This window comes from Polaromonas sp. P1_G2, from assembly GCF_056405515.1.
Genome location: NZ_JBFUBY010000016.1, coordinates 1 through 46,338, shown reverse-complemented (window position 1 = coordinate 46,338; position 46,338 = coordinate 1). Strand labels below are relative to the sequence as shown.

42 protein-coding genes and 2 pseudogenes are annotated in these 46,338 nt (G+C 64.4%); 17 read left to right on the top strand and 27 right to left on the bottom strand.

Features of this window, described 5'->3' with window-relative positions; translation table 11 throughout:
• Positions 1–80 precede the first annotated feature (80 nt).
• The 8 genes from AC1D0P_RS03505 (at position 81) to AC1D0P_RS03470 (ending at position 5,685) form a co-directional block, all read left to right on the top strand.
• Entirely contained in the window at positions 81–839 is a 759-nt protein-coding gene (locus AC1D0P_RS03505) for a DUF1223 domain-containing protein (RefSeq protein WP_477675415.1), read from the top strand.
• A 44-nt stretch (positions 840–883) separates the two neighbouring features.
• Complete coding sequence (locus tag AC1D0P_RS03500) at positions 884–1,396, top strand: GNAT family N-acetyltransferase (protein ID WP_477675414.1); 513 nt, start codon at positions 884–886, stop codon at positions 1,394–1,396.
• Positions 1,397–1,441: 45 nt separating this feature from the next.
• Positions 1,442–1,786 (top strand): GlpM family protein, encoded by a 345-nt coding sequence (locus AC1D0P_RS03495; RefSeq protein WP_477675413.1) that lies wholly within the window; start codon positions 1,442–1,444, stop codon positions 1,784–1,786.
• A gap of 12 nt (positions 1,787–1,798) precedes the next feature.
• On the top strand, positions 1,799–2,311 hold the full coding sequence (locus tag AC1D0P_RS03490; RefSeq protein ID WP_477651855.1) for a hypothetical protein: 513 nt from the start codon (positions 1,799–1,801) through the stop codon (positions 2,309–2,311).
• Positions 2,312–2,344: 33 nt separating this feature from the next.
• Positions 2,345–2,830, top strand: coding sequence for a rod shape-determining protein (locus AC1D0P_RS03485; protein ID WP_477675412.1), 486 nt, complete (start codon positions 2,345–2,347; stop codon positions 2,828–2,830).
• 104 nt (positions 2,831–2,934) lie between these two features.
• Positions 2,935–3,345: an MOSC domain-containing protein gene (locus AC1D0P_RS03480; protein WP_477675411.1), complete on the top strand. Its 411-nt coding sequence runs from the start codon at positions 2,935–2,937 to the stop codon at positions 3,343–3,345.
• Positions 3,346–3,443: 98 nt separating this feature from the next.
• Entirely contained in the window at positions 3,444–4,673 is a 1,230-nt protein-coding gene (gene serA, locus AC1D0P_RS03475; RefSeq protein WP_477675410.1) for a phosphoglycerate dehydrogenase, read from the top strand.
• Positions 4,674–5,178: 505 nt separating this feature from the next.
• Complete coding sequence (locus AC1D0P_RS03470; protein WP_477675409.1) at positions 5,179–5,685, top strand: lysozyme inhibitor LprI family protein; 507 nt, start codon at positions 5,179–5,181, stop codon at positions 5,683–5,685.
• Positions 5,686–5,862: 177 nt separating this feature from the next.
• Here the strand turns inward: AC1D0P_RS03470 and AC1D0P_RS03465 are convergent, their stop codons facing one another.
• From AC1D0P_RS03465 to AC1D0P_RS03375, 19 genes are all read right to left on the bottom strand, one after another.
• Complete coding sequence (locus AC1D0P_RS03465) at positions 5,863–6,456, bottom strand: DsbC family protein (protein ID WP_477675408.1); 594 nt, start codon at positions 6,454–6,456, stop codon at positions 5,863–5,865.
• A 45-nt stretch (positions 6,457–6,501) separates the two neighbouring features.
• The gene (locus tag AC1D0P_RS03460) at positions 6,502–7,236 is read right to left on the bottom strand and encodes an alpha/beta hydrolase family protein (RefSeq protein ID WP_477675407.1); all 735 of its coding nucleotides are present in this window, start codon (positions 7,234–7,236) and stop codon (positions 6,502–6,504) included.
• A 104-nt stretch (positions 7,237–7,340) separates the two neighbouring features.
• Positions 7,341–8,246: an SDR family oxidoreductase gene (locus AC1D0P_RS03455; RefSeq protein ID WP_477675406.1), complete on the bottom strand. Its 906-nt coding sequence runs from the start codon at positions 8,244–8,246 to the stop codon at positions 7,341–7,343.
• A gap of 83 nt (positions 8,247–8,329) precedes the next feature.
• Entirely contained in the window at positions 8,330–8,785 is a 456-nt protein-coding gene (locus AC1D0P_RS03450; protein ID WP_477675405.1) for a GNAT family N-acetyltransferase, read from the bottom strand.
• Positions 8,782–9,720 (bottom strand): glutathione S-transferase family protein, encoded by a 939-nt coding sequence (locus tag AC1D0P_RS03445; RefSeq protein ID WP_477675404.1) that lies wholly within the window; start codon positions 9,718–9,720, stop codon positions 8,782–8,784. The genes AC1D0P_RS03450 and AC1D0P_RS03445 overlap by 4 nt, the downstream gene beginning before the upstream one ends.
• 29 nt (positions 9,721–9,749) lie before the next feature.
• The gene (locus AC1D0P_RS03440; RefSeq protein WP_477675403.1) at positions 9,750–11,390 is read right to left on the bottom strand and encodes an isovaleryl-CoA dehydrogenase; all 1,641 of its coding nucleotides are present in this window, start codon (positions 11,388–11,390) and stop codon (positions 9,750–9,752) included.
• A 25-nt stretch (positions 11,391–11,415) separates the two neighbouring features.
• On the bottom strand, positions 11,416–12,432 hold the full coding sequence (locus AC1D0P_RS03435) for an NADP-dependent oxidoreductase (protein ID WP_477675402.1): 1,017 nt from the start codon (positions 12,430–12,432) through the stop codon (positions 11,416–11,418).
• Positions 12,433–12,484: 52 nt separating this feature from the next.
• Positions 12,485–12,940 (bottom strand): PaaI family thioesterase, encoded by a 456-nt coding sequence (locus AC1D0P_RS03430; RefSeq protein ID WP_477675401.1) that lies wholly within the window; start codon positions 12,938–12,940, stop codon positions 12,485–12,487.
• A gap of 6 nt (positions 12,941–12,946) precedes the next feature.
• Complete coding sequence (locus AC1D0P_RS03425) at positions 12,947–13,738, bottom strand: SDR family oxidoreductase (RefSeq protein ID WP_074574258.1); 792 nt, start codon at positions 13,736–13,738, stop codon at positions 12,947–12,949.
• Between the two features lie 191 nt (positions 13,739–13,929).
• On the bottom strand, positions 13,930–14,160 hold the full coding sequence (locus AC1D0P_RS03420; protein WP_477675400.1) for a hypothetical protein: 231 nt from the start codon (positions 14,158–14,160) through the stop codon (positions 13,930–13,932).
• On the bottom strand, positions 14,160–15,998 hold the full coding sequence (locus AC1D0P_RS03415) for an acyl-CoA dehydrogenase (RefSeq protein ID WP_477675399.1): 1,839 nt from the start codon (positions 15,996–15,998) through the stop codon (positions 14,160–14,162). Before AC1D0P_RS03415 ends, AC1D0P_RS03420 begins: the two co-directional genes overlap by 1 nt.
• 91 nt (positions 15,999–16,089) lie before the next feature.
• Positions 16,090–17,265: an acetyl-CoA C-acyltransferase gene (locus AC1D0P_RS03410; RefSeq protein ID WP_477675398.1), complete on the bottom strand. Its 1,176-nt coding sequence runs from the start codon at positions 17,263–17,265 to the stop codon at positions 16,090–16,092.
• Between the two features lie 49 nt (positions 17,266–17,314).
• Complete coding sequence (locus AC1D0P_RS03405; protein WP_477675397.1) at positions 17,315–19,423, bottom strand: 3-hydroxyacyl-CoA dehydrogenase NAD-binding domain-containing protein; 2,109 nt, start codon at positions 19,421–19,423, stop codon at positions 17,315–17,317.
• Positions 19,424–19,619: 196 nt separating this feature from the next.
• Entirely contained in the window at positions 19,620–20,315 is a 696-nt protein-coding gene (locus AC1D0P_RS03400; RefSeq protein ID WP_074574254.1) for an ABC transporter ATP-binding protein, read from the bottom strand.
• Positions 20,315–21,085, bottom strand: coding sequence for an ABC transporter ATP-binding protein (locus AC1D0P_RS03395; RefSeq protein ID WP_477675396.1), 771 nt, complete (start codon positions 21,083–21,085; stop codon positions 20,315–20,317). The genes AC1D0P_RS03400 and AC1D0P_RS03395 overlap by 1 nt, the downstream gene beginning before the upstream one ends.
• 105 nt (positions 21,086–21,190) lie before the next feature.
• The gene (locus tag AC1D0P_RS03390; protein WP_477675395.1) at positions 21,191–22,483 is read right to left on the bottom strand and encodes a branched-chain amino acid ABC transporter permease; all 1,293 of its coding nucleotides are present in this window, start codon (positions 22,481–22,483) and stop codon (positions 21,191–21,193) included.
• Positions 22,484–22,491: 8 nt separating this feature from the next.
• Positions 22,492–23,445 carry a branched-chain amino acid ABC transporter permease gene (locus AC1D0P_RS03385; RefSeq protein ID WP_477675394.1) on the bottom strand — a complete coding sequence of 318 codons (954 nt, stop codon included), beginning with the start codon at positions 23,443–23,445 and terminating at the stop codon, positions 22,492–22,494.
• Positions 23,446–23,528: 83 nt separating this feature from the next.
• A complete protein-coding gene (locus AC1D0P_RS03380) occupies positions 23,529–24,782 on the bottom strand; it encodes a branched-chain amino acid ABC transporter substrate-binding protein (protein WP_477675417.1) in 1,254 nt (417 codons plus the stop codon).
• A 329-nt stretch (positions 24,783–25,111) separates the two neighbouring features.
• Positions 25,112–26,740, bottom strand: coding sequence for a 3-(methylthio)propionyl-CoA ligase (locus tag AC1D0P_RS03375; protein WP_477675393.1), 1,629 nt, complete (start codon positions 26,738–26,740; stop codon positions 25,112–25,114).
• A gap of 119 nt (positions 26,741–26,859) precedes the next feature.
• Between AC1D0P_RS03375 and AC1D0P_RS03370 the strand changes: the two are divergent.
• The 7 genes and pseudogenes from AC1D0P_RS03370 to AC1D0P_RS03340 all read left to right on the top strand — a co-directional run.
• Positions 26,860–28,080: pseudogene (locus tag AC1D0P_RS03370) on the top strand (protein adenylyltransferase SelO); the annotation flags it as partial.
• 30 nt (positions 28,081–28,110) lie between these two features.
• Positions 28,111–28,524 (top strand): peptide-methionine (R)-S-oxide reductase MsrB, encoded by a 414-nt coding sequence (gene msrB / locus AC1D0P_RS03365; protein ID WP_477651875.1) that lies wholly within the window; start codon positions 28,111–28,113, stop codon positions 28,522–28,524.
• 82 nt (positions 28,525–28,606) lie between these two features.
• Positions 28,607–29,233, top strand: a complete 627-nt coding sequence (locus AC1D0P_RS03360) for a septation protein A (RefSeq protein WP_477675392.1) — start codon at positions 28,607–28,609, stop codon at positions 29,231–29,233.
• A complete protein-coding gene (locus tag AC1D0P_RS03355) occupies positions 29,230–29,523 on the top strand; it encodes a BolA family protein (RefSeq protein WP_477675391.1) in 294 nt (97 codons plus the stop codon). The genes AC1D0P_RS03360 and AC1D0P_RS03355 overlap by 4 nt, the downstream gene beginning before the upstream one ends.
• 88 nt (positions 29,524–29,611) lie before the next feature.
• Positions 29,612–30,397, top strand: coding sequence for a peptidylprolyl isomerase (locus AC1D0P_RS03350; protein WP_477675390.1), 786 nt, complete (start codon positions 29,612–29,614; stop codon positions 30,395–30,397).
• A gap of 221 nt (positions 30,398–30,618) precedes the next feature.
• Positions 30,619–30,954, top strand: a pseudogene (locus AC1D0P_RS03345) (hypothetical protein); the annotation flags it as partial.
• 129 nt (positions 30,955–31,083) lie between these two features.
• On the top strand, positions 31,084–31,827 hold the full coding sequence (locus tag AC1D0P_RS03340; protein WP_477675416.1) for an ABC transporter substrate-binding protein: 744 nt from the start codon (positions 31,084–31,086) through the stop codon (positions 31,825–31,827).
• 18 nt (positions 31,828–31,845) lie between these two features.
• Here the strand turns inward: AC1D0P_RS03340 and AC1D0P_RS03335 are convergent, their stop codons facing one another.
• Positions 31,846–32,388, bottom strand: a complete 543-nt coding sequence (locus tag AC1D0P_RS03335; protein ID WP_477675389.1) for a hypothetical protein — start codon at positions 32,386–32,388, stop codon at positions 31,846–31,848.
• 27 nt (positions 32,389–32,415) lie between these two features.
• Positions 32,416–36,423, bottom strand: coding sequence for a phosphoribosylformylglycinamidine synthase (gene purL / locus AC1D0P_RS03330; protein ID WP_477675388.1), 4,008 nt, complete (start codon positions 36,421–36,423; stop codon positions 32,416–32,418).
• Positions 36,424–36,827: 404 nt separating this feature from the next.
• Between purL and map the strand changes: the two genes are divergently transcribed.
• Positions 36,828–37,670, top strand: a complete 843-nt coding sequence (gene map / locus AC1D0P_RS03325) for a type I methionyl aminopeptidase (RefSeq protein WP_477675387.1) — start codon at positions 36,828–36,830, stop codon at positions 37,668–37,670.
• A gap of 56 nt (positions 37,671–37,726) precedes the next feature.
• Positions 37,727–40,318, top strand: coding sequence for a [protein-PII] uridylyltransferase (locus AC1D0P_RS03320; protein ID WP_477675386.1), 2,592 nt, complete (start codon positions 37,727–37,729; stop codon positions 40,316–40,318).
• Positions 40,319–40,330: 12 nt separating this feature from the next.
• On the opposite strand, the gene AC1D0P_RS03315 is transcribed toward AC1D0P_RS03320, so the two are convergent.
• From AC1D0P_RS03315 to AC1D0P_RS03290, 6 genes are all read right to left on the bottom strand, one after another.
• On the bottom strand, positions 40,331–41,050 hold the full coding sequence (locus AC1D0P_RS03315; RefSeq protein WP_477675385.1) for a class I SAM-dependent methyltransferase: 720 nt from the start codon (positions 41,048–41,050) through the stop codon (positions 40,331–40,333).
• Between the two features lie 100 nt (positions 41,051–41,150).
• Positions 41,151–42,146, bottom strand: a complete 996-nt coding sequence (locus AC1D0P_RS03310) for a cytochrome-c peroxidase (RefSeq protein WP_477675384.1) — start codon at positions 42,144–42,146, stop codon at positions 41,151–41,153.
• A 164-nt stretch (positions 42,147–42,310) separates the two neighbouring features.
• A complete protein-coding gene (def, locus tag AC1D0P_RS03305; RefSeq protein WP_411879299.1) occupies positions 42,311–42,850 on the bottom strand; it encodes a peptide deformylase in 540 nt (179 codons plus the stop codon).
• Positions 42,851–42,883: 33 nt separating this feature from the next.
• A complete protein-coding gene (locus AC1D0P_RS03300) occupies positions 42,884–43,078 on the bottom strand; it encodes a hypothetical protein (RefSeq protein WP_436154570.1) in 195 nt (64 codons plus the stop codon).
• 169 nt (positions 43,079–43,247) lie between these two features.
• Positions 43,248–45,353, bottom strand: a complete 2,106-nt coding sequence (gene ligA / locus AC1D0P_RS03295) for an NAD-dependent DNA ligase LigA (RefSeq protein WP_477675383.1) — start codon at positions 45,351–45,353, stop codon at positions 43,248–43,250.
• A 35-nt stretch (positions 45,354–45,388) separates the two neighbouring features.
• A partial coding sequence (locus tag AC1D0P_RS03290) for a cell division protein ZipA C-terminal FtsZ-binding domain-containing protein (protein WP_477675382.1) occupies positions 45,389–46,338 on the bottom strand: 950 nt, incomplete at its 5' end.

Genomic DNA, 46,338 nt, shown 5'->3' with positions numbered 1-46,338 from the left:
GGCATCGCGCGACCAATGGCCACCAGCAGGCGGCCGCACTTTTCGGGTGCGGCGCCTGTTCAATGCCCCTGGAGATGACCATGCCAACCCGTTCAAACCCACGTATCCATTCGATAACAGCCATCACCGTGCTATCCATGAGCTGCGGCGCCTTGGCGGCGCAAGACGCCTGCACCGCCCAATCGGGGCCGGCCATCACCCCGGTGATGGAGCTCTACACCTCCGAGGGCTGCAGTTCCTGCCCGCCCGCCGACAAATGGCTGTCCTCGCTCAAGGGCTCCGGCATGGTGGTGCAGGCTTTTCACGTCGGCTATTGGGACTACATCGGCTGGGTCGACCGCTTCGCCGCGCCGGCCTACACCAAACGCCAGCACGAAGTCGCCGCCCGCAACAGCTTGCGCAGTGTCTACACCCCGCAGGCAGTGCTCAACGGCAAAGATTTGCCCGCCTGGGGGCCCAGGCCGCCCGGCGGCAAGGAGCCGGCACGCGCCGCCATCGTACTGACGCAGCTGGGCGCCGACCAGTTTGAAGCCGTGGTGACCCCTGTGGCCGAGCGGCAGCTGTCGCCTTCGTGGTCGGCCTACTGGACCGTCACCGAACACGGCCACAACTCCAAAGTGCAGGCCGGCGAAAACACCGGCGCCTTCCTCAAGCACGACTTCGTGGTGCGCCAGTACACCCAGGCGGGCGACTACAAAAGCGAGGGTGCCCCGCCGCAAAAGCTCAGCTTCCGCAGCATCGCCGCCACGCCCGGCCATGAACGCCAGGTCAACCTCGTGGTGTTTGACCCCAAGACCGGCAAGACCCTGCAGGCCGTGAGCCTGCAATGCCCCGCCTGAAGACTTTGTGATCAGGTCCGGCGGGCCTGCCGCACAATGGCGCAATGGAATCCTCGTCCGCGCCCTCTTCTCCGCCGCCGCCGGGCCTGCGCCCGCCTGAGGCCGCCGACTACCTGGCGCTGGGCAGCTGGGTCAAGGACGCCGACACCTGCCTGCGCTGGGCCGGCCCCAAGCTGAAATATCCGTTCAAGCCGGCACGGCTCTCGAAATTGCTCGCTGAGCCCGGTGCCCACAGTTTTGTGATGAGCCGAGGCTCGGCGGCCCCGGCCCTGGGCTTTGGGCAGTTCTGGGTGCGTGATCCCGGTGTGGCGCACCTGGCCCGCATCATCCTGGCGACCGCCGCGCGCGGCCAGGGCCTGGGGACCACGCTGTGCGAGTTGCTGATGGCCGAGGCCGCTCGTACCACCGGCGCAAGCGCCTTCACCTTGCGTGTCTACCGCGACAACGACCCGGCGCTGGCCATTTACGAGCGCCTGGGTTTTGTGGGGGTGCCGGGCCTGTCGGATGTGCGGGTTCTTGCCATGCGCAAGGAATCCCAGGCTGCCACCGTTCGCTAAACTGTGGCGCATGCCCTACTCCCGCCCCGCGCGCCCTCTTCGCGCATGATGTCCCTGTTCCTCAAATGCCTGCTGGGCGCGCTGGCCGTGCTGCTGATCGCCCTGCTGTCCAGGTCGCGCAACTTTGTCATCGCCGGCCTGGTGCCTCTGTTCCCCACCTTCGCGCTGATCGCCCATTACATCGTGGGCAGCGAACGCCATGCCGCCGACCTGCGCGCCACCGCACTCTTCGGCCTGTGGTCGCTGCTTCCCTATGCGGCCTATTTGCTCACGGTCTACTGGCTCAGTATCCGCGCCTCGCTGACGGTGACGCTGGCCGCCGCCACACTGGCATGGGTCGTGGCAGCCGGCGCATTGCTGCTGGGCTGGAGCCGCGCCTACCCCACATGAAATGAAAGCTGCATGAACAGGCTCAAAAAAATACTGCGGGGATTGTTGCTGGCTTCCGTCGCGCTGTTCCTGCTTTTCGAGGAATGGGGCTGGGAGCCACTGGCCGCCGCCTTCGCGGCGCTGGGCCGGCTACCGTGGTGGGCGCGGCTGGAACGCTTCATCACACGCCTGCCGCCCTGGGCTGCGCTGCTGGCCTTCGGCGTTCCCGTGCTCGCACTGATCCCCCTCAAGCTGTTGGCGCTTTACCTCTTCGGCCAGGGCCACATCACCACAGGCCTGGGCTTGATTCTTGCTGCGAAACTGGCGGGAACGGCGATGGCGGCCCGCCTGTTCCAGCTCACGCAGCCGGCGCTGATGCGCATGGCCTGGTTCGCCCGGCTTTACACACCCTGGAAGGCATGGAAAGACAAGGTCATCGCGCAGGCCAGGGCCTCCTGGGCCTGGCGCGTGGCGCGCCGCTTGAAGGGCCGGGTCAAGCTGGCGGGCGCCAGGCTGCTGGCGGCGCTCAAAGCCGCGCTGTCATGATGAAGGTTCAAGCTCACTGAAACTTTTCGCACCATGTTCGACATCCTCAAAACCCCTCTGTACATACGCCTCTCGCCGTTTCGCCTGACGGTGCGCAACGTCAAGACGGGCGAGTTCATCTCCGAAGTGCCCGAGATCGCCATCTCACGGGGACCCAAGCCCAAGGTGCTGGGTGCCGGCGACGAGGCGGCGCCTTATAAGTCCAGCAAGTCGGCCGAGGTGCTCAATCCTTTCAGCCACCCGCGCTCCCTGGTGTCCAACTTCACCGCGGGCGAGCAGGTACTCAAGGCCTTTGTGAAGAGGCTGACCAAGGCCCACGCCTTCGCCGCGTCGCCCCGCATGGTGTTTCATCCCCAGAGTGAGCCTGCCGGTGGTTTCACACAGATAGAAATCAGGGCTTTGCACGAGATGGCCCTGGGCGCCGGCGCCGTGGAAGTCACGATCTGGCAGGGCCAGGACCTGACGGACGAACAGGTGCTGTCGCGCAACTACCCGCCCACGGGCCGGGTACTCGAGTGAAAGCCGGGCCCGCGGACTTGCGCGCGTTGACCCGCGCATTTCCGCATGCAGGCCGGCTGGAACGGATTTTCCTGCGGCCTGCTCGGCGTGTTCCAGTGCTCGCCGTGGAAAGCGCCCTGGCAATCACAGGCCGCGGCCTTGAAGGTGACCGCTACGCCACCGGTGCGCAGGGCGGCAAACGCCAGGTCACCTTGGTGCAGGCCGAACACCTTCCCGTGCTGGCTTCCCTGGCCCGGCGGGAAGCGGTGGGCGCCGCGGACCTTCGCCGCAACCTTGTGGTGGCCGGCCTGAACCTGCTGGCGGCCAGATCGCTGTTCAAGGACCAGCCCATGGTGCTGCGCATAGGCCCCGTGGTGCTGGAGATCACCGGCCCCTGCGAGCCTTGCTCGCGCATGGACGAAGTGCTGGGCGCCGGCGGCTACAACGCCATGCGCGGCCATGGCGGACTGACGGCGCGGGTGCTGCAGGGCGGCCTGTTGCGGGTGGGCGACGCGGTGCTGTGTGAGCCGGGCTGAACGTGTTGCGCTAGCCTGATGGCTCAAACCGTGTGCCGGTATGGGTATTGGGCATAGGTCATACTGGCCTGCCATCCACTCCCTGCCCTGCCGCCTCCATGACTAAAACCTCGGTCGACAAGCACAAAATCAAATTCCTGCTGCTCGAGGGCATACACCCCTCCGCCGTGGAAGTTCTCAAGGCCGCGGGTTATTCCAATATTGAAAGCCTGTCCGGCGCCCTGCCCGACGACGAACTCAAGGCCAAGATCGCCGACGTGCATTTTGTCGGCATACGCTCGCGCACCCAGCTCACGGCCGAGGTGTTCGCCCAGGCCGGCAAGCTCGCCGCCGTCGGCTGCTTTTGCATAGGCACCAACCAGGTCGACCTGGTCGCGGCGCGCGAGCGCGGCATCGCAGTCTTCAATGCGCCTTTCTCCAATACCCGCTCCGTAGCCGAACTGGTGCTGGCCGAGGCGATTTTGCTGCTGCGCGGCGTGCCTGAAAAAAGCGCGGTCGCGCACCGCGGCGGCTGGCTCAAGTCGGCCGAGAACGCCTATGAGATCCGCGGCAAGACCCTGGGCATCGTCGGCTACGGCTCCATCGGCACGCAGCTCTCGGTGCTGGCCGAGGCGCTGGGCATGCACGTGGTGTTTTTCGACGTGGTGACCAAGCTTCCGCTGGGCAATGCCCGCCAGGTGGCGCAGCTCAAGGACCTGCTGGCCCAGTCCGACGTGGTGAGCCTGCACGTGCCTGAAACCCAGGCCACCCAGTGGATGATGGGCGCGGCCGAGATCGCCGCGATCAAACCGGGCGGCGTGCTGATCAATGCCTCGCGCGGCACGGTGGTCGAGATCGAGCCGCTGGCAGAAGCCCTGAAAAACAAACAACTGCTGGGCGCCGCCATCGACGTCTTCCCCGTGGAGCCACGCAGCAACAAAGACATCTTCGAGTCACCTCTGCGCGGCCTGGACAACGTGATCCTCACGCCGCACGTGGGCGGCTCCACTATGGAAGCCCAGGAGAACATCGGCATTGAGGTCGCCGAGAAACTCGTGAAGTACAGCGACAATGGCACGTCGACCTCGTCCGTCAACTTCCCCGAAGTCGCCCTGCCCGCCCATCCCGGCAAACACCGCCTGCTGCACATCCACCGCAACGTGCCCGGCGTGCTCTCGGAAATCAACAAGGTGTTCGCCAGCAACGGCATCAACATCGCCTCGCAGTACCTGCAGACGAATGAGGCCGTCGGCTACGTCGTGATCGACATCGACGCCGCGCATTCCGACATGGCGCTGGCCAAGCTGGCAGAAGTGCCGGGGACGATTCGGAGCCGCGTTTTGTTTTAAGGCCGGGGCGCCAGCCCACCCCTCCCCAGTCTTACCCCCTCTCCCCCTGGGAGAGGGTTGGGGTGAGGGCCACCTGCATGCCGAACGCGCAACAGCCTTCTTCGCGCTGAAGGCAAAGCGCCGCGAGCCATTGCAAAGACCGGCCCCTCCAGGGACGGCCATGCCCCTGCTCGCCAGCTTGAGTTCTCACCCGGCGCACTCGTCGCCTTTGGACCACTGAGGCAAAAGCGCATCCGAAAAAACATCCGCAAAAGCTGTGCTCCTGAGCACCAAGGCAGGCACGCGCATGCCCGGCCCTCCCATTGTCTTTCTATGGACAAAGAAGTGACGGTTGCTCACTCAACGCGCAGTAGCGCCCGTGAAATTCGCACTTTGGCTTGTAAGCTCCGCGCTTCCAATTCAACGCAAACCACTAACGAAACGAACTCATCTGGTCTGTCAGACTGCTTGATGGCCCTTAACGCTGAGTGACCCGCATTCCAAAATTCACTCAAAAGGAAGAACAATGGCTATCGAAGAAAATCTCGCTCTTTCGGCAATCTCATCACAACGCGCGCTTCTCATACTTCTGAGTTCATCTCTGGTTTTCATGAGCGCGGCTAACGGGCAGGCTGTCGAGGTCGGGGATAGCTGCACAGGAAAAAGCAAGTTACCTCAATCATTCATTTGTGCCGACAAACTTGTTATTGATTGCCGCAATTCAACCAACACACAAGAACAGCTTTACTGCGCAGCCAGTGAATTACAAAAGGCTGATAACGCACTTAATCGCCTTTATCAACGCGCGCTTAAAAAGCTTGAGAAGCCAAGTGACGAGTTCGCCGATTACCGGAATGCGCGAAAGGCATTCATAGAGGGTCAGCGCGCATGGGCGCGATTTAAGAAATCGGATTGTGAAGTCGCGGGATATCTGAATCTCAAGGGAAGCAGTCAATCGAGCGAAATAATCAGCTGCGAACTCGCGCACACGAAGAATCGCATCGCGGATCTCAATACCTATTTCAGACCATGACCAAAAATGCAACGCGGCAATGGCATAGCCCCTAGGTTCCGTATCAAAGAACGACTTATTGCCATGGGCCAGACGGTCTTGACGGCCGTGCAGCAAACAGCGCTGGCGCCTGTGCTTGCTGCGAACTGGCATTGAACCGGCGCCCTGCCCCGCCGCGCGCCTTCCCGGGCCGCGGGCTTACTGCGCCGGCACCTGCAAGCCCAGCAGCTCCGCCAGCGCGGCCGTCGGCAAGGCGCCTTCCTGAGACACCACCGCACCGGTCTGCGCATGGGTGCCGACGATGCTGGGAATCCCGCTAAAGCCCAGCCGGGTCATCAGCGCGGTGTTTTTGGCGACGGCGTCTTTTTGTGGGTCTATGCTGCTGGCGGCGCTGATGCCGCCGCGCCCTGCTTTCATGGAAGCCTCATGCTCGTCCATGGCGGCTACCGGGTCGCCGGAGGCCAGCAGGGTCGCGCCTTGCGCGGTGCTGGCGGCGTTGAGGATGCCGACGGGAATCCAGACAAACTTGGCCTGGGATTTGAGCGGCTTGGCGGCCTCCCACAGCACGGCGCAATGCGGGCACTGCGCGTCGAAGAAGACGTAAACGGTGCGCCTGCTCATCTGCGAGCCAGCGGTAAAACCTTTGGCCTCGGCCGCGATGGCTTCCACTGAGATGGGTGCCGCTGCGGCGGTTTTCTGCGCGGCAGTTTCGGGGGCATCGTTGCAGCCGGTGAGCAGCAAGCTGCAGGCCGCCAGCGTGGCGGCGAAAAGTGAGGGCAAGGATTTGGGCATGGTGACGGCCGTCAGTGAACGAAGACCAAGAATAGCCCAGGCGCGCTATTTCGACAGCGCGTCCGCCAATTCACCCGCCAGCATGAAGAATTCGGGCGAGCGCAGCACCGACACATGGGTAGCGTTCATGGCATAGGTCACGCGGGTCTTGAGGCCGCGGGCCTGCAGGGCCCTGGCGTAGCTTTCACTGAACAGGGGCAAGGTGTTTTCATCCTTGTTGCCGACCACCAGGCTGAGCAGCGTGCCGGACGGTACCTTTCCGGCCTCGGCCAGCGGCGACAGGCTGGTCCAGGCGCCCTTCTTGCCGGCCGAGCTGCCGCGCCACTGGCGCCAGGCGGGCACGTCACAAGGGCAGGCGGCCAGCAGGTAGGCGTCGGCGCTGCTCGGGAAACGGCCGGCCAGCAAGGCCGCCATGGCGGCGCCGCCCGAATGGCCGACCAGCAGGATCTTTTTGCCGGGGTTCAGGTTGCGCAACTGGGCCAGGGCCGCTGCGACGATGTCCACGTTTTGCGGCGTGTAATCGTCGTCGCCGGGGCGGGACTGGCCGTCCGACGTACCCAGATCGCTGCGATAGCCGGGCCGCTGGATGGCCACCGTGACGGCCTGAACTTTTTCCGCGAGCATGGCGGCCGCACCGCTGTCGGTCTTCAACTCCGTGCGCCCGCCGTTGTCGCCGTGCAGGAAAACGATGAGCACCTTGGGTGTGACGCGGGCCGAGGCCTGCGCGGGCGCCAAGGTGCGTATGACCAGGCAATGCCGGCTGTCCCCTGCCCGCTCCACGCCGTCGGCCTTTTTGCCGTCAGGGCATGTGGCTGGTTGCGCGAAGGCAGCCCATGGCAGGCTAGCCAACAGCAGGCTGACAACAAGCAGGCAAGCGCGCCGCATCAGGCGCCGCGCAAGGCGGCTTTCAGCTGCTGGCCGATCTCGGGTTTGTCGGCAAACGGGTCGGTGGGGTTGCGCGCCTGCAGCACGTCTTCGAGGCGCGTCTGCACCGAGTTGATGGCCTTGGGATGGCTGTAGATATAGAACTGGTTGCTGGCGATGGCGTCGAAGACCAGCTTTGCCACATCGGCCGCGGTGACCTTGCCGGAGCCCACGGCCTTGCCCGTCATGGCCTGCTGGATCATCTGGCTCTTGGTGGGCTTGTCGCTGGCCAGCTCGGCCGGGCGGTTGCGGTGGCTCATGCCTATGCCGGTGGCGACAAAGAAGGGACACAGGACCGAGGCGCCGACCTGGTCGGTGACCAGGCCCAGGTCCTGGTACAGGGTTTCGCTCAAGGAWACCACGGCATGCTTGCTGACGTTGTAGACGCCCATATTGGGTGGGTTCAGCAGGCCGGCCATGCTGGCGGTGTTGACGATGTGGCCTTGCCAGGCCGGGTCCTTGGCGGCGGCTTCCAGCATCATGGGCGTGAAGATGCGCACGCCGTGCACCACGCCCATGACGTTGACACCCATCACCCATTCCCAGTCCTTGAGGCTGTTTTCCCAGATCAGGCCGCCCGCGCCTACGCCGGCGTTGTTGAAGACGAAGTGCGGCGCGCCGAAGCGCTCGAACACGGCTTTGCCCATGGCTTCCATCTGCGCGGCGCTGGAAACGTCAATCTTGAAGGACAGCACCTGGGCGCCGGCGGCCTTCATTTCCGCTTCGGCCTTGTCCAGCGCATCCTGCTGCACGTCGGCCAGCACCAGGTTCATGCCGAGTTTGGCGCCCAGGCGCGCGCATTCCAGGCCGAAGCCCGAGCCCGCACCGGTCAGCACTGCCGTTTTGCCTTTGAAGTCGGTGATCATTGCGTGTCTTCCTTGATAGCTTGAATTCGAAAATTGTCCATGAGGCGTGTTGTTGCGCGTGTCACCCAGGCAACTCAGGCCAGTCAGGCACCTCGCAGCATTTCAATGTGCGGTATGCGGTCTTCGATGTAGGGCTCGCCGTTTTTCACAAAACCGTGCTGGTTGTAGAACTTCTCCAGCCGCGCCTGCGCGCCTATGCGTATGGGCTGCGGGCCCCAGTGCGCCTGCAGGCGCTCAATCGCCTCTTTCATCAGCACATGGCCGATGCCGCCGCCGCGCGCCGAAGCGTGCGTGACGACGCGGCCTATGCTGGCCTCGGCGAACTTGGCGCCGGCGGCAAAACAGCGCGCGTAGGCGGCCAGCCGGCCGTCCCGCATGCCCAGCAAATGCATGGCTTCGGTGTCGGCGCCGTCCAGGTCCTGGAAGGCGCAGGCCTGTTCAAGCACAAAGACCTCGCTGCGCAGCTGCAGCAACTCGTAAAGTTCCAGCGTGTCCAGCGCGCTGAAGGGCACAAAACGCCAGGTGATGATGCCGGTCATTCGGGGGTGGCGGCTTTCAGCGAATAGCCTATGCGCGGGAAATGCACGTGCACCGTGCCGGCGCGCGGGTCGCTGCGGCGCAGCGTGTAGTGCATGCGGGTGGCGGCGATCAGCTCGCCTTCGGTGGGCTCGGGGCCGAAGCTTTCGCTGCTGATCCGCACCTGGCTGCCCAGCGGGATGCCGTGTTCGTCCTGGAACAGGTCGTCGTGCAGCGGCGCGGGGGTGGCAGCGGCGGCCACCGCGATGGCGTCGCCGGAACTGGACTTTTCAGAACTGCCGTGGCCTATGGCGGCCATGCGGTCCATCCAGTCGAGCACGGCGGGCGTGAGCTTGAGGATGCCCGCGAGCACCGGGGTTTGCGTGCGCGTGAACCACAGCGGGTGGTACATCGCAAAATCGGCGATGCAGGGCACGTCGCCCAGCACAAAAGGCCTGTCGTCCAGCATGTCCGAGATGCGCCGCAGGTAGGACTTGTAGGCGGCCGCAGCATCGCTGGAGCGCAGGCGCGGCATGCCGAAGCTCATGGCCTTGCGGTCTTCACCGAAAGCGCGCGCGGCTTCGGGCGGCGCTTTCTCAAAAATCTGCGCCACGCCCTTGGGCTGGGTGTTGAAGGCCATGGAGGTCCAGAACAGCGTGTTGTMGGCCCAGTGGGCGAGCGTGCGCGCCAAGCCCTTGCTGGGCTCAGGGTAGACGCTGGGCATGGGCTGCAAATGCTCGAGCACGTCGCTGATCAGCGCGGTGTCGCAATAAATGTCGGCGCCGATTTGCAGGATGGGCGTCTTGCGGTAGCCGCCCGTGAGCGCCACCACGTCGGGCTTGGGCATGATCATCGGGATGATGACGGACTTCCAGGGCAGGTTTTTGTAGCCCAGCATCAGCCGCGTTTTTTCGGCGAAGGGCGACGAGGGGTAGTGGTGAAGAATCAGCTCGCTCATGGGTGTCTCCAGGATGTTTTTGTGTTGATTCAGCGGGGCATGGCCCGGGCGATGATGGCGTCGAAATCCGTGCCCGCGCCCAGCGTGCCGAAAGACTGGCCCCAGTTGCCGGCCAGGCGCGAATCGCAAAAGACGCCAAAGACGGCGGCAGGCGCCGTCTGCGCCAGCAGCGCGGCCTGCACGGCCAGCGCCACGTCCTGCGCGAGGCGGCGCGCTTCGACTTCAGTCGCCATCTCTTCGATGCGCGTGGGTAAGGCGGCGGCCAGCTTGTCCAGCGCCGGGTGTGCGCCCTTGGCGGCGGAGAGTTCCTGCGCCAGCGCTGCCACGGCGTCGGCCTTGCGCAGGGCGCGCAGCAAATCGAGTGCCATGATGTTGCCCGCGCCTTCCCAGATGGAATTGAGCGGCATCTCGCGGTAGACGCGGGCCATGATGCCTTCGCCGCCCTCCTCCACATAGCCGTTGCCGCCCAGGCATTCCATGGCCTCCTGCGCGAAGTGGCTGCCGCGTTTGCAGATCCAGAACTTGGCGACCGGCGTCAAGAGGCGCGCCATGGCGGCTTCATGCGCGTCGCCCGGGCGATCGAAGGCCCGGGCCAGGCGCATCGCCAGCGCCGTGGCGGCTTCGGATTCGAGTGCCAGGTCGGCCAGCACGTTGCGCATCAGCGGCTGCTCCACCAGCAGCTTGCCGAAGGCCTTGCGCTGCGAGGTGTGGTTCAGCGCCAGCGACAGCGCCTGCCGCATCAGCCCGCTGGTGCCCAGCGCGCAGTCCAGCCGCGTCATGGTGCCCATCTCGAGGATTTGCGGGATGCCGCGGCCCTCGCCGCCGACCAGCCAGGCCTGCGCACCTTCAAATTCCACCTCGGAGCTTGCATTGGCCTTGTTGCCGAGCTTGTCCTTGAGGCGCTGGATGCGGATGGCGTTAAGGCCGCCGTCGGGCAGCACACGCGGCAGGAAAAAGCAGCTCAGGCCGCTTTGCGTCTGGGCCAGCACCAGGAAGGCGTCGCACATGGGCGCCGAGAAAAACCATTTGTGGCCGGTGACGGCATAACGCTCACCCCAGCCGTCGAGGCCCGCGGGCTCGGCTCGCGTCGTATTCGCCCGCACATCGGAGCCGCCCTGCTTTTCGGTCATGCCCATGCCCATGGTGAGGCCGGCCTTGGCCTGCCACAGCTTGAGTTCGGGGTCGTAGGCGCGGCTGGCCAGCCTGGGGGCCCAGTCGGCGTAGATGGCCGTGTTGCCGCGCAAGGCGGGTGTGGCCGCGTAGCTCATGGAGATGGGGCACAGCGTTGAGGGTTCGAGTTCGGTGAAGAGCATGAAGCCGGCGGCGCGCCTGGCATGCGGGCTGGCTTCTTCATCACTCCAGGGCGAGCCATGCAGGCCCGCGCCCGTCGCCAGCTTCATGAGCTCGTGGTAGCTCGGGTGAAACTCCACCTGGTCCACACGCCGGCCGAAGCGGTCGTGGCTGTGCAGCACCGGCCCATGCACATTGGCCAGGCGCGCATGGGTCTGCATCGCGCTGCTGCCCAAGCTGGCGCCGAGCTGCCTCAGCCCGGCGGTGTCCAGTGCGGGCGCGTTGAACTTCAGCGCATCGCGCAGCGGCCGGTTGGTCTCGAACAGGTTGTAGTCAGCCAGCGGCGCAGGCTGGTTGAAGACTTCATGGGTGGGGTTCATCGCAAACCTCCTGGGTGTGCAAGCCTTAAATGAGCTTGACCAACTGCTTGCCGAAGTTCTTGCCCTTGAGCAGTCCGAGAAAAGCTTCCGGTGCCGACTCAATCCCCTGCGCCACGGTTTCACGCGGGCGCAGCTTGCCGGTGCCCACCAGCGTGCCGAGTTCCTTGAGCGCTTCGGGCCAGACTTCCATGTGCTCGGCCACGATAAAACCTTGCAGCTTGAGGCGGGCGGTCAGGATCAATGCCGGATAGGCCAGCGGCATGGGCCGGCCGTCGTAGCCGGCGATCATGCCGCACAGCGCGATGCGGCCGAAGGCGTTCATGCGCGGCAGCACGGCGTCCAGCACCATGCCGCCCACGTTTTCGAAATAGCCGTCGATGCCGTCGGGGCAGGCATCGCGCAAGGCCTTGGACAGCGAGGCCGCATCGGCGTGCAGCTTGTAGTCTATGCAGGCGTCAAAGCCGAGTTCGTCAACCGCGTATTTGCATTTATCGGGCCCGCCCGCGATGCCGACGGTGCGGCAGCCGCGCGCTTTCGACAGTGCGCCAAAGGCGCTGCCGACGGCACCGGTGGCAGCGCTGACCACCATGGTCTGGCCGGCTTTAGGCTCGATGATTTTGACCAGGCCGTACCAGGCGGTCACGCCGGGCATACCCACCGCACCCAGGTAATGCGACAGCGGCACGTGGGTGGTGTCGACCTTGCGCAGCGCACCGGGCTGGTCGGGGTTGACCACGCTGTACTGCTGCCAGCCGCCCATGCCGACGACTTTGTCGCCGGGCTGGAATTTGGGCGAGCGGCTTTCGACCACTTCGCCGGCCGTGCCGCCCAGCATGACCTGTCCCAGCGGCTGCGGCGCGGCATAACTCTTGGCATCACTCATGCGGCCGCGCATATACGGGTCCAGGCTCAGGTAGTGGTGGCGCACCAGCACCTGGCCGTCCTGCAGGGGCGGCGTGTCGCTGGAGACCAGCATGAAGTTGCTCGCGCTGGCCTCGCCGGTGGGACGGTTGTCGAGGAGGATTTGCTGGTTGATGGGCATGGGGGTCTCCTGTTGTGTATTGGGTGCCGCGGCTGCGGCATGACTGCTGGTATCAGTCCGTGGAAATCGCGCCACCGGAGGAATCCGGTTTATCGGCCGCGGGTTTGCGTTTGACGTACTTGAAAGTTCCGGTCGAATGCGCACAGGGCTGGCCCAGCACATCGTAAAGCGTGGCCTCGGTAAAGGCCATGGTGGCCGTGCGGTGCATGAGCCGGCCCCTGGCCGTCAGTCGGCTGCCGTCGCCGGGCGCTGGCCGCATGAAGCTGGTTTTCATCTCGATGGTGACCACGCCCATGTCTTTCTGCACGCTGCGCGCCGCCGTGGCCATGGTCACGTCCAGCAGCGTCATGATGGCGCCGCCGTGCGTTACCGCGAAAGAGTTGAGGTGCTCGGCTTTGGGCGCATAGCCAATGGCCGAAGCGCCGCCCGTGAACAACTCGAGCTCAAAGCCCAGGTGATTGACAAAGGGGATGTCGGCGCCGAAGTCCATCAACTCTTCCCAGCCCATTTTTGTTTAACCGCCGGTTACTACTGATACGCCGCCGTCCACCGCCAGCCACTGGCCGGTAATGTGTTTGCCGGCGTCCGAGGCGTAAAGCACGCACAGGCCCTTCAGGTCTTCGTCGTCGCCCAGGCGGCCCAGCGGCGCGTGCGAGGCGAGTTTTTCTTCGCCCAGCGCTTTCAGCGTACCCACGGTCATCTTGCTCGGGAAGAAGCCCGGGCAGATGGCGTTGACGGTGATGTTGTACTTGCCCCATTCGCAGCCCAGCGCGCGCGTGAAGTTGACGACGGCGCCCTTGGAGGTGTTGTAAGCCACGGTGGTCATCTCGCGCGGATTGCCGCCCAGGCCGGCGATGGAGGCCACGTTGATGATGCGGCCGGACTTGCGCGCGATCATGCTGTGCTTGGCGATATGCTGGCTCAGGATGAAGTAGCCGCGGATGTTGAGGTTCATGACCTTGTCCCAGGCTTCCACCGGGTGGTCTTCGGCGGGCGCGCCCCAGGCTGCGCCGGCGTTGTTGACCAGGATGTCGACGTGGCCCAGGCGCTTGATGGCTTCATCGGCCAGCGCGCGTATGTCTTCCTCTTTCGAGCAGTCAGCGGCGATCCAGTCGACGTCGATGCCTGCGGCCTTAAGCTCGGCAGCGGATTCGATGAGGTCTTCGGCCTTGCGCGAGCTCAGGATGACCTTGGCGCCGGCTTCGCCCAGCGCCTGGGCCAGTTGCAGGCCCAGGCCGCGCGAGCCGCCGGTCACGAGGGCGGTCTTGCCTTTGAGGTCAAACAGTTGCTGGATGGTACGGGTCATGGAGGGTCTCCTGGAGTGTTGTTCATGCGCCGCCCTTTGTGCCGGGCGGAGATGACGATGTTGAAATGAGGTTGGTGTCAGGCAGCCGCGGCTGCGATGTTTTCACTTGCGTTGGACTTCGCCATATTGGCACAACATCGAAGCTGTTGCAGTCCCTGCTGTCATGGCGGCGACTTGGCTTTGGGCGCCGCTCAGGGCCCGACGTTGACGCGCGAACGCACGTAGATCAGCACAAACCCCACCGCCGCGATCACGCCGCCGGCGACCACCATGGACCAGCCGATGGCGTCGTCCACGCGTTCGACCGACAGGCCCAGCACCAGCGTCAGCAGCCCGCCATAGATCAGCACCCAGATCAGGGCCTGCAGGCGCGCCACGTTCTTGTTGGAAACAGGGTCGGCGGACGGTTTGAAAAATGCCATTAAAAAGCCTCCTCGGGCAGGTCGGCGCAGGTCAGGTCGCGGCTTTCAACCACCTTGAGCCAGGCGTCGATCTTCGGTAATTCGTAATGATAAAAGTAGCGCATGGCCCCCATCCTTCCCGCGTGCGCGGCGCCCGGAGTCGTCGTTTCCTGCGGCAATGAGAGGCTGGCCAGCGCCACGTCCAGCCAAAGCCACGCCAGCACGGTGTGGCCAAAGGCCTGCATATAGGGTACCGCATTGGCCAGCGCCTCGCCGGGCTCGCCCGTGGCCCAGGCCGCCTTGGTGGCGCTGCCCACGTGCTGCAGCGCCTTGCCCAGCGCGTTGGCGTACACCGCCAGCTCGGGCCGCTGTATGGCTTTTTCGATCGTGGCGTTGATGCGCGCGGCCAGCAGCTGCAGCCCCCTTCCCCCTTCCATCAGCACCTTGCGGCCCAACAGGTCCATGGCCTGGATGCCGTGCGTGCCTTCATGGATCATGTTCAGGCGGTTGTCGCGCCAGTACTGCTCCACCGGGAAGTCGCGTGTGTAGCCGTAACCGCCGTGCACCTGGATGGCCAGGGAATTCGCCTCCAGGCACCATTCGCTGGGCCAGCTCTTGGCGATCGGCGTCAGCACCTCGAGCAGCAGGCGCGCCTCGTCGGCCGCCTCGCCGCCCGCCGTGTGGTGCTCGTCGACCAGGCGCGCGCAGTACAGCTCCAGCGCCAGCGCGCCTTCGCAATAGGCTTTTTGCGCCAGCAGCATGCGCTTGACGTCGGCGTGCTCGATGATGCGGATCTGCGGCTGGGAGGCATCCTTGCCGCCCACGCCGACGGGCCGGCCCTGCGGCCGGTTTTTGGCGTAGTCGAGGCTGGCGTAATAACCCGCCATGCCCAGCATGGTGGCGGCCGTGCCCACGCCTATGCGCGCCTCGTTCATCATGTGGAACATGCAGCGCAGGCCTTCATGCGGCTTGCCCACCAGGTAGCCAACGGCGCCGGCCTGGCCGTCCACCGGGTATTTGCCTTCGCCGAAATTGAGCAGCGTGTTGGTGGTGCCGCGCCAGCCCAGCTTGTGGTTCAGGCCGGCCAGCGCCACGTCGTTGCGCACGCCGGTGAGCCCGCCCTGGGTGTCGACCATCTTTTTGGGCACGATGAACAGCGAGATGCCGCGCGTGCCGGCGATCAGCTTGCCGTCCGGCCCCGGTATCTTGGCCAGCACCAGGTGGATGATRTTGTCGGTCAACTCGTGCTCGCCGGCCGAAATCCACATCTTGTTGCCCTTGAGGCGGTAGCGCGCACCCAGCGGGTCGGCCTCAAAGCCCTCGCCGTCGGGCACGGCGCGCGTGGTCACGTCGCTCAGCGAGGAGCCGGCCTGCGGCTCGGACAGGCACATGGTGCCCGAGAAGCGCCCCGAGAACTCGTTCTTGGCGAAGACTTCTTTTTGCGCGTCCGTGCCGTGCACCATCAGCAAATTGGCATTGCCGGTGGTCAGCAGGCCCGAGCCCATGCTGACCGAGGCCATCGCAAAAAAGGCGTTGGCCGCCGCCTCCACGGTATAGGGCAGCTGCATGCCGCCGATTTCATAGTCCTGCGCGGCGCTCAGCATGCCGGATTCGGCATAGGCTTTCTGCGCATCGTGCGTGGCCTGCGGCAGTATGACTTTTTCGCCGTCGAAATGCGGCTCCTGCGTGTCCACCGTGCGGTTGAAAGGCGCGTATTTCTCGCGCGCGATGCGCTCGCAGGTGTCGAAGACCGCGTCGAAGGTCTCGCGCGAATGGTCGGCGAAACGCGGGCGCAGGTTCAGCGACTCGGCGTCCAGCCAGTGGTAAAGCAGGAAGTCGAGGGTGGGCATGAGGCTCATGACGGCCTCCCCGGCACAAGGGCGGGCGGCAAGGCAGGAAACGCCTGCCCTTTCTGAAGGAGCAGGGTTTCATTCATGGTGTTCGCCCGGCTTAGAGGACTTCGTAAATACCGGCCGCGCCCATGCCGCCGCCGATGCACATGGTCACGCAGACGCGCTTGGCGCCGCGGCGCTTGCCTTCGATCAGCGCGTGGCCCGTGAGGCGCTGGCCGGTCACGCCGTAAGGGTGGCCGACGGCGATCGCGCCGCCATTGACGTTGAGTTTGTCCATGGGGATGCCCAGCTTGTCGGCGCAATACAGCACCTGCACGGCGAAGGCTTCATTGAGTTCCCAGAGGTCGATGTCGCTGATCTTCAGGCCCAGCTTGGCGAGAACCTTGGGAATGGCGAAGACCGGGCCGATGCCCATTTCGTCAGGCTCGCAGCCGGCGACCGCGAAACCGAGGAAGCGGCCCAGGGGCTTGAGGCCCTTCTTTTCGGCGAGGGTTTCGTTCATGACGACCACGGCGCCGCCGCCGTCGGAGAACTGGCTGGCGTTGCCGGCCGCGATCACACCGCCGGGAATGGCCGGCTTGATGCCGCTGATGCCTTCCTTGGTCGTGCCTTCGCGAATGCCCTCGTCCTTGCTGACGGTGACCTGCTTGGTCGTCAGGCCCATGACCTTGTCGGCCACACCGGCCGTCACGGTGATGGGTGCGATTTCGGCTTCAAACAGGCCGGCGGCCAGCGCGGCCGTGGCCTTTTGCTGGCTCAGCGCGCCGTACTCGTCCATGCGGTCGCGCGAGATGTTGTAGCGCTTGGCGACCTGCTCGGCGGTCTGCAGCATGTTCCAGTAGATCTCGGGCTTGTTCTTGGCAAGCCAGCCCTCCTGCAGCATGTGGGTGTTCATCTCCTGCTGCACGCAGGAGATGCTTTCGACGCCGCCGGCCACGTAGATGTCGGCTTCGCCGGCGATCACGCGCTGGGCTGCCAGGGCGATGGTCTGCAGGCCGGACGAGCAGAAGCGGTTGACCGTCATGCCCGAAACGGTGACGGGGCAGCCGGCGCGCAGCGCGATCTGGCGCGCGATATTGGCACCGGTCGCGCCTTCGGGCGTGGCGCAGCCGATGATCACGTCATCGACTTCGGCGGCTTCAATGCCGGCGCGCTTGAGCGCGTGCTCGACGGCGTGGCCGCCCAGCGTGGCGCCATGCGTCATGTTGAAGGAGCCCTTCCAGCTTTTGGCCAGGGGGGTGCGTGCGGTGGAAACGATTACTGCTGAAGTCATGGAAATCTCCGGAATCTGGTGCGTTGTCTGGAACGTTGATCTAGGCGGATCAGGTGGACTGGTTGAAGGTCTTGCCTTCGGCGGCCAGCTTGGCCAGCAGCGGCGCGGGCTTCCAGAATTTGGCGTCGTCCAGCGGGTTCTGCGCGAAGCGGTTCATGCTCTGCACCACGTTGAAGAGGCCGAGCTGGTCGGCGTACAGCATGGGGCCGCCGCGGTAGACCGGGAAGCCGTAGCCCATGATGTAGACCATGTCGATGTCGCTGGCCTTGGAGGCAATGCCCTCCTCCAGGATGTGCGCGGCCTCGTTGACCAGCGAGAACACCAGGCGCTGCACGATTTCCTCGTCGGATATCTTGCGCGGCGTGATGCCCAGCGACTTGCGGTGGTCCTCGATCATCTTGACGACCTCGGCGTTCGGGATCGCGTCGCGCTTGCCGGGCACGTAGTCGTACCAGCCGGCGCCGGTCTTCTGGCCGAAGCGGCCTTTTTCACAGAGCAGGTCGGCCGTCTTGCTGCACTTCATGTCGGGCTTTTCGGTGTAGCGGCGCTTGCGGATGGCCCAGCCGATGTCGTTGCCGGCCAGGTCGCCCATGCGGAAGGGGCCCATGGCAAAGCCGAATTTCTCGACGGCCTTGTCGACCTGCTCGGGCGTGCAGCCCTCGTCGAGCAGGAAACCGCCCTGGCGGCCGTACTGCTCGATCATGCGATTGCCGATAAAGCCGTCGCAAACGCCCGACACCACGGCCGTCTTCTTGATCTTCTTGCCCACGGCCATCACGGTGGCCAGCACGTCCTTGCCGGTCTTGGCGCCGCGCACCACTTCGAGTAGCTTCATCACGTTGGCGGGGCTGAAGAAATGCAGGCCGACCACGTCTTGCGGGCGCTTGGTGAAGTCGGCGATTTTGTTGACGTCCAGCGTCGAGGTGTTGGAGGCCAGGATGGCGCCCGGCTTCATCACGCGGTCCAGTTCCTTGAAGACCTTTTCCTTGACGCCCATCTCTTCAAACACGGCCTCGATCACGAGGTCGGCGTCCTTGAGCTCGTCATAGCTCAGCGTGGTGCTGAGCAGGCCCATGCGCTGCTCGTACTTGTCCTGCTTGAGCTTGCCCTTCTTGACCTGGGCTTCGTAGTTCTTCTGGATGATGCCCAGGCCCTTGTCCAGCGCCTCCTGCTTCATCTCGAGGATCTTGACGGGGATGCCGGCGTTCAGGAAGTTCATCGCGATGCCGCCGCCCATAGTGCCGGCGCCGATCACGGCGACCGACTTGATCTCGCGCTTGGGTGTGTCTTCCGGCACGTCGGGAATCTTGGAGGCAGCGCGTTCGGCCATGAAGATGTGGCGCAGCGCGCGGCTTTCGGGCGTCCACATCAGGTTGATGAAGAGCTCGCGCTCAAAGGCCATGCCGTCGTCGAACTTCCGCTTGGTTGCGGCTTCCACGGCGTCCACGCACTTGAGCGGCGCGGGGAAGTTCTTGGCCATGCCCTTGACCATGTTGCGGGCGAACTGGAAGTAGGCGTCGCCGTTGGGGTGCTTGGCGCGCAGTTCGCGCACCAGCGGCAGCGGCCGGGTGTCGGAAATCGATTGCGCGAAGGCCAGGGCCTCCTGGGCCAGCGACTCGGGCGAGGCGGCGAGCTTGTCGAACAGCTTCTGGCCGGGGATTTGCGCGAGCAGTTCGCTCTTGACGGGTTCACCACTCACGATCATGTTCAGGGCTGGCTCCACGCCCAGCACGCGCGGCAGGCGCTGCGTGCCGCCGGCGCCGGGCAACAGGCCCAGCTTGACTTCAGGCAAGGCGATGTTGGTGCCGGGGGCCGCGATGCGGTAGTGGCAGCCCATCGCCAGTTCCAGGCCGCCGCCCATGCACACCGAATGGATGGCCGCGACGACGGGCTTGGCGGAGTTCTCGACCGCACGGATCACGCTGAGCAGATTCGGCTCGGACAGCGCCTTGGGCGTGCCGAACTCCTTGATGTCGGCGCCGCCCGAAAAGGCCTTGCCGGCGCCGGTGAGCACGATGGCCTTGACGGCCGCGTCGGCATTGGCTTTTTGCAGGTTGTCGGTCAGGCTCAGGCGCGTGGCATGGCCCAGGCCGTTGACGGGAGGGTTGCTCAGGGTGATGACGGCCACGCTGCCGTGAACTTCGTAAAGGGTGGTCATTGCTGCTTCTTTCCTTGATGGGAGTTTCAGTGGTTCAGTTGTCTCGGCTGGCGCGCTAGGCCTCTGCATGCCCTGGCGGCCGTAAAAAAGTACGACCGTTCTTTTTCCATTGTAGGGGGCGTTTGTGACGGCACAAGTCCCGGGTTGGACTGTTTGGTCTATTTTTGTCCCAGCGGTGACATGCCCCCGCAGCTTTTTACACTTCGAGCCACTCTTTGCGGATGTAGGCGTCGGCCCGCAGGCTGTCGGGCGTGCCGTCAAACACGATGCTGCCGTGGCCCATGACCAGCGCGCGGTCGGAGATCGCCATGGCGATGGTGAGTTTCTGCTCGATCAAGAGCACCGAAATGCCCTTGGCCTTCAGCGTCTGCAGGTACTGGCCCACGAGCTCGACGATCTTGGGCGCCAGGCCTTCGGTGGGTTCGTCGATGATGATGAGGTCGGGGTCGCCCATCAGCGTGCGGCACAGCGTGAGCATCTGCTGCTCGCCGCCCGAGAGCACGCCGGCCTCGGTGTGCTGGCGTTCGCGCAAGCGCGGGAACATCTGGTACATGTCCTCAAACGACCAGCGCGAGCCCTTGCCGGAGCCCTTCTGGCCCAGCAACAGGTTCTGGTGCACCGTGAGCTTCGGAAAGATGTCGCGGTTTTCGGGCACATAGCCTATGCCGAGGTGAGCGATCTGGTAGGCCTTCTTGCCGACGATCTCCTGCTTTTTCCAGAGGATGGAACCCTGGCAGTCGACCAGGCCCATGATGGCCTTGGCAGTGGTGGAGCGCCCCGAGCCGTTGCGGCCCAGCAGCGCGACGATCTGCCCGGGCTGCACGTCGAAGTGCACGCCATGCAGCACGTGGCTTTTGCCGTAGAAGGCGTGGAGGTTCTGGATATGCAGCATCAATGGCCTCCCGCCTGCGCGTCGGCTACCGATGAGCCTAAATAAGCTTCCTGCACACGCTGGTCGGCGCGCACGGCTTCGGGCGTGTCGTAGGCAATGATTTCGCCGTAGACCACCACCGCGATCTTGTCGGCCAGGCCGAAGACCACGCCCATGTCGTGCTCCACCGTCAACAGCGTCTTGCCCACCGTGACTTCCTTGATCAGGTTGATGAAGCGGCTGGTCTCGGACCGGCTCATGCCGGCCGTGGGTTCGTCGAGCAGGATGACGTTGGCGCCGCCGGCAATCGTGATGCCGATTTCGAGCGCGCGCTGCTCGGCGTAGGTCAGGTTGGTGGCCAGCACGTCGCGTTTTTTGTCGAGCTTGATCATGGCCATCAATTGTTCGGCGCGCTCATTGGCGTCGTCGAGGTCGGCCAGGAAGCGGAAGAAGGTGTATTTGTAGCCCAGGCTCCACAGCACACCGCAGCGCAGGTTTTCAAACACGCTGAGCTTGGGGAAGATGTTGGTGATCTGGAAGCTGCGCGACAAACCCAGCCGGTTGATTTCAAACGGCTTTTTGCCGTCTATGCGCTGCCCGTTGAGCAACACTTCACCGCTGGTGGGCTCAAAGCGGCCGCTGATGAGGTTGAACAAGGTCGACTTGCCCGCGCCGTTGGGGCCGATGATGGCGACGCGCTCACCGGCCTGCACCTGCAGGTTGGCGCCGCGGATGATTTCGGTCTTGCCGAAGTTCTTGCGCAGGTTTTTCAACTCAAGTGAACAGGTCATATCACCCTCCCCACCAGTTGGGGCCGCGGAACCGGCTTTGCCGGGCCGCAGGCGCAGCGCCCCTTCGGGGGGAAGCGAAGTACACGAAGTGACAAGCGTGGGGGCTCACAGTAATTCCCTCCGCTTGATTTCTTTTTCAATGTCATCTTGTATCTGGCCCCATTGCGTGAGGAATTGGCGGCGCGTGAGCTCGAACAGGCCCAGTCCCGTGGCCAGCACAAAACCCGCGCCCAGCCAGCTGTTGAGGTTGGTCGCGTTAAGGCGCACGCCCATGAAGCCGAGTTCGGGGCCCAGCGCCGCGTTGAGCTGCAGGTGGTAAATCATCTCGACCATGGCGGCCGCGCCGGCCAGCGCCGTCAGCGCGGTCACCGCCATTCCCAGGTAGCCCACCCACAAGTTCCTGAGCTTGCCGAAGGAGGCCACGCGCAAATTCATCATGATCAGGCTGGCGATGCCGCCGGGCGCATACATCACCATGAACAGGAAAACCAGGCCCACGTAGAGCAGCCAGGCCATGGACAGCTCCGACAGCAGGATCAGCGCCAGCACCAGCAGGCCGGCGCCGATGATGGGGCCGAAGAAGAAGGTCGCGCCGCCCAGGAAGGTGAACAACAGCAGGCTGCCCGAGCGCAGGCCGCTCACGACTTCGGCGGTCACGATCTCGGAGTTGATGGCTGCCAGCCCGCCGCCTATGCCGGCGAAGAAGCCGGCGATGATGAAGGCGTAGTAGCGCACGCGCTGCGTGTTGTAGCCGATGAACTCSACGCGCTCGGGGTTGTCGCGCACGGCGTTCAGGATGCGGCCCAGCGGCGTGCGCGTGAAAGCGAACATGGCCGCCGTGCAGATGAAGCAGTAAAAAGCGATCAGGTAATAAACCTGGATCTGCGGGCCGAAGCTGATGCCGAACACCGGCTTGCCGTAGGCCCGGTTGGTGGTGATGCCGCCCTCCCCGCCGAAGAACTCGGGGAACATCAGCGACATGGCGAACACCAGCTCGCCCACGCCCAGCGTGATCATGGCAAAGGTGGTGCCGGCCTTCTTGGTGGTGACGTAGCCGAACAGCACGGCAAAGAACAGGCCCGACAGGCCGCCCACCAGCGGGATCAGCGGCAGCGGGATGTAAAAGCTGCCCTTGGCGGCCAGGTTCATCGCATGCACGGCCAGGAAGGAGCCCAGCCCGGCATAGACCGCATGGCCGAAACTCAGCATGCCGCCCTGCCCCAGCAGGATGTTGTAGCTCAGGCAGATGATGACCAGGTAGCCGGCCTGCGACAGCATGGTGAGCRCCAGGCTGCTCTTGAACATCATGGGCGCGACGATGAGCAGCAGCGCGTACAACGACCACAGCAGCCAGCGGCCGACGTTATAGGGTTTGAATTGGTGGTAAGGAGTTGACATGTGGCGACTCATCCTTCCCGCGTACCCAGAAGGCCTTTGGGCCGGAAGATAAGGATCAGCACCAAAAAGAGGAACGGCAGGATGGGCGCCACCTGCGAAATGGTGAGCTTGAGCAAGGGGTAGCCAAAGGTTTCAGGCGTCACCACGTACTTGAAGTGCCCCAAAAGCGTGATCAGCGACTGGTCGAGCGCAATGGCGAAAGTCTGGATCAGGCCTATCAACAGCGAAGCCAGGAAGGCGCCGCTCAGCGAGCCCATGCCGCCCACCACCACCACCACAAAGATGATGGCGCCGACCGAGCCGGCCATGGCGGGCTCGGTGATGAAGGTGTTGCCGCCTATGACGCCGGCCAGGCCCGCCAGCGCCGCGCCGCCGCCGAAGACCAGCATGAAGACGCGCGGCACGTTGTGGCCCAGCGCCTCCACCGTTTCAGGATGCGTGAGCGCGGCCTGGATGACCAGGCCTATGCGCGTGCGCGTCAGCAGCAGCCAGATGCCGGCCAGCATGGCCAGCGAAATGAACATGATGAAGGCGCGCGACTTCGGAAAGTTGGTGCCGAACACCGTGAACAGCGGCCCCTGCAGGCCTTCGGGCAGCACGTAGTTGACGGCCGATCGGCCCCAGACCAGCTGCACCAGCTCCAGCAGCAGGTAGGACAGCCCGAAGGTAACCAGCAGCTCGGGCACGTGGCCGAACTTGTGCACCTTGCGCAGGCAAAAGCGCTCGAAGGCCGCACCCATCACAAACACCAGCAGCGGCGCCACCAGCAGCGACCACCAGAAGCCTATGACCTGCGAGGTGCTGTAGGCGATATAGGCGCCGACCATGTAGAAGGACGCGTGCGCAAAATTGAGCACGCCCATCATGCTGAAGATCAGCGTCAGGCCGGAACTGAGCATGAACAGCAGCAAACCGTAGCTGAGGCCGTTGAGCATCGCGATGGTGAAGGATTCCAGATTCATCGATAAGCGCCTGTTGAAAAAAGCCGGATGAAAAAAAGGCCCGAACTCGGATCGGGCCTGTGTCCGTCAGCGGGACGCCGGGATCACCCCGGGCGCTTCATCTGGCACGAGGTGGGCGTGCTGGCCACATAGGGCTCATAGTATTTGACCGGCACAAAGGTGTAGCCCGTGTTCTCGGCATCGTAGGGGTATTTGCCGCCGGCTTTTTCCCATTTGTCGATGTAGAGGCCCTGCTGCAGCTGGTGGTCGGTCTTGCGCATCTCGACATCGCCGTTGAAGCTCTTGAAGCGCAGGCCTTCCATGGCCTTGGCCACCACGGCCGGCTCGGTCGACTTGGTCTGCGCCATGGCTTCGGTCAGGATGGTGAAAGCGTGGAAGATCGCGCCGGTGTAGAAGTCGTCGTTGAACTTCTTCTTGTAGTCGGCCTGGATCTGCTGGATCTCGCCGCCCATGTTGAGGTGGTTGTAGGCCACCATGTAGACCCGGCCGGCCGAGGCCGCGCCCAGCGCGGTCGGCGTGCCGGTGACACCGGCGTAGTAGGTGTAGAACTTGACGTTGTTCAGGCCCGCCTCGTTGGCGGCCTTTACCAGCAGCGAGAGGTCGGAGCCCCAGTTGCCGGTAATCACGGTGTCGGCGCCCGACTGCTTGATCTTGGCGATGTAGGGCGCGAAGTCGCGCACCTGCGCCAGCGGGTGCAGGTCTTCGCCGACGATCTGGATGTCGGGGCGCTTGCTGGCCAGGTTGGCCTTGGCGAACTTGGCGACCTGCTGGCCGTGCGAGTAGTTCTGGTTGATCAGGTAGACCTTCTTGATGTCCTGCTGGTCCTTCATGAAGGCCGTCAGGGCCTCCATCTTCATGGAGGTGTCGGCATCCAGGCGGAAGTGCCAGTACTCGCACTTGCTGTTGGTGAGGTCCGGGTCCACCGCGGCGTAGTTGAGGTAGACCACTTCCTTGCCGGGATTGCGTTCGTTGTACTTGGACAGCGCGTCCATGATGGCCAGCGCCGGGCCCGAGCCGTTGCCCTGCACCACGTAGCGCGCGCCCTGGTCGATGGCGGACTTCAGCGCGTTGGTGGTTTCCTGCGGGCTGAGCTTGTTGTCGATGCCGATGATCTCGAACTTCACGCCGGCCTTGTTCTTTTTGCTGAACTGCTCGGCCAGGAACTGGAAGCCCTTGAGCTGGTTGGTGCCGACCGCCGCCATCAGGCCGGACAGCGGGTCCAGCCAGGCGATCTTGACGGTCTGGTTCAGGTTGACCGCACCGCCGGCCGCGGGCGCGGTGACGGCAGCCTTGGCCGGAGCCGCGGCCTTGGCTGCCGGCGCCTGAGCCAGCGTCATGCCGCTGTAAAGCATGGCGGACACCGCCATGGCAACGCCGGCGTGCCGTGCGAAAAATCGGGTTTGGGTTGTCATCCCTTGTCTCCTGAAAATTATGAATTTGCGAACGAAATCTAACGCGGGAACCGGCACAGGTTAGGTCAAAAAATGTTGCACTGCGTCAGGGAATGCCCTAGCCGATGTCACGGACGCGACCGTGGGCTAGAGCCCCCACGTTCGCTCACTGCGTGTAGCTCTCTGCCCCCCGAGGGGGCGCTGCGCCTGCGGCCCGGCAAAGCCGGTTCCGCGGCCCCTGCTTGGTTAATACCCGCCCCGCTCTATGGCCGTGCCTAGGCTTGTGGCAATTTGTAATCCTTCAATTGCTCGCGCAGCTTGGTCTTGAGCATCTTGCCGGTGGCGCCCAGGGGAATGGCGTCGACGAAGACAACGTCGTCGGGAATTTGCCATTTCGCGGTCTTGCCTTCGTAGAAGCGCAGCAACTCTTCGCACGTGACGTCCATGCCTGGCTTTTTGACCACGGCGACGATGGGCCGCTCATCCCACTTGGGGTGCGCCACACCTATGCAGGCGGCCATGGCCACGGCCGGATGCGCCACGGCGATGTTCTCGACGTCGATGGAGCTGATCCATTCGCCACCCGACTTGATGACGTCCTTGCTGCGGTCGGTGATCTGCAGGTAGYCGTCGGGGTCTATGGTGCCGACGTCGCCCGTGGGGAACCAGCCGTCCACCAGCGGGTCGCCGCCTTCGCCCTTGAAGTATTCGCGCACGATCCACGGACCCTTGACGTAGAGGTCGCCGAAGACCTTGCCGTCCCAGGGCAGTTCCTGGCCCTCGGGGTCGACGATCTTCATATCGACGCCGTAGAGGGCGCGGCCCTGCTTGAGGCGTATCTTCATTTTTTCCGCTTCGGGCAGAGCGTCGTGCTTGTTCTTGAGCGTGCACAGCGTGCCCAGCGGGCTCATCTCGGTCATGCCCCAGGCGTGCAGCACTTCGACGCCGTAGTCTTCGCGGAAGGCATTGATCATGGCCGGCGGGCAGGCCGAGCCGCCGATGACGGTGCGCTTGAGCGTGGAGAACTTCAGGCCCGCGGGCTTCATGTGGGTCAGCAGCATCTGCCACACCGTGGGCACGCCGGCCGCGTAGGTGACTTTCTCGGCCTCGATCAGCTCGTAAATCGACTTGCCGTCCAGCGCCGGGCCCGGGAACACCAGCTTGGCGCCGGTGAGCGCGGCCGAGTACGGAATACCCCAGGCGTTGACGTGGAACATAGGCACGACCGGCAGGATGGCGTCGCGCGCGGAGATGCACATGACGTCGGGTAGCGCGGCCGCATAGGCATGCAACGTGCTGGAGCGGTGGCTGTAGAGCGCGGCCTTGGGGTTGCCCGTGGTGCCGCTGGTGTAGCACATGCTCGAAGCGGTGTTCTCGTCAAAGCTGGGCCAGTCGTAATCGGCCGCTTGCGCGCCTATCCAGCTTTCATAGCTTTGCAGATTCGGGATGCCGGAATCGGCCGGCAACTTGTCGGCGTCGCACAGCGCGATGTAGTGCTTGATGGTCGGGCAACGGGCGTGCACGGCCTGCACCAGCGGCAGAAAGCTCAGGTCGAAGCACAGCACCTGGTCTTCGGCGTGGTTGGCGATCCAGGCGATCTGGTCCGGGTGCAGGCGCGGGTTGATGGTATGCAGCACGCGGCCCGAGCCGCTCACGCCGTAATAAAGCTCGAGGTGACGGTAGCCGTTCCAGGCCAGCGTGGCGACGCGGTCGCTGAAGGCCAGCTTGAGGCTGTCCAGTGCCCTGGCGACGCGGCGCGCGCGCTGGCCCAGGTCTTTGTAGGTGTAGCGATGGATGTCGCCTTCAACCCGCCGGGAGACGATTTCCGCGTCGCCGTGGTGGCGTTCCGCAAATTCGATCAAACCGGAAATTAGCAGTGGCTGGCTTTGCATTAACCCGAGCATCAAGAGTCTCCATTGTTTTACGTAAACATCCGCAAGCGGCCCATCATGCCGCARCACAGCGGCACGGTCATGCGGGATTGCCCGTGAATCCACGGGTCCATGTCAGGTAGGGGACAATTGGCCACCAGTTCGGCGTCTGGGCCGGTCAGTTGGGCGACGGCCGCGCGCTGCTGCTGGGCGAGATAGACACCCCGCTCGGGCCGCGGGAAATCCAGCTCAAAGGCGCGGGCCAGACCCCCTATTCCCGTATGGGCGACGGCCGGGCCGTGCTGCGCAGTTCGATCCGTGAATTTCTGTGTTCCGAAGCCATGCACGGCCTGGGCATCCCGACCACGCGGGCGCTGTGCGTCACGGGCTCCGACGCGCCGGTGCGGCGCGAGGAAATCGAAACCGCCGCCGTGGTGACCCGCACCGCGCCCAGCTTTATCCGCTTCGGGCATTTCGAGCATTTCAGCTACACCGGCCAGCACGCCCAGCTCAAGACGCTCGCCGACTACGTGATAGACCGCTTCTACCCCGCCTGCCGCGAAGCGCCGCAGCCCTATGCGGCGCTGCTGGAGGCCGTCAGCGAGCGTACGGCGCACCTGATGGCGGCGTGGCAAGCGGTTGGCTTTTGCCACGGCGTGATGAACACAGACAACATGAGCATCCTGGGGCTGACCATCGATTACGGCCCCTTCCAGTTCCTGGACGCCTTCGACCCCGGCCACATCTGCAACCATTCGGATGCCCAGGGCCGCTATGCCTACAACCGGCAACCCAATATGGCTTACTGGAACCTGTTCTGCCTGGGCCAGGCCCTGCTGCCGCTGATCGGCGAGCAGGAACTGGCACTGGCCGCACTGGAACCCTACAAAACCCTGTTCCCCGAGGCCCTGTATGCCCGCATGCGCGGCAAGCTGGGCCTGGCGGACGAGCGGCCCGAAGACAAGGCCCTGGTGGACGACACTTTCAAGTTGCTGGCCGCCAACAAGGCCGACTACAGCATCTTCTGGCGGCGCCTGAACGGCTTCAAGCCGCAAAGCGGCCATGAACCGGTGCGCGACCTGTTTTTCGACCGCGAATCCTTCAATGCCTGGGCCCTGCAGTATTCTGAACGGCTGGCCGGCGCGGACCCCGAACTACGGGCCGGCCTGATGCACCGGAACAACCCGAAATTCGTGCTGCGCAACCATCTGGGCGAAGAAGCCATACGCGCCGCGAAACTAAAAGACTTTTCGGGTGTCGATACCTTGCTTGCCCTGCTGCAGTCCCCATGTGAAGAACATCCCGGCCATGACAGCTTTGCCGGTTTCCCGCCGGACTGGGCTTCATCGATTGAAATCAGTTGCAGTTCGTAACATCAAAGTCAAAATTCCAGGACACAAAACATGAGCGCCAAGATCCAGAAAACCGACGCCGAATGGAAAGCCTTGCTGGCCGAAAAAGGCGCCGAGCCGGCCGCCTTTGAAGTCACCCGCCATGCCGCCACCGAGCGGCCCTATACCGGCAAATACGAGGCCGTCTGGGCCGACGGCAGCTACCACTGCATCTGCTGCGGCGCCAAGCTCTTCGAGTCGGAAACCAAATTCGACGCGGGTTGCGGCTGGCCCAGCTTTTCCGAGGAGGCGGTGCCGGGCGCGATCGAGGAAATCGTGGACCGCAAGCACGGCATGCTGCGCACCGAAACGGTGTGCGCCAGCTGCGGCGCGCACCTGGGCCATGTGTTTCCCGACGGGCCGAGCCCGACCGGCCTGCGCTACTGCATGAATTCCGCCTCTTTGGACTTCAAATCAAAAGCCTGAAGCGGGAAAATGCATTGGGGCCGGGCCACGCGCCCGGCCAGGGACCACTCAAGGGCCTGCGCTTAGGCCAGATAATCAGCACATGAAAATTCTTTTCGACTTTTTGCCGATTGCCCTGTTCTTCGGCATGTTCAAGTACGCCGAAGGCCACAAGGACTGGGCGGCCTCCACTGCCACCGAATGGCTGGGTTTCATGGTGTCTGGCGGCGTGGTGGGCGCCACTGAAGCGCCCGTGCTGCTGGCGACCGTGGTGGTGATCATCGCCACGCTGGCGCAAATACTCTGGCTCAAGGCGCGCGGCAAGAAGGTCGACACCATGCTGTGGGTCAGCTGTGGGCTGGTTACCGTTCTTGGGGCCGCCACTATTTATTTCCATAGCGAGAGTTTCATCAAATGGAAACCCACGCTGCTTTACTGGATCACAGGCAGCGCCCTGTTGTTTGGGCAGCTGATTTTCAAGAAAAACGGCATACAGGCTCTCATGGGCTCACAGATGAATGCACCGGATTCAGTCTGGCGGGTCGTCAACTACAGCTGGGTTGTGTTTTTTGCGATCATGGGTTTGCTGAACTTGTGGATCGCGTTTACGTTTCCCACAAGTACCTGGGTCAACTTCAAACTGTTCGGCGGCATCGGCTTATTCCTGGTATTTGCGTTTGGACAAGCGTTCTACCTGAGCAAGCATGCCCAAGCGGACACCACCCCATGACCACCGCCCTTTCCAGCGCCTTGCCCGTGCGCACCGCGGAGATTGAGCGGCAGCTCCAGGCGCGGTTGCAGCCCACGCGGCTGGAAGTGATTGACGAGAGCGCCGCCCATGCCGGCCATGCCGGCGCCAACGCCGAGGGCTTCGGCAGCCATTTCCGCATCCGTATCGCGAGCCCGCTGTTTACCGGCCAAAGCCGGGTGGCGCGGCACCGGCTTGTGTATGATGCACTGCAAAATTTCATTGACGGGGGCCTGCATGCCCTGGCGATCGAGATCATCGAGTCACCCTGAAACCTGGCGGCGCCCCCGGAACGTCGGCCGCGAAGGCCGGGCATCATCCAGACACTAACAAGCATTCATCAAAGGACTGCAAGACATCATGAAGAAACAATTTTTACTGGCTACCGCCGTTGCGGGCCTGCTGGCCTTGGGCGCCCAAGGCGTGATGGCGCAGAACCTGGCCATCGTCAACGGCAAGGCCGTTCCCAAAACCCGCCTGGACTCGCTGGCCCAGCAGGTCGCCAAGTCGGGCCGTCCCGTGACGCCAGACATGGAGTCCCAGCTACGCGAGGAAGTCATCGCGCGCGAGGTCTTCATGCAGGAAGCTGAAAAGCGCGGCCTGTCGACCAGCGACGACGTCAAGGTGCAGATGGAACTGGCGCGCCAGACCATCCTGATCCGCGAGCTGTTCGCCGACTACCAGAAGAACAACCCTGTCACCGAAGCCGAGATGAAGGCCGAATACGACAAGTTCGCCGAAGCCAACGGCGGCAAGGAATACAAGGCCCGCCACATCCTGGTGGACAAGGAAAGCGAAGCCAAGGACATCATCGCCAGCCTGAAAAAAGGCGGCAAGTTCGACGACATCGCCAAGAAGAAGTCCAAGGATCCCGGATCCGGCGCCAAGGGTGGCGACCTCGACTGGGCCAACCCCTCCAGCTACGTGCCGGAGTTCACCCAGGCGCTGATCAAGCTGGGCAAGGGCCAGACCACCGACACCCCGGTGAAGACCGAGTTCGGCTACCACGTCATCCGCGTGGACGACATCCGCACGGCGCAGCTGCCCTCGTATGACGAAGTCAAGCCGCAGATCGCCCAGCAGATGCAGCAGCAGAAGCTGGCCGCCTTCCAGACCGACCTGCGCAAAAAGGCCAAGGTCGAGTAAGCAGCACCGCGGGCGCCCCCGTCCGCCTTGCCTTTCTGGAAAAAGCAGCTTTTTGGCTGCTTTTTTTCTTGGGGCCCACTCGACCGGGGCGGATTGCGTGAATTGCCGATTGACGAAGGTGGCGCGGGCCGTTCCAATGGCTCACATTCTTCCGGCGGCCCGATGCGCCAGCGCCCTGGCCTTGCTTTCTCCTCATCGCTCCCCCTACAGTCGAGGCGCATATGAATGACTCCAATCCTCTTTCCTCCCCTGCCGGCGGCGCTCCCGCCCCCGCTCTCCCGCAAGCTGTGCAGGACGCCCTGCAGCGCGGCAACCTGGTCGAAGCCATCAAGCTGATGCGCGCCGGCACGGGCCTGGGCCTGAAGGAAACCAAGGACGCGCTGGAAGCCTATATGCGCGGCGAACCGCCGGCCGCGGGCTTCGCACCCAAGGCCTTGCCCGCGGGCGCACCCCTGCCCGCGCAGGTCCAGGAGGCGCTGGACCAGGGCAACAAGATAGAGGCTGTACGGCGCTTGCGCGGCCTGACGGGCATGGGGCTCAAGGAAGCCAAGGATGCGGTGGAGGGTGTGATCGATGACGCGGGACCGGGCGCGAGCGAAGGCCTGTCCCCGGGCCAGGTGCGCGGCTCGAACGGCTTGTGGTGGTGGCTTGTTGCACTGGCCGTGCTGGGGCTGGCGGCTTTCGCGCTGCTGGGCTGCGCCTCCGCGCCGCCCGCCCCCGTCGCCGAACTGGCGCCTTCCGGCAAGCTCAAGGCTGCCATCAACTTCGGCAACCCCATCCTGGCGGTTCGCATGCCGGACGGTTCACCGCGCGGCGTCTCGGTGGACCTGTCCAACGAGCTCGGCAGGCGCCTGGGCGTGCCGGTGGAGCTGGTGACCTTCACCTCGGCCGGCAAGGTGGTGGAAGCGGTCAGGGATGCGCAGGTGGACATCGCCTTTGTCGCGATAGACCCGGTGCGCGGCGCCGACATGCTGCAGACACCGCCTTACGTCATCATTGAGGGCGCCTACCTGGTTCGCAATGATTCGCAGATACGCCGCAACGAGGACGTGGACCAGGCGGCGAACCGCGTCGTGGTCGGCAACGGCAGCGCCTACGACCTCTACCTGAGCCGCGAGCTGAAAGCCGCGAAGCTGGTCAAGGCCCCGACCTCGCCGGCGGTCACCGACGTCATGGTCGCGCAGAACATCGAGGTCGCGGCCGGCGTCAAGCAGCAGCTGGAGGCGGACGCGAAACGTGTGTCGGGCGTACGCCTGCTGCCGGGGCGCTTTATGGTGATCAACCAGGCCATGGGTTTGCCGAAGGGACGTGAGGCCGGTGCACGCTACCTGACGGCTTTTATCGAGGAGATGAAAGCCTCGGGTTTTGTCGCGCAGGCCTTGGCGCGGCATGGGATCGAAGGGGCGGCTGTCGCGCCGCCCGGCCGCTAAGTCCCTAAGGCCGGGAAATCAATCCCGCCGCAAGGATTGCAGCATCTGGATCGCGGGTCCGTTGACCGCCGCTGCGTCGCCGTTGCTCAGGATCGTAAAGCCCACCTGCAATTCGCCGACCGCGACCATGCCCTGTGTCAGGTTGCGGTATTCGCCGGGTTTGGGCGCCTTGTCGGTAGCCGAGAAGTAGGCGCCGAACAGGCCCTGACCCGACAGCTCACGCACGGGAAGCTCCGCCTCGACAGCCTGCGGCTTGGCCTTCTCGGCAGCGGCCGCCACCATCGCGCGCAGGAAGTCCGGTGTCAGCGGTTTGGCGTCGGCACGCATCGACCAGAGGGGCGTCACCATAATCTGGAAGTTTTTCTCGGTGATGGACGACAGGACAACGGTAGGCGGCAGCTCTGGCGCGGCGCGCCGTATCTGGCCCCGCCAGCCCACGGGAAGCGGAATGACCAGCGCCGGCCGCTCGGGCAGCGCCACGCGCATGTCGGCGGCCATGGCGCCGCAGGCGAGCAATCCGGACAAAGCGGCGATGAAGGCGCGCTTGAGCAATCGGTTCATGGACATCCCTCTGTTCTCGTTAGTTGATCAACCCACCCACTTGCGCGCGTTATGCCACAGGCTCATCCACGGGCTGCGTTCGCCGGCGTCGCCCGACGTCCAGCTCTTCTGGATGTTGCGGAACACGCGCTCGGGGTGCGGCATCATGGCCGTGAAGCGGCCGTCGGCCGTGGTCACGGCCGTCAGGCCGCCGGCGCTGCCGTTGGGATTAGCCGGATAGGCTTCCGTCGCTTTGCCGTGGTTATCGGTGAAACGCATTGCGGCAATGGCTTTGGACGCATCGCCCCGGAAGGCGAAATTGGCATAACCCTCGCCGTGCGCCACCGCGATCGGCAGGCGGCTGCCGGCCATGCCCTGCAGGAAGATGCTGGGCGATTCCAGCACTTCGACCATGCTCAGGCGCGCCTCGAAGCGTTCGCTGCGGTTGGTGGTGAAGCGCGGCCAGGCTTCGGCGCCGGGGATGATGTCGGCCAGCTCGGCAAACATCTGGCAGCCGTTGCACACGCCCAAGCCGAAGGTGTCCTGGCGCGCAAAGAAAGCCTTGAATTCTTCGGACAGCACCGGGTTGAAGGTGACCGAGCGCGCCCAGCCTACGCCGGCGCCCAAGGTGTCCCCATAGCTGAAGCCGCCGCAGGCCACGATGCCCTTGAAGTCGGCCAGCTTGGCGCGGCCGGTCTGCAGGTCGGTCATGTGCACGTCGCAGGCTTCAAAGCCGGCTTCGGTGAACACATACGCCATTTCCACATGCGAGTTGACGCCCTGCTCACGCAGAACCGCCACGCGGGGCCGTGCCGACAGGTTGAGCGCGGGAGCTACCGGCACCTTGGCCGGATCAAACGTCAGCTGTACTTGCAGGCCCGGGTCGGCGGGGTTGCCGGCGGCCGCGTGCTCGGTGTTGGCGCAATCGGGGTTGTCGCGTTGCTGGCAGATCTTCCAGCTGACGGAGTCCCAGACCTGGTGCAGGTCCTGCAACCTGGCCGAGAACACGGCCTTGGTGTCGCGCCAGACCTGGATCTCGCCCTTGCCGACTTCGAGGGAGGCATGCTGCGGGCGGGTCTTGCCGATGAAGTGGCTGAACTTTGACAGGCCGTGCTCGCGCAGGGTCTGCATGACTTCATTGCGCGCGGCGGTGGCCACCTGGATGACTGCGCCCAGCTCTTCGTTGAACAGCGCCTTGAGCGTGAGTTCTTCGCGGCGCGCGCCGACCTGGCTTGCCCAGTTCTTGCTGTCGCCGGTGTCCATGCGGCTGTCAGAAATGCCGTCGCCCTCGACCAGCAGCATGTCGATGTTGAGCGACACGCCCACGTTGCCGGCAAAACCCATTTCACAGACCGCGGCGAACAGGCCGCCGTCGCTGCGGTCGTGGTAAGCCATGAGCTTGCCCTCTTTGCGCAGCGCATTGATGGCATTCACCAGATTGACCAGGTCTTTCGGGTCGTCGAGGTCGGGCACATCGCCCTCTTCCTTGTTGAGCGTCTGCGCCAGGATGGAGCCGCCCATGCGGTTTTTGCCCTTCCCCAGATCGACCAGGATCAGCGTGCTGTCGGCCTCTTCGCGGTCCAGCTGCGGCGTCAGCGTGCCGCGCACGTCGGGCAGCGTGGCGAAGGCGCTCACGATCAGCGAGACCGGCGAGGTGACTTTCTTGCCGGCGTCGCCTTCACTCCACACAGTGCGCATGGACAGGGAATCCTTGCCGACCGGAATCGACACGCCCAGCGCCGGGCACAGCTCCATGCCCACGGCCTTGACGGTTTCATACAGCGCGGCGTCCTGGCCGGGCTCGCCGCAGGCGGCCATCCAGTTGGCGGACAGCTTGACGCGCGGCAGTTCAATCGGCGCGGCCAGCAAATTGGTGATGGCCTCGGCGACCGCCATGCGGCCGGAGGCTGCCGCGTTGACGGTGGCCAGCGGCGTGCGTTCGCCCATGCTCATGGCCTCGCCGGCAAAACCGCTGTAGTCGGCCAGCGTGACGGCGCAGTCAGCCACCGGCACCTGCCAGGGGCCGACCATCTGGTCGCGGTGCGTGAGGCCGCTCACGGTGCGGTCGCCTATGGTGATCAAAAAACGCTTGGAAGCGACAGTCGGGTGGCCCAGCACGGCGATCGCGCTTTGCTGCAGGTCCACGCCGGTCAGGTCGATCGGCTTGATCGAGTGTTTGACGGTTTTCACGTCGCGGTGCATCTTGGGCGGTTTGCCCAGCAGCACATTCATCGGCATGTCGACTGGAGCCGCGGCATCCTTGTCGGACAGCATCAACTGCTTTTCTTCCGTCGCCACGCCGATCACGGCAAAGGGGCAACGCTCGCGCTCGCAAAAAGCCTGGAACTGCGACAGCGACTCGGACGCGATCGCCATCACGTAGCGCTCCTGGCTTTCATTGCTCCAGATTTCCTTGGGCGAGAGGCCGCTTTCCTCCAGCGGCACGGCGCGCAGGTCGAACTTCGCGCCGCGGCCGGCGTCGTTCACGAGTTCGGGGAAGGCGTTGGACAAGCCGCCGGCGCCCACGTCGTGGATCGCCAGGATGGGGTTGGCCGCACCGAGCTGGGCGCACTGGTTGATGACTTCCTGGGCCCGGCGTTCAATTTCAGGATTGCCGCGCTGCACCGAGTCGAAGTCGAGCTGGGCTGCGTTGGCGCCCGAGGCCATGGAACTGGCCGCGCTACCGCCCATGCCGATGCGCATGCCGGGGCCGCCCAGCTGGATCAGCAGGGTACCGGCCGGGAACAGGATTTTTTGGGTGAGCGCCGCGTCAATCGTGCCGACGCCGCCCGCGATCATGATGGGCTTGTGGTAACCCCAGCGCTGGCCGCCCACGGTCTGCTCGTATTCGCGGAAGTAGCCGTTCAGATTGGGCCGGCCGAATTCGTTGTTAAAGGCCGCGCCGCCCAGCGGGCCTTCGGTCATGATCTGCAGCGGGCTGGCGATGTGTTCGGGCTTGCCGTAGTCGCCGTCAAACAATTTGGAGACCGTGAAACCGGTCAGGCCGGCCTTGGGCTTGGAGCCGCGGCCGGTCGCGCCCTCGTCGCGAATCTCGCCGCCCGCGCCGGTGGAGGCACCCGGGAACGGCGAGATCGCCGTCGGGTGGTTGTGGGTTTCGACCTTCATGAGCACATGCATCTGCACGTCGTCGGTGGCGCTGTAGGTCTGCTGGCCGGATAAGCCCGGTTTGGCATAAAACCGCTGGGTTTTGTAGCCTTCCATGACGGAGGCGTTGTCCGAATAGGCCACCACCGTGTGCTGGGGGTGCAGCTTTTCGGTGTTGCGGATCATGCCGAACAGGCTTTTTTCCTGCGGCACGCCGTCAATCGTGAAGTCGGCGTTGAAAATTTTGTGGCGGCAATGTTCGCTGTTGGCCTGGGCGAACATCATGAGCTCGACGTCGGTCGGGTTGCGCTTGAGTTGGGTGAAAGCGTTGACGAGATAGTCGATCTCGTCGGCGGCCAGCGCCAGGCCGAACTCGGCGTTGGCTTTTTCAAGCGCGGCCTTGCCGCCGGCCAGCACGTCAATCGTTTGCAGCGCTGCGCCCTGCAGCTCGGTGAACAGGCCCGCGGCTTCGGCGCGGTCGAACATCACGCTTTCGGTCATGCGGTCGTGCAACAGGCCGGCGACCTGCTCGCGCTGGGCGGCGCTCAGGGCCGTTTTGCTGAAAAATCCGGTTTTTAGCGTGACGCGGTATTCGGTGATGCGTTCGACGCGCTTGACGGCCAGGCCGCAGTTGTGGGCGATGTCTGTGGCCTTGGACGCCCAGGGCGAGACGGTGCCGAAACGCGGCGAAACGATAAAGGCCAGGGCATCGCCGGCCTTGCCCTCGGCCGGCGGGCAGGGTTCGCCGTAAGTGAGCAGCGCCGCGAGCTGGGCCTTGGCGGCCTCCGAGGGCGGCGACTCGGTTGCCACCAGGTGCACAAAGCGGGCGCTGATGCCGACGATCTTGTCGTGGATGGCTTGCAGGCGGGGAAGGAGTTGCTGGACGCGGAAGTCGCTGAGGGCGCTGATCCCGTGGGGTTCGCCCTCAAAAGTCGTCAGGTGCAGGGTCACGGTAGCGGTGGCCTTGTAGTGGGAAGTGGGCAGCTCATGGCTGTTTAGAACCTGTTCAACGTCTTTTTGGAGATCGCATTGGAGTGCAATCGGGATGAGTTGATGCTTCGGATGCGCCGCAGGCTGCACACCGCGCCTTGCATCCCATCCCGAAAAGGTACTTGTGCGATTCCAAAAAGACATTGAACAGGTTCTTAGGGTTTAACACCGCCTGCAAGCGCCTGGTGGGGCCGGGTTTTGCGGGGTACGCGTTAACCCGTAATTTTATCAGTGACTGGGGCACCAGCGGACCGGCCGGGCATCGTGAACGAGCACTTTCGCGCTTCATTCGGGCCAAAAATGCAAAAGCCCTTGCCCCCATGCTGAAAATGCATGTGCCTGGGAGCGGTGGGATAATCGGGGCCATGAGTATTACTTACAAAGATGCTGACGGGATTGAAGGCATGCGCCTGGCCGGCAGGCTGGCCTCCGAAGTACTGGACTACCTCGCCCCCTTCGTGAAACCGGGCGTGACCACCAATGAAATCGACCGCCTGGCCCACGACTACATGACCCAGGTCCAGGGCACCATCCCCGCCACGCTGGGTTACGGCCCCCCGGGCTATGTGCCCTACCCCAAATCGCTGTGCACCTCGGTTAACCACCAGGTCTGCCACGGCATTCCCAACGACAAACCGCTCAAAAAAGGCGACATCGTCAACATCGACGTGACGGTCATCACCAAGGACGGCTGGCACGGCGACAACAGCCGCATGTACCTGGTCGGCGAGGCCTCGATCGCCGCCAAGCGCCTGTGCAACATCACCTATGAAGCCATGTGGCAGGGCATCATGCGCGTCAAGCCCGGCGTGCGGCTGGGCGACATCGGCTTCGCGATCCAGGCCTTCGCCGAAAAGCAGGGTTTTTCGGTGGTGCGCGAGTTCTGCGGCCATGGCATCGGCAAGAACTTCCACGAAGAACCCCAGGTGCTGCATTACGGCCGCCCCGGCACGCTCGAAGAACTGGTGCCCGGCATGACCTTCACCATCGAGCCCATGATCAACGCCGGCAAGCGTGACATCAAGGACGGCCCCGAAAAAGACGGCTGGAGCATCGTGACACGCGACCATTCGCTGTCCGCCCAGTGGGAACACACCATCCTGGTGACCGAGACCGGCTACGAGGTGTTGACCCTGTCCGCCGGCAGCCCGCCGATTCCGGCYTTTGTGCCGCAGCAAAGCCAGCTCCAGGCCACGGTCAGCGCCTGAGCGGGGCACCACCAGTGCCGGTACCGCGCGCGTCCTCCGACACGGCCCCTGCCACATTGAACGGCCTGGGCCCGGTGCGTGAGCAGTACAAGGCCGGCAAAGCCGCCCTGCTGGCCTCGTTGGCGGCCAGCGGCGCGTCCTCGCGCGGCATCCACAGCCTGCTGCAGAAATTCGCCCGCCACGCCGATGCCACATTGCAGGCGCTCTGGGAAGGCGCCGGCTTTCCGGCCGCGGCCTGCCTGGTCGCCGCCGGTGGTTTCGGCCGCGGCGAGCTGTTTCCCCATTCGGACGTGGACGTGCTGCTGCTGCTGCCGGACAACACTGACGTCGATGCCGACCCGGCCCTGAAAGCCAAGGTCGAGCGTTTTATCGGCGCCTGCTGGGATGTCGGCCTGGAAATCGGCTCCAGCGTGCGGACCGCTTCCGGCTGCGTGGAGGAAGCCTCCAAGGACGTCACGGTGCAGACCTCGCTGCTGGAAGCGCGCCTGGTCGCCGGGTCCAAAAAGAACTTCCAGCAGTTGCAAAAACGCCTGGCCGCCGTGCTGGACCCGCAGGCCTTTTACGTGGCCAAGACCCTGGAACTGCGCCAGCGCCATAACAAGTTCGAGAACACGCCCTATTCGCTTGAGCCGAACTGCAAGGAATCGCCGGGCGGCCTGCGCGACCTGCAGGTGATCCTCTGGGTGGCACGTGCCGCCGGCCTGGGCAAGTCCTGGGACGACCTGGCCCGCAAGGGCCTGGCCACGCCCTTTGAGGTGCGGCAGATCAAGGCCAACGAGGCGCTGCTGAGCCTGATACGCGCCCGCCTGCACCTGATCGCGGGCCGACGCGAAGACCGCCTGGTGTTCGACCTGCAGACCGCGGTAGCCGAGTCCTTTGGTTATTCGGCCGAGGCCGACGACGGCAGCAAGCTGCCGCGCCGCGCCAGCGAGGCGCTCATGAAGCGTTATTACTGGGCCGCCAAGGCCGTGACCCAGCTCAACCAGATCCTGCTGCTCAACATCGAGGAGCGGCTGAACCCCAATACCTACCCACTGCGGCCCATCAACGAGCGCTTTTGCGACAAGGCCGGCATGCTGGAGGTGGCCAGCGACGACCTGTATGCGCGCGAGCCGCACGCGATTCTCGAAACCTTTTTGGTTTATGAAACCACCGTCGGCATCAAGGGCCTGTCGGCGCGCACCCTGCGCGCGCTCTACAACGCCCGCGGCCTGATGAACAGCAAGTTCCGCAGCGACCCGGTCAACCGCGACACCTTCCGCCGCATCCTGCAGCAGCCCGAGGGCATCACGCATGCCATGCGGCTCATGAACCAGACCTCGGTGCTGGGCCGCTACCTCTGGATCTTCCGCAAGATCGTCGGGCAGATGCAGCACGACCTGTTCCACGTCTATACGGTGGACCAGCACATCCTGATGGTGCTGCGCAACGTGCGGCGCTTCTTTATGGCCGAGCATTCGCACGAGTACCCGATGTGCTCGCAACTCGCGGGCGGCTGGGACAAGCCCTGGATCCTCTACATCGCCGCGCTGTTCCACGACATCGCCAAGGGCCGCGGCGGCGACCATTCAGAGCTGGGCTGCAAGGAAGTGCACATCTTCTGCCGCCAGCACGGCATCGCCGCCGAGGACGCGAAGCTGATCGAGTTCCTGGTCGGCGAGCACCTGAGCATGAGCCGCATCGCCCAGAAAGAAGACCTTAGCGACCCGGAGGTTATCGCGGCCTTTGCCAAACGCGTGGGCAACGAGCGCTACCTCACCGCGCTCTACCTGCTGACGGTGGCCGACATACGCGGCACCAGCCCCAAGGTCTGGAACGCCTGGAAAGGCAAGCTGCTCGAGGACCTGTACCGCTACACCCTGCGCGTGCTGGGCGGCCGCGCACCCGACGCGGACGCCGAAGTCGAGGCCCGCAAGCGCGAGGCCCTGACCACCCTGGCCCTGCACGCCGAACCCTTCGAGGCGCACAAGGCACTGTGGGACACGCTGGATGTCAGCTATTTCATGCGCCATGAGGCCTCCGACATCGCCTGGCACGCGCGCCAGCTGTCGCGCCACGTCGGCAAGGCCAAGGCCATCGTGCGCGCGCGCCGCTCATCGGCCGGCGAAGGCATGCAGGTGCTGGTCTACACGCCCGACGCGCCCGACCTGTTCGCGCGCATCTGCGGCTACTTCGACGAAGCCGGCTTCAGCATCCTGGACGCCAAGATCCACACCGCCCAGAACGGCTATGCGCTGGACACCTTCCAGGTCGTGAGCCCGACGCTGGCCGACCACTACCGCGAACTCGCGGCCATGGTAGAGGCCGATCTGGACCGCACCATCGAGGAGCCCGGCCCGCTGCCCCCGCCCGGCAAGGGCCGCGTGTCGCGCCGCGTCAAGAGCTTCCCGATCGCGCCGCGCGTGGACCTGCGGCCCGATGAAAAAGCCCAGCGCTGGCTGCTCAGCGTCTCGGCCAGCGACCGCGTGGGCCTGCTCTACCGCATCGCGCGGGTGCTGGCGCGCCACCGCATCAACCTGCAGCTGGCCAAGGTCAGCACCCTGGGCGAGCGCGTGGAAGACACGTTCTTGATCGACGGCCCCGAACTGCAGCACAACAAGGCGCAGATCGCGATCGAAACAGAATTACTCGAAGCGCTCAATACCTGATGGAATGAAATTTCAAATGGCCGGTTTGCGCAGGTACTGCAGCAGCCGACCTTTGTAGTGGCCACCGGCCGGTAATTCGGTCACACGTGTCTCGGTGCGTGAATAGCCCAGCCCATCCATCTTGCGGTTGAAACTGGCGCGGTTGCCGCGGTCCGGGTCGACGATCAGCACCTCGGTGTGCGGCAGCGCATGCAGCTCGATAAACTGCGATAACACCTCGGGCTGGCCGCGGTCGTAGAGCACGTCGCTGCCGATGATCAGGTCAAAACGCTCCAGCAGCGGATTGGCGCGCGACCAGTTGCCGGTCTGGTACTTCATCGCGGGCAGGTGGTTGAGCTTGAGGTTTTCAAGCAGGAACTCCGCCGCCAGAGGATGGCAGTCGCTGGCCGTGATGTTGCCGCCGCGCCTGTGCACGACCAGGCTGGCCAGCGCCAGGCCGCAACCGAGTTCAAGGATGCGCTTGCCTTCGAGCTCGAAGGTCAGCATGGCATGGGCCAGCACCCGGCCCGAAGGCCAGAGCAACCCGAAGATCGGCCATGCCGACGAAGAGATGCCTTCGCGTTCGGCCTCGCCCAGGGGATCGTGGAATTGCTGGCGGTCCAGCAGCGAACGCAGCTGCAGGTCGTCGCCGCTGCCGCTCACGGTTTCATATTTGAGCAGGTAAGGCGGCGAAGGCGGTGGGGAAGCAGCTCCGGGGATGGGAACTGCTCCCGACGCGGGAGCGAGCAACATCCGGAAATTTTTCCTTGCGTGACAACACGCTGAAACGGGGCGAAATAGCCCTCAACCGGGGCCAGTGTACGCCTGCCGCGCCCATCAAATGGCAGACGGCTCAGCGTTTTTCCAGCTGCTTGCCGGTCAGGCTCTTCAGGAATGCTTCGATGTCCTTGCGGTCGGCTGGCGGGATTTCCCGTCCCAGTTGATGGCGGCCCATCAACTGGATGGCCTCATCCAGGCTCTCTACGGCGCCGTCATGAAAATACGGGGCGGTGATGGCGACGTTACGCAAGGAGGCGACGCGGAATACGTGCATGTCTTCGTCTTTTTTGGTGACCAGCAAGCGCCCCTTGTCCGTCTCGACCATGGCGCCGCGGCCCTTCCTGGCACGGTCGCCATAGTAGTCGCCGATCAGGCTGAACTTCATGAAAGTGTTGCCACCCACATTAATTCCGTTGTGGCAACCCACGCAGCCCTGACTCTTGAACTTGTCGTAGCCGACTTTTTCCTGCGCGGTGATCGCCTTGTCGTCTCCCTTGAGCCAATCGTCGAAGCGCGAGGGCGTGACCAAGGAACGTTCGAAACTGACAATGGCCTCGCTGGCATTCTTCTGGGTCACGGGCTCGTCACCGCCATAAATGGCCTTGAACTCGGAAACCATGGCGGGGTCGGCCGCAAGGATGGTGAGCACCTTGCCCCAGTCGTGGCCCATGGTGTCGGCGTTGCCGACCGATCCCGAAATCTGGGCCTCAAGGTCCTTGGTGCGACCCGTCCAGTTGAGCCCTGCCGTGTTGTAGCGCACATTGAAAATTGTTGGCGAGTTCAGTTCACGCACCTTGCCGAATGCGCTGACGGAGTGCCGGCGGGGATCAGCCCCTCCGGCATGCGGAAGATGGCAGGATTGGCACGATACCGAGCCATCGCCCGAGAAACGCTTGTCCGCAAACAGCTTCTCGCCCAGTTTCGCTTTGGCCGGATCAACGTCGGTCACTTTGTCCGGCAATGGAAGAATGGGTTCCGGCGAACGGGTGGCCTGGGCGATCGCAAGCAATTGCGTCGCCGCGGCTATCGTCGCCGCCAGGACGGCAAGTTTGAACAAATGCACACTCATGCTTTCTCCTTCAGGCGCTAGCCATTGACCGTTCGTCTGCTGACAATCGCAGATGGGCATAAAGCAGAGTGTTCTTCTGGCGGTGCGCAACGGCCGGCGCTACGCCATACATCGGAATGCCTCTTTAATATTTTTCCATCGCCCCCGGCTGGCCGCCCTTCTTTTTAGTCGTCGTCCGACGCATCCAGCCCGGGAAAGAGTACTTCAGTGAAACCAAACTGCGTGAAGTCGCGGATGCGCATGGGGTACAGCGTGCCGATCAGATGGTCGCATTCATGCTGCACCACACGCGCATGAAAGCCCTCCACCGTGCGTTCTATCGCGTCGCCGTACTGGTCAAACCCGGCATAGTGGATGCGTGAATACCGCGGCACCACGCCGCGCAGCCCAGGCACCGAGAGGCAGCCTTCCCAGCCGTCCTCTTCCTCGGGGCCCAGCGGCTTGATCACAGGGTTGAGCAGCACCGTGCGCGGCACCAGCGGCGCATCGGGATAGCGTGGGTTGACCGCGTCGGTGCCGAAAATCACCAGTTGCAGGTCCACGCCGATTTGCGGCGCCGCCAGGCCCGCGCCGTTGACGGCGCGCATGGTGTCGAACATGTCCGAGATCAGCAGGTGCAGCTCATCGGTGTCGAAAGCGGTGACGGGCTGGGCGACACGCAGCAGCCGGGGGTCGCCCATCTTGAGGATTTCGCGTATGGTCATGCGCCGATTATGGCGGCGCGAAACCTTTTTGGCTTAATGCCAGCGCCTGTAGCCCCAGCCTCGGTAATAGCCGGGCGCGGGCACCACCACAACGGGGGCGGGTTCGACATAAACGGGGCGGGACGGGTAAACCGCCACGGGAGGGCCGACGGGGGCGACGACGCAGCCGGACAGCAAGGCGGCCAGGCCGGCGGCGGCCACCAGGGCGGGCAAACGTTTGTTATTCATGGAAAGCTCCTGTGTGTACAGGTCTTTTCAACGCTTGGCGCGGACGTCCGGCCTGACGTCCCGTGTGCAAACCCCGGTAACGCCATGTAAGCCGAAGCCGGCGACAGCTACTCCGTGGTGCGGGCGCTGCGGCAGCCCTGGCTCACCATGGGCAGGTGCCAGGAGGACGTCATGCTGACGGCCCGGCCAGCATGACCAGCAGCGCCGCCTCGTCGATCACGGGCACACCCAGCGTCTGCGCCTTGACCAGCTTGCTGCCGGCCTCCTCGCCGGCCACCACGTAGTCGGTCTTCTTGCTGACCGAGCCGGCCACCTTGCCGCCGGCGGCTTCGACCCTGTCCTTGGCCTCATCGCGGCTCAGGGTCGGCAAGGTGCCGGTGATGACAAAGGTCTTGCCCGACAGCGGCTGCGGCGCCCGGGCGGCGGGCTCGCCCTCTTCCCAGGTGACGCCGCAGGCGCGCAGCTGCTCGACCACCTCGCGGTTGTGCGGCTGCTCAAAAAAGGTGCGAATGCTTTGCGCGACGATGGGGCCCACGTCGCTGACCTCCAGCAGTTGCTCTTCCGTCGCGTCCATGATGGCATCGAGTTTGCCGAAATGCCGCGCCAGCTCCTTGGCGGTGGCTTCGCCGACGTGGCGTATGCCCAGGCCGAACAGGAAGCGCGGCAAGGTCGTCTGCTTGGATTTTTCGAGCGCTTCGAGCAGGTTGTTGGCCGATTTTTCGGCCATGCGGTCCAGCTCGGCCAACGCCGTGAGACCCAGCTTGTAGAGGTCAGGCAAGGTGCGGATGATGTTGGCGTCCACCAGTTGCTCGACCAGTTTGTCGCCCAGGCCTTCGACCTCGACGGCGCGGCGGTGCGCGTAATGCAGGATGGCCTCCTTGCGCTGGGCGCCGCAGAAAAGGCCGCCCGTGCAGCGGTAGTCTGCCTCGCCTTCCTCGCGCACGGCGTCCGAGCCGCAGACCGGGCATTTGCGCGGCATGCTGAACTGCGGCGCGTCCTGCACGCGTTTTTCAAGCAGCACACTGACGACTTCGGGGATCACGTCGCCCGCGCGGCGCACGATCACGGTGTCGCCCACACGCACGTCCTTGCGCCGCGCTTCATCCTCGTTATGCAGCGTGGCATTGGTCACGGTAACGCCGCCCACGAACACCGGCGCCAGCTTGGCCACCGGCGTGAGCTTGCCGGTGCGCCCGACCTGCACTTCGATGGCCTGCACGGTGGTGAGCTGCTCCTGGGCCGGGTATTTGTGCGCCACGGCCCAACGCGGTTCGCGCGAGACAAAGCCCATCTTCTTTTGCAGCGCCAGGCTGTTGACCTTGTAGACCACGCCGTCGATGTCGTAAGGCAGGCTGTCGCGCTGCTTGCCCATGGCCTGGTGGAAAGCGATCAGCTCGGGAGCGCCCTGCGCGAGCTGCGTCTGCGTTGCCACCGGAAAACCCCAGGAGCGCAGCGTCATCAGCAACTGGAGGTGGCTCTCGAAAGCCGGGCCGCCCTCTTCCGCCGGCGTGACCTCGCCCAGGCCGTAGGCAAAAAAACTCAAGCGCCGCCGCGCGGCCAAGGCCGGGTCCAGCTGGCGCACGCCGCCGGCCGCCGCGTTGCGCGGGTTGACGAAGGTTTTTTCGCCCTTCGCGCCTTGCGCGATCTTCTCGCGCTGCTTTTCGTTGAGCGCTTCAAAATCGGCGCGGCGCATATAGACCTCGCCGCGCACCTCCATCACGGGCGGCGCATCGGACGGCAGGCGCAAGGGAATCTGGTTGATGGTGCGGATGTTCTGCGTGACGTCCTCGCCGACCTCGCCGTCACCGCGCGTGGCGGCCTGCACCAGGATGCCGTTCTCATAACGCAAGCTCATGGCCAGGCCGTCGAACTTGAGCTCGGCCACGTACTCCACCGGCGGGTCTGACTCGGCCAGGCCCAGTTCCTTGCGCACGCGGGTGTCGAAGTTCTGAGCACCCGTCGCCTCGGTGTCGGTTTCGGTGCGTATGCTGAGCATGGGCAGCTTGTGGCGCACGCTGGCGAACTGGTCCAGCGGCTTGCCRCCCACGCGCTGGGTCGGTGAGTCCGGCGTCAACAGTTCGGGGTGGGCTGCTTCAAGTTCCTGCAGCTCCCTGAACAGCCTGTCGTATTCGGCATCGGGGATCGTGGGCTCGTCAAGCACGTAGTAGCGGTGCGCGTGCAGGTGCAGCTCTGCACGCAGGGCAGCGGCACGCGCCGCGGCGGAAGTTGGCTGCGGCGACGGTTCGGGCTGCGCAAACAGGTCTTTGGTGGCCATGGAAACACTCGAAATGGGGCGCAAGGCCGGGGGAATCAGGAAAAAAGCCGGCGTCCCAGCACCGAACCCGCCGACAAATCGCGGCTGTCCAGCGTGTCGTAGAGCTGCTCGAGGTCGGCGTGTATGACTTCCATGGCCTCGGGGCGGATCAGGTTGCCGTTGTCGTCGATGATCACGCCGTCCATGTTGGCGGCCAGGGCCAGCGCGGCTTCGCACATGCGGGCGAAGGGCTGCTCGGAGCGCAGCACCTGCGGCACGTCCAGAGACAGCGTGAGTTCACGCAGGGCCGTCTGTTCGGGGTCTTCGGCCATGGCGGCCTGGGTGTCGAAGGCCAGGCCCAGGATGGGCGCGTGGCCTTGCTGGCTGGCGGGCAGCACCATGCGGCCGGGAATGGAGCCGGCGACAAAGCCCAGGCGTGCCGCGCTTTGCTGCACATAGCCGGGGCTCCAGGCGGTGTTGACGGCGCGCAGCGTGAAACTCAGTTGCGCGTCGTGGGCGCTGGCGAATTGGTCGAGTTCGCGGGCGCGCGCGACCTCGTCCACCATCTCGGGAAACTCGGGCTCGCCGCCCACAGCGTCGGCAAAAGCCTGGGCCTTCATGACGAACTCGGAATATTCGATCTGGTTCAGCGCGCCGGTGCGGTTGGCCAGTTGCACGCCGCACTGGAAGGCGCTGTAGCGATGGCCGGCCGTGGGGAATTCCCATTCGCCGGTGATCACGCTAAGGCCTTCGACGCCAAAGGGCTTGCTGCCGGCGCGGCGCGTGCTGGGCATGGCGGCCAGCGCGGCTTCGCCCGAGACCACGCCGTCCAGGGCAACGGCCGCCATGGCGTCGATCAGGATGTCCAGGCCCGGCTTGCGCTCGGGCGTGGTGAGCCGCGTCAGTGAATTGAGGGAGGCCAGGCCCGAATCGGCGTCGAAGCTGGGCTCCAGGCGCTCCGGCTCGCCTGCAGTTTCGGCCGTCGAGTGGTCTACCGGCATAGTCG

Coding starts and splice junctions, on each gene's coding strand:
- serA (WP_477675410.1), top strand. CDS start 3,444: ATGACTAAAACCTCGGTCGACAAGCACAAAATCAAATTCCTGCTGCTC.
- msrB (WP_477651875.1), top strand. CDS start 28,111: ATGAGCGCCAAGATCCAGAAAACCGACGCCGAATGGAAAGCCTTGCTG.
- AC1D0P_RS03385 (WP_477675394.1), bottom strand. CDS start 23,445: ATGAATCTGGAATCCTTCACCATCGCGATGCTCAACGGCCTCAGCTAC.
- AC1D0P_RS03500 (WP_477675414.1), top strand. CDS start 884: ATGGAATCCTCGTCCGCGCCCTCTTCTCCGCCGCCGCCGGGCCTGCGC.
- AC1D0P_RS03450 (WP_477675405.1), bottom strand. CDS start 8,785: ATGACCGGCATCATCACCTGGCGTTTTGTGCCCTTCAGCGCGCTGGAC.
- AC1D0P_RS03505 (WP_477675415.1), top strand. CDS start 81: ATGCCAACCCGTTCAAACCCACGTATCCATTCGATAACAGCCATCACC.
- AC1D0P_RS03350 (WP_477675390.1), top strand. CDS start 29,612: ATGAAGAAACAATTTTTACTGGCTACCGCCGTTGCGGGCCTGCTGGCC.
- AC1D0P_RS03440 (WP_477675403.1), bottom strand. CDS start 11,390: ATGAACCCCACCCATGAAGTCTTCAACCAGCCTGCGCCGCTGGCTGAC.
- AC1D0P_RS03430 (WP_477675401.1), bottom strand. CDS start 12,940: ATGGGCTGGGAAGAGTTGATGGACTTCGGCGCCGACATCCCCTTTGTC.
- AC1D0P_RS03380 (WP_477675417.1), bottom strand. CDS start 24,782: ATGACGCTGGCTCAGGCGCCGGCAGCCAAGGCCGCGGCTCCGGCCAAG.
- AC1D0P_RS03490 (WP_477651855.1), top strand. CDS start 1,799: ATGAACAGGCTCAAAAAAATACTGCGGGGATTGTTGCTGGCTTCCGTC.
- AC1D0P_RS03495 (WP_477675413.1), top strand. CDS start 1,442: ATGATGTCCCTGTTCCTCAAATGCCTGCTGGGCGCGCTGGCCGTGCTG.
- AC1D0P_RS03310 (WP_477675384.1), bottom strand. CDS start 42,146: ATGAGTGTGCATTTGTTCAAACTTGCCGTCCTGGCGGCGACGATAGCC.
- def (WP_411879299.1), bottom strand. CDS start 42,850: ATGACCATACGCGAAATCCTCAAGATGGGCGACCCCCGGCTGCTGCGT.
- AC1D0P_RS03465 (WP_477675408.1), bottom strand. CDS start 6,456: ATGCCCAAATCCTTGCCCTCACTTTTCGCCGCCACGCTGGCGGCCTGC.
- AC1D0P_RS03355 (WP_477675391.1), top strand. CDS start 29,230: ATGACCACCGCCCTTTCCAGCGCCTTGCCCGTGCGCACCGCGGAGATT.
- AC1D0P_RS03425 (WP_074574258.1), bottom strand. CDS start 13,738: ATGACCCGTACCATCCAGCAACTGTTTGACCTCAAAGGCAAGACCGCC.
- AC1D0P_RS03435 (WP_477675402.1), bottom strand. CDS start 12,432: ATGCCCATCAACCAGCAAATCCTCCTCGACAACCGTCCCACCGGCGAG.
- AC1D0P_RS03420 (WP_477675400.1), bottom strand. CDS start 14,160: ATGGCATTTTTCAAACCGTCCGCCGACCCTGTTTCCAACAAGAACGTG.
- AC1D0P_RS03315 (WP_477675385.1), bottom strand. CDS start 41,050: ATGTTGCTCGCTCCCGCGTCGGGAGCAGTTCCCATCCCCGGAGCTGCT.
- AC1D0P_RS03360 (WP_477675392.1), top strand. CDS start 28,607: ATGAAAATTCTTTTCGACTTTTTGCCGATTGCCCTGTTCTTCGGCATG.
- AC1D0P_RS03395 (WP_477675396.1), bottom strand. CDS start 21,085: ATGACCTGTTCACTTGAGTTGAAAAACCTGCGCAAGAACTTCGGCAAG.
- AC1D0P_RS03410 (WP_477675398.1), bottom strand. CDS start 17,265: ATGACTTCAGCAGTAATCGTTTCCACCGCACGCACCCCCCTGGCCAAA.
- AC1D0P_RS03335 (WP_477675389.1), bottom strand. CDS start 32,388: ATGAACCGATTGCTCAAGCGCGCCTTCATCGCCGCTTTGTCCGGATTG.
- AC1D0P_RS03485 (WP_477675412.1), top strand. CDS start 2,345: ATGTTCGACATCCTCAAAACCCCTCTGTACATACGCCTCTCGCCGTTT.
- AC1D0P_RS03470 (WP_477675409.1), top strand. CDS start 5,179: ATGGCTATCGAAGAAAATCTCGCTCTTTCGGCAATCTCATCACAACGC.
- AC1D0P_RS03300 (WP_436154570.1), bottom strand. CDS start 43,078: ATGAATAACAAACGTTTGCCCGCCCTGGTGGCCGCCGCCGGCCTGGCC.
- AC1D0P_RS03405 (WP_477675397.1), bottom strand. CDS start 19,423: ATGACCACCCTTTACGAAGTTCACGGCAGCGTGGCCGTCATCACCCTG.
- AC1D0P_RS03400 (WP_074574254.1), bottom strand. CDS start 20,315: ATGCTGCATATCCAGAACCTCCACGCCTTCTACGGCAAAAGCCACGTG.